At 37.4% G+C, this 57,671-nt stretch carries 39 protein-coding genes, 3 tRNA genes and 4 pseudogenes (1 of these 46 cut by a window edge); 25 read left to right on the forward strand and 21 right to left on the reverse strand.

The window, feature by feature from the left end:
• Positions 1-37: 37 nt before the first annotated feature.
• Complete coding sequence (locus ABD909_RS03345) at positions 38-544, reverse strand: FxsA family protein (RefSeq protein ID WP_345096540.1); 507 nt, start codon at positions 542-544, stop codon at positions 38-40.
• A 202-nt stretch (positions 545-746) separates the two neighbouring features.
• Here ABD909_RS03345 and ABD909_RS03350 point away from each other — a divergent pair, with 202 nt between their 5' ends.
• Both ABD909_RS03350 and ABD909_RS03355 read left to right on the forward strand, forming a co-directional pair.
• Positions 747-1,439 (forward strand): Tim44/TimA family putative adaptor protein, encoded by a 693-nt coding sequence (locus ABD909_RS03350; RefSeq protein WP_345096541.1) that lies wholly within the window; start codon positions 747-749, stop codon positions 1,437-1,439.
• 51 nt (positions 1,440-1,490) lie between these two features.
• Positions 1,491-2,075: a Smr/MutS family protein gene (locus ABD909_RS03355; RefSeq protein ID WP_345096542.1), complete on the forward strand. Its 585-nt coding sequence runs from the start codon at positions 1,491-1,493 to the stop codon at positions 2,073-2,075.
• A 414-nt stretch (positions 2,076-2,489) separates the two neighbouring features.
• On the opposite strand, the gene ABD909_RS03360 is transcribed toward ABD909_RS03355, so the two are convergent.
• The 3 genes from ABD909_RS03360 to ABD909_RS03370 are packed head-to-tail and all read right to left on the reverse strand — an operon-like array spanning position 2,490 to position 5,673.
• The gene (locus ABD909_RS03360; RefSeq protein ID WP_345096543.1) at positions 2,490-3,494 is read right to left on the reverse strand and encodes an Hsp33 family molecular chaperone; all 1,005 of its coding nucleotides are present in this window, start codon (positions 3,492-3,494) and stop codon (positions 2,490-2,492) included.
• 32 nt (positions 3,495-3,526) lie between these two features.
• Positions 3,527-4,468, reverse strand: a complete 942-nt coding sequence (argF, locus tag ABD909_RS03365; RefSeq protein ID WP_345096544.1) for an ornithine carbamoyltransferase — start codon at positions 4,466-4,468, stop codon at positions 3,527-3,529.
• Entirely contained in the window at positions 4,465-5,673 is a 1,209-nt protein-coding gene (locus ABD909_RS03370; RefSeq protein ID WP_345096590.1) for an aspartate aminotransferase family protein, read from the reverse strand. The genes argF and ABD909_RS03370 overlap by 4 nt, the downstream gene beginning before the upstream one ends.
• A gap of 452 nt (positions 5,674-6,125) precedes the next feature.
• Between ABD909_RS03370 and ABD909_RS03375 the strand changes: the two genes are divergently transcribed.
• On the forward strand, positions 6,126-6,662 hold the full coding sequence (locus ABD909_RS03375) for a GcrA family cell cycle regulator (protein ID WP_345096545.1): 537 nt from the start codon (positions 6,126-6,128) through the stop codon (positions 6,660-6,662).
• A gap of 297 nt (positions 6,663-6,959) precedes the next feature.
• Here the strand turns inward: ABD909_RS03375 and ABD909_RS03380 are convergent, their stop codons facing one another.
• From ABD909_RS03380 to ccmA, 5 genes are read right to left on the reverse strand one after another with little or no spacing between them, the layout of a single operon-like run.
• Positions 6,960-7,550: a DsbE family thiol:disulfide interchange protein gene (locus ABD909_RS03380; RefSeq protein ID WP_425547926.1), complete on the reverse strand. Its 591-nt coding sequence runs from the start codon at positions 7,548-7,550 to the stop codon at positions 6,960-6,962.
• Positions 7,525-7,776, reverse strand: a complete 252-nt coding sequence (locus tag ABD909_RS03385) for a hypothetical protein (protein ID WP_345096546.1) — start codon at positions 7,774-7,776, stop codon at positions 7,525-7,527. The genes ABD909_RS03380 and ABD909_RS03385 overlap by 26 nt, the downstream gene beginning before the upstream one ends.
• A gap of 11 nt (positions 7,777-7,787) precedes the next feature.
• Entirely contained in the window at positions 7,788-8,543 is a 756-nt protein-coding gene (locus tag ABD909_RS03390; protein ID WP_345096591.1) for a heme ABC transporter permease, read from the reverse strand.
• A gap of 42 nt (positions 8,544-8,585) precedes the next feature.
• On the reverse strand, positions 8,586-9,254 hold the full coding sequence (gene ccmB, locus ABD909_RS03395) for a heme exporter protein CcmB (RefSeq protein ID WP_345096547.1): 669 nt from the start codon (positions 9,252-9,254) through the stop codon (positions 8,586-8,588).
• A complete protein-coding gene (ccmA, locus tag ABD909_RS03400) occupies positions 9,232-9,882 on the reverse strand; it encodes a heme ABC exporter ATP-binding protein CcmA (RefSeq protein ID WP_345096548.1) in 651 nt (216 codons plus the stop codon). The genes ccmB and ccmA overlap by 23 nt, the downstream gene beginning before the upstream one ends.
• Before the next feature lie 300 nt (positions 9,883-10,182).
• On the opposite strand from ccmA, the gene acnA reads away from it, so the two are divergent.
• From acnA to gpsA, 11 genes are all read left to right on the forward strand, one after another.
• Entirely contained in the window at positions 10,183-12,870 is a 2,688-nt protein-coding gene (acnA, locus tag ABD909_RS03405; protein ID WP_345096549.1) for an aconitate hydratase AcnA, read from the forward strand.
• Positions 12,871-13,088: 218 nt separating this feature from the next.
• On the forward strand, positions 13,089-13,355 hold the full coding sequence (gene rpsT / locus ABD909_RS03410) for a 30S ribosomal protein S20 (protein WP_345096550.1): 267 nt from the start codon (positions 13,089-13,091) through the stop codon (positions 13,353-13,355).
• Between the two features lie 707 nt (positions 13,356-14,062).
• Complete coding sequence (dnaA, locus tag ABD909_RS03415) at positions 14,063-15,628, forward strand: chromosomal replication initiator protein DnaA (RefSeq protein WP_345096551.1); 1,566 nt, start codon at positions 14,063-14,065, stop codon at positions 15,626-15,628.
• A gap of 183 nt (positions 15,629-15,811) precedes the next feature.
• Positions 15,812-16,933 carry a DNA polymerase III subunit beta gene (gene dnaN / locus ABD909_RS03420; protein WP_345096552.1) on the forward strand — a complete coding sequence of 374 codons (1,122 nt, stop codon included), beginning with the start codon at positions 15,812-15,814 and terminating at the stop codon, positions 16,931-16,933.
• Positions 16,934-16,953: 20 nt separating this feature from the next.
• A complete protein-coding gene (gene recF, locus ABD909_RS03425; protein ID WP_345096592.1) occupies positions 16,954-18,087 on the forward strand; it encodes a DNA replication/repair protein RecF in 1,134 nt (377 codons plus the stop codon).
• Positions 18,088-18,135: 48 nt separating this feature from the next.
• Positions 18,136-18,600 (forward strand): type II 3-dehydroquinate dehydratase, encoded by a 465-nt coding sequence (gene aroQ / locus ABD909_RS03430; protein WP_345096553.1) that lies wholly within the window; start codon positions 18,136-18,138, stop codon positions 18,598-18,600.
• Between the two features lie 115 nt (positions 18,601-18,715).
• A complete protein-coding gene (gene cyoA / locus ABD909_RS03435) occupies positions 18,716-19,684 on the forward strand; it encodes a ubiquinol oxidase subunit II (protein WP_345096593.1) in 969 nt (322 codons plus the stop codon).
• Between the two features lie 76 nt (positions 19,685-19,760).
• Positions 19,761-21,779 carry a cytochrome o ubiquinol oxidase subunit I gene (cyoB, locus tag ABD909_RS03440; protein ID WP_345096554.1) on the forward strand — a complete coding sequence of 673 codons (2,019 nt, stop codon included), beginning with the start codon at positions 19,761-19,763 and terminating at the stop codon, positions 21,777-21,779.
• Entirely contained in the window at positions 21,776-22,441 is a 666-nt protein-coding gene (locus tag ABD909_RS03445) for a cytochrome (ubi)quinol oxidase subunit III (protein ID WP_345096555.1), read from the forward strand. The genes cyoB and ABD909_RS03445 overlap by 4 nt, the downstream gene beginning before the upstream one ends.
• Positions 22,441-23,037, forward strand: coding sequence for a cytochrome o ubiquinol oxidase subunit IV (gene cyoD / locus ABD909_RS03450; RefSeq protein ID WP_345096556.1), 597 nt, complete (start codon positions 22,441-22,443; stop codon positions 23,035-23,037). The genes ABD909_RS03445 and cyoD overlap by 1 nt, the downstream gene beginning before the upstream one ends.
• A 353-nt stretch (positions 23,038-23,390) precedes the next feature.
• On the forward strand, positions 23,391-24,413 hold the full coding sequence (gene gpsA, locus ABD909_RS03455; protein WP_345096557.1) for an NAD(P)H-dependent glycerol-3-phosphate dehydrogenase: 1,023 nt from the start codon (positions 23,391-23,393) through the stop codon (positions 24,411-24,413).
• A 215-nt stretch (positions 24,414-24,628) separates the two neighbouring features.
• On the opposite strand, the gene fabI is transcribed toward gpsA, so the two are convergent.
• Genes fabI through fabA form a run of 3 tightly spaced genes read right to left on the reverse strand, consistent with a single transcriptional unit; the run spans position 24,629 to position 27,284 of the window.
• Positions 24,629-25,447, reverse strand: a complete 819-nt coding sequence (gene fabI, locus ABD909_RS03460) for an enoyl-ACP reductase FabI (protein ID WP_345096594.1) — start codon at positions 25,445-25,447, stop codon at positions 24,629-24,631.
• A 50-nt stretch (positions 25,448-25,497) separates the two neighbouring features.
• Entirely contained in the window at positions 25,498-26,718 is a 1,221-nt protein-coding gene (gene fabB / locus ABD909_RS03465) for a beta-ketoacyl-ACP synthase I (RefSeq protein WP_345096558.1), read from the reverse strand.
• A gap of 56 nt (positions 26,719-26,774) precedes the next feature.
• Positions 26,775-27,284, reverse strand: a complete 510-nt coding sequence (gene fabA / locus ABD909_RS03470; RefSeq protein ID WP_345096559.1) for a 3-hydroxyacyl-[acyl-carrier-protein] dehydratase FabA — start codon at positions 27,282-27,284, stop codon at positions 26,775-26,777.
• A 236-nt stretch (positions 27,285-27,520) separates the two neighbouring features.
• On the opposite strand from fabA, the gene irrA reads away from it, so the two are divergent.
• Positions 27,521-28,015, forward strand: a complete 495-nt coding sequence (irrA, locus tag ABD909_RS03475; protein ID WP_345096560.1) for an iron response transcriptional regulator IrrA — start codon at positions 27,521-27,523, stop codon at positions 28,013-28,015.
• Between the two features lie 735 nt (positions 28,016-28,750).
• Here irrA and ABD909_RS03480 read toward each other — a convergent pair.
• From ABD909_RS03480 to ABD909_RS03495, 4 genes are all read right to left on the reverse strand, one after another.
• Positions 28,751-29,320, reverse strand: a complete 570-nt coding sequence (locus ABD909_RS03480; protein ID WP_345096561.1) for an SH3 domain-containing protein — start codon at positions 29,318-29,320, stop codon at positions 28,751-28,753.
• A 1,421-nt stretch (positions 29,321-30,741) separates the two neighbouring features.
• Complete coding sequence (rpsU, locus tag ABD909_RS03485; RefSeq protein ID WP_006590085.1) at positions 30,742-30,975, reverse strand: 30S ribosomal protein S21; 234 nt, start codon at positions 30,973-30,975, stop codon at positions 30,742-30,744.
• 197 nt (positions 30,976-31,172) lie between these two features.
• Positions 31,173-32,846, reverse strand: coding sequence for a formate--tetrahydrofolate ligase (locus ABD909_RS03490; protein WP_345096562.1), 1,674 nt, complete (start codon positions 32,844-32,846; stop codon positions 31,173-31,175).
• Positions 32,847-33,397: 551 nt separating this feature from the next.
• Positions 33,398-33,474, reverse strand: a tRNA-Arg gene (locus tag ABD909_RS03495).
• Between the two features lie 384 nt (positions 33,475-33,858).
• Between ABD909_RS03495 and ABD909_RS03500 the strand changes: the two are divergent.
• The 3 genes and pseudogenes from ABD909_RS03500 to pgi all read left to right on the forward strand — a co-directional run bounded on the left by ABD909_RS03500 (position 33,859) and on the right by pgi (position 39,968).
• Positions 33,859-34,975, forward strand: a pseudogene (locus ABD909_RS03500) (efflux RND transporter periplasmic adaptor subunit).
• 29 nt (positions 34,976-35,004) lie between these two features.
• Positions 35,005-38,110: pseudogene (locus tag ABD909_RS03505) on the forward strand (efflux RND transporter permease subunit).
• 193 nt (positions 38,111-38,303) lie between these two features.
• Positions 38,304-39,968 (forward strand): glucose-6-phosphate isomerase, encoded by a 1,665-nt coding sequence (gene pgi / locus ABD909_RS03510; RefSeq protein ID WP_345096563.1) that lies wholly within the window; start codon positions 38,304-38,306, stop codon positions 39,966-39,968.
• Positions 39,969-40,532: 564 nt separating this feature from the next.
• Here the strand turns inward: pgi and ABD909_RS03515 are convergent.
• Positions 40,533-40,622, reverse strand: a tRNA-Ser gene (locus ABD909_RS03515).
• A gap of 307 nt (positions 40,623-40,929) precedes the next feature.
• On the opposite strand from ABD909_RS03515, the gene rplU reads away from it, so the two are divergent.
• From rplU to ABD909_RS03535, 4 genes are all read left to right on the forward strand, one after another.
• A complete protein-coding gene (gene rplU / locus ABD909_RS03520) occupies positions 40,930-41,409 on the forward strand; it encodes a 50S ribosomal protein L21 (protein ID WP_345096564.1) in 480 nt (159 codons plus the stop codon).
• 12 nt (positions 41,410-41,421) lie between these two features.
• Positions 41,422-41,691, forward strand: coding sequence for a 50S ribosomal protein L27 (gene rpmA, locus ABD909_RS03525; protein WP_345096565.1), 270 nt, complete (start codon positions 41,422-41,424; stop codon positions 41,689-41,691).
• 1,407 nt (positions 41,692-43,098) lie between these two features.
• A complete protein-coding gene (gene ptsP, locus ABD909_RS03530) occupies positions 43,099-45,630 on the forward strand; it encodes a phosphoenolpyruvate--protein phosphotransferase (protein ID WP_345096566.1) in 2,532 nt (843 codons plus the stop codon).
• 424 nt (positions 45,631-46,054) lie between these two features.
• A tRNA-Ser gene (locus ABD909_RS03535) sits at positions 46,055-46,144 on the forward strand.
• A 448-nt stretch (positions 46,145-46,592) separates the two neighbouring features.
• Here ABD909_RS03535 and ABD909_RS03540 read toward each other — a convergent pair.
• The 3 genes from ABD909_RS03540 to ABD909_RS03550 all read right to left on the reverse strand — a co-directional run bounded on the left by ABD909_RS03540 (position 46,593) and on the right by ABD909_RS03550 (position 48,906).
• On the reverse strand, positions 46,593-46,730 hold the full coding sequence (locus ABD909_RS03540) for a hypothetical protein (protein ID WP_345096567.1): 138 nt from the start codon (positions 46,728-46,730) through the stop codon (positions 46,593-46,595).
• Between the two features lie 582 nt (positions 46,731-47,312).
• Positions 47,313-47,564: a hypothetical protein gene (locus ABD909_RS03545; protein ID WP_345096568.1), complete on the reverse strand. Its 252-nt coding sequence runs from the start codon at positions 47,562-47,564 to the stop codon at positions 47,313-47,315.
• A 607-nt stretch (positions 47,565-48,171) separates the two neighbouring features.
• A complete protein-coding gene (locus tag ABD909_RS03550) occupies positions 48,172-48,906 on the reverse strand; it encodes a class I SAM-dependent methyltransferase (RefSeq protein WP_425547927.1) in 735 nt (244 codons plus the stop codon).
• Between the two features lie 607 nt (positions 48,907-49,513).
• Here ABD909_RS03550 and ABD909_RS03555 point away from each other — a divergent pair.
• Positions 49,514-50,724 (forward strand): annotated as a pseudogene (locus ABD909_RS03555) (MFS transporter).
• Between the two features lie 284 nt (positions 50,725-51,008).
• On the opposite strand, the gene ABD909_RS03560 reads toward ABD909_RS03555, so the two are convergent.
• A complete protein-coding gene (locus ABD909_RS03560) occupies positions 51,009-51,284 on the reverse strand; it encodes a hypothetical protein (protein WP_345096569.1) in 276 nt (91 codons plus the stop codon).
• Between the two features lie 915 nt (positions 51,285-52,199).
• Here ABD909_RS03560 and ABD909_RS03565 point away from each other — a divergent pair.
• Positions 52,200-52,748, forward strand: a pseudogene (locus tag ABD909_RS03565) (helix-turn-helix domain-containing protein).
• A 644-nt stretch (positions 52,749-53,392) separates the two neighbouring features.
• On the forward strand, positions 53,393-57,671 hold the 5' portion of the coding sequence (locus tag ABD909_RS03570) for a Vomp family autotransporter (protein ID WP_345096570.1). 1,076 nt of this gene lie beyond the right edge of the window; 4,279 of the gene's 5,355 nt are visible here — the first part of the coding sequence; the start codon lies at positions 53,393-53,395; the stop codon falls past the right edge of the window.

The raw sequence follows: 57,671 nt of genomic DNA on the forward strand, positions 1-57,671 counted from the left end.
TTATTTTTTTAGGTTCGTAAGAGAAACTTTTAGCGTTTCAATGTTTATCATCATTTTTACGCCATGGGGATTCTTTAGTATCGTGGACTTTGTAGTCTTCTGCTTTAAGGTCAATTGTTTTTTCAAAGTCCTTTTGAGCATTGGTTGTATTTTTAGTATGAATGCCCATTGTGTTTCTAAATGATGAGAAGAAATGCCAAATCAGAGAACGGATTGGTTTAATAAGAAGTAATATTCCCAGAATATCGCTTACAAATCCGGGCAAAATAAGCAAAATCGCACTCCCCATAATGCAAGCATCATTCATAATATTATTTTCTAATCGACGACCTTGAATAAGTTCACGTTGTATATTTTTTAAAAGGTTAACCCCTTGAATCCGCAACAAAACGCTCCCAGCTATTGTTGTGAGAACAACCAAACTCAAAGTTGCTAGAATTCCAATTTCTTTGCCAACAAAGACAAAACCACCAATTTCTATCAAGAAAATGCTGAGGAGGATAATGATAAAAAAGCGAGAATTTATAGGGTAAGAATTTATCACATGCAAATTCCCTTTTAGAGAGTTGTAGGATGAAAGGTTATTTAAAGCCATTTTTTATATATAGGAATAAAAATTATAAAGATACAGAGAGGTTATAAAAACATTTAAATAGAAGATTCCTTATTTTACATATTTATTGATAAATGATATTGACTGTAATGTTTATTACAGATCATCTTAGGTTTGGAGATTAACAGCACCCATGGAATTTGACGTTATACTTGTCATAGCTCTCGTTATTATGGTTATTGTTTTTGTGCAACTCCGTAATGTATTAGGAAAACGGATTGGCTTTGAGAAGCCTCCCTTTGATCCTTATTCGCGTTGTTCTAAAAAGCAAGCTGAGGCAGAAACGACAGAGAATATTGTTTCGTTCCCTCATCAAGGTAATTCGCAGAAAAGTGATTTTAGCGAAATTGATGTAATTTCACCAAAAGGAAGTGTGCTCAATGAAGGTTTGCGGGCACTTCGCAAGATTGATTCTCATTTTTCTCCTCAATTTTTTATAAAAGGTGCAAGGGTTGCTTATGAAATGATTGTCACAGCCTTTGCTAGAGGTGATCGTGATCAACTTAAAAAATTGCTTTCTCAAGATGTTTTTGAAAGCTTTTGTGCTGCCATTGAGAAACGCGAAAGCAATAATGAAAGAGTTCAGTTTACTTTTGTTGGAATTAATAAGATTGAGTTTGTTGCAGCAGCAGTACAAGATAAGGACGAATTTGTAACTGTGCGGATTATCAGTGAAATGATTTCTGTAACCTATAATGAGCAAGGAGAACGTATAGATGGTGATCCTGATGCAATTTTAGAAATTAAAGATGTTTGGACCTTTGTTCGCAATAGCCTATCTTCAGATCCAAATTGGAAGCTTTTTGCAACAGAAGATGAAAGTTAAGCTCTCTTTTTTCTATAAGATGATATAAAGCAAGCTTTGTAAGAGATTGAAATGTCCATGGATGGATGGAGAAAAAAAAGGGGGGGGTTGACTTCACAAGATCGTCTTTTATGGAAGATGGTTTGCCGTACGATAACACCACTTCATGATAAGCTTCATTCTTCTCTTACAAAAGATGCTGAAAATATTGAGAATAAAAAACAGCAGGCAATTCCAATCGTTCGATTGTTTCAAGAAAATCAACAGAGACAAATAGGCATAAAAACAGAAAAGGGAGCAGGGGGGCCGACACATAAAATCCATTTTTTTGATCGCGTTGTGCATAGTAAAATTGCTAAAGGCCATTATCCTATAGAGGCGCGTCTTGATCTTCATGGTTGTATGCAGGAAGAAGCTTATTTTTTCTTAAAAGAATTTCTACAATCATCTCAGCAAAATGGGTTACGTTATGTACTTGTGATCACAGGAAAAGGTCGTTCACCTGGAAGTGAAGGTGCTTTGTGTAAGTTTGTTCCTCGTTGGTTAACAACACCAACTTTTCGATATTATGTTCATGCTTTTGAAGAGGCGGCTCGCCAGCATGGAGGTGGAGGTGCACTTTATATTTGGCTGCGCCGTTTTGCGTCGAGCCAGTAAATAATTTTTTATTGTTCATAGGAAGATTCAAACAAAAAAATATAATTATATGCAGTGCGTTTATTGAATCTGAAAAATATAATTTATGATAAAAATCAATATATTAACAAATAAAAAAAGGTTTCAAAGAAACTCTTTCATTGTAAAAATGAATTTTTAATATACAAATCTGCAGGAGAAATCTGTTCAAAAAATGAAGCATATTATTGGAGTCTTTTTGTCAAAAACATAGAGACTGTGTATTGGTTTGAAAAACTGTATGATTGTGTAGGCAATGAAAGAACCATGAGCTCTAAGAAAGCAAGAAATACAAAATATTTTAAAGGATTGTTTTTATTATCGCTAAGGCTTAGTTGTATAATGAAAGCGCCTTTAATTGTGGTTAAGTATTTTTTTGTTCGTCAGGAATCTTTTTTATGTTTTTTCTTCAGAAAATTCTTGCAGCTCAAAACGGTAAGTTGTTGAGCAAAATTCACATGTCACTGAAATATAATTATTTTTAACCATTTCATTTTGTTCATCACTGGGAAAGCTTTCTAGCATTCCTTTAATTTTTTCACGCGAACAAGAGCATTGGTCGACAAGAGAAAAAGGATTAAAAACCCTCACACTGTGTTCATGGAAAAGGCGAAATAATAACCGCTTACTACTGACTTGGGGATCTGTTAACTCTGCATTGTCAATGGTTGCTGTCAGTACCTTGGCTTCTTGCCATTGATCTTCAAATTGTGCAGGTGTTTTTGTTTTTTCTTGTTTTTGGCCTAGATCATATATTTCATGATGAGAGGATGCTTTGGGCAAGAATTGCGTTAAAAATCCTCCTGCTCGCCAGTGTTTCTGTGTTTGCCCTTGTTGATCGCGGTTGATTAATATAGCAACTGCCAAATGAATATCTGTGGGAATTTGTTCTGATTGATCAAAATAAATACGGGAAGCTTCTTGTAAATTTGTTCCTTCTAATGCAACGATTCCTTGATAAGGTTGTGTATGGGGACCTTGGTCAATGGTAAAAGCCAGAGTGCCTTTTCCCAGCAAGGCTTCTGAAGATATTTGATCATTGGCGATTGCTTGTTTAAGCAGTTCTTTATTAAAGCGCGCATAACCGCGCAAACTAGAAGGAGGAGAAAAATCACATACCAACATATTAACCGGCCCATTGGAATGGGTTTGTAAAATAAATTTTCCTTTAAGTTTTAGAGAAGTTCCAAGCAAAACGGTCAAAACCAAAGCTTCTGCGAGAAGATACGAAACTGCTTCAGGATATTGATGTCTTGTAAGAATAGAATTTAAAGCTTCACCAAGTTGCACAGCACGCCCACGAATATTAAGTTCTTCGACTTGAAAGGGTATAACATTATCATCTTCACTCAAGTGGATATTGTTGAGAAAAGATTCATCTGTTGTGGTTTGTCTGTGCATATCTTTATCTTTTATATGATTTGTTGTGTAAGCTATTGTGAAGAGAAAAATGTATCTTGTAAACACCATGCAAGAATTGCTTTTTGAGCATGAAGACGGTTTTCAGCTTCATCAAAAACAACAGAATGCGCTCCATCTATCACCGTATCGACAACTTCTTCACCACGATGAGCAGGAAGACAATGCATGAAAAGAGCTTCTGGTTTAGCTAATTCCATTAAAGCTTCATTGACTTGATAAGGTTGAAAAATAGAATGGTTATGGGCACGAAATTCTTGTCCCATAGAAAACCATGTATCAGTTATCACGCAGTCAGCATTTTTAGCAGCCTTTTGGGGATTATGGGTCAGTGTAATATGAGCCCCTCGTTCACGTGCCCAGTGAATAAATTTTTCTTGTGGTTCACAACCTTTTGGAGTGGCAATACGTAAGTGAAAATGAAAAAGAGCAGCAGCTTCGATTAAGGAATGAAGCACATTATTACCGTCTCCCATCCAAGCAAATATTTTATTCGCAACTGGTCCACGATGTTCTTCATAGGTTAAGATATCTGCTAGAATTTGGCAAGGATGTGTATCATCTGTAAGGGCATTAATGACAGGAATTTGTGCATATTGTGCCAATTCGAGCATCCGGTTATGTATTGTTGTTCGTATTGTCACAATATCTACAAAACGCGATAAAACCCGAGCTGTATCGGCGATGGTTTCACAATGGCCAAGTTGCATCTCTGAACCTGTTAGCATGATCGTATCACCGCCAAGTTGGCGCATGCTGATATCAAATGAAATACGGGTTCGTGTGGATGGTTTTTCAAAAATCATTGCCAGTGTTTTACCAACAAAAGGTTTTGAGTTTATTCCTGCTTTAAAAGATATTTTGAGGTTTTTCGCATAATCGATGAGTGTGCGTGCTGTTTGCGGAGTTAAAACGGATAAGTCGGTGAAGTGGCGAAGAGCATTTTGCATGTTCATAATATTTGCTTTTTTTTGTTTGTTTGTGAAAGGTAAGCAATGGCTTTTTCAATACGATGCAAACTTTCATCTACTTCCTTTTCTTTGATAATAAGAGGAGGCAATAAGCGCACTACGTTATTGTTGGCACCAACACTTAAGACATATTCATTTTCTAGAGCATTGACGAGAAGATTTGAGGGAATGACACATTGAATGCCTACCATAAGGCCCACCCCGTGAATTGCACAGATAACATCAGGATAGATATTGAGAATCTTTGAGAGTCCATTTTTGAATTTATCACCTACGTGCTGAACATGATGGAGAAAGCCTGGTTCTAATATGGTATCAAGAACACTATTGCCAACCGCCATTCCAAGAAGGTTTCCACCAAAGGTTGATCCATGGGTCCCAGGAGTCATACTTTCTGCCGCCTTCTCTGTTGCAAGACAAGCTGCCAGTGGAAATCCGCCACCTAGTCCTTTTGCAAGAGTAAGAATATCAGGTGTGATATCACTCCATTCATAAGCAAAAAGCTTTCCTGTTCGTCCAATACCGGTTTGGACTTCATCTAAAATCAAGAGCAAGTCATGATCATCACATATTTTACGCAAAAATCTTAAATAATTATGAGAAACGGTTCGGATTCCACCTTCACCTTGAATAGGCTCAATAAGAATGGCAGCAGTGTTTTTATTGATAGCATTCTTTACAGCTGTTTCATCACAAAAGGGAACTTGCATAAATCCACCAGCTTTTGGTCCAAAACCTTCAAGATATTTTTCATGCCCAGTAGCGGCAAGCGTTGCAAGTGTGCGTCCATGAAATGCACCTTCAAAAGTAATAATTTCAACACGTGTTGGATGTCCAGATGCATAATGGTAGTGGCGAGCAGTTTTAAATGCACACTCCAATGCTTCAGCACCAGAATTACAGAAGAAAACTTTATCAGCAAAACTATTTTCACAAAGTCGTTTGGCAAAAGCCTCTTGTTCGGTTGATTGAAAAAGATTGGAAATATGCCAAAGTTTTTTAGTTTGTCTTTTAAGAGTATTAATCAACTTTGGATGTGCATATCCTAATGCATTTACGGCAATTCCAGATGTCAAATCAAGATAATAATCTCCTTTATCAGAAATAAGCCAGATACCACTACCTTGTTTAAAATGCAAATTGCGGCGAGCAAAACACTTATAAAGTGGTTGTATAGCAGTAGTGCTCATCATTATTTCCTTTATGTTTAAACTTTTGCAAATAAAGCAATACTCTGTCTTTAGCTACAGCGTAATGATCATTCCATTATGGTCAGTTATCACATCCATATGAGAGATCATTACACCGATTAGTAAAAAGTCAATAAAGGTTCTACAATAAGCACTTGTAAGGAAGATTTTAAGCCAATACAATAGTTTGGTTTATACTTAATTTTCAAGTTGGGGAAAACATTCTAAATAAGCTTTTCAAGAGGGAAAGATACTTGTCAGAGAGTCGATGCATATTGTAGTTTAGGTTAGCAAGCAAGGTTATGTTTAGATTTTTATTCCGTAGGTTGCGTGAAATTTTTATGCTTGGGGTGGAGGGTAAAATTTTTCATTCGGCTTATTGAAAAAATGATTCAAACTTTTGAAGATGCAAAGGGGGCGTCTCAATGAGGTGATAGGAATGGAGTGCTGATATGGGTTGGACAAATGAACGCGTTGAACTTCTTAAGAAGTTCTGGAGTGAAGGGTTAAGTGCAAGTCAGATTGCAGCTCAATTAGGTGGTGTCAGCAGAAATGCAGTAATCGGTAAAGTACATCGATTAAAGTTACCAGGGCGTGGTAAGACAGCCCAAAGTGGAGCGCGTGTACAAAAGACACCTGCTAGCTCATCATCCCCATCATCTATGCGTGTGCGTCGCACGCCATCGACGGTATTGCAAACGAGTACTACTTCTTGCAGTGTTGGAGCAACGGCTGTAAAGATGGAGTTTGTAGCTGAGGATGTAAAAAAAACCGATGTGCCTGAGAAATCAAATGTTATTGTGCCTATATCACGTCATCTTAATCTTTTGCAATTGAGTGAGCATACATGTAGATGGCCTGTTGGGGATCCTTTATCGTCAGATTTTCATTTTTGTGGTGCTGATTCCGATGAAAATAGTCCTTATTGTGCTTTTCATGCTAAAATAGCATTTCAACCAATATCCGAAAGACGGCGGATAAGGGTATAGTGTTTGCAATGGTATTTTATATTGTTTTATTTTTTTCTCGTTTTGTCATAGGATAGTTTTTGCACGAAGAAGAACTTCTGCTTGGTTCATGAGTGCAGTTGTTTGAAAGTTATGTTACCCTACTTTATAATGTTGCATTTGTTCCTACACTATAAAAAGTTTAGCTTATTTTTTCAGACAGTTTTTATCCATACATCGCTTTTTGTTGTGATATGTAAAGAAATATTTTGAAGGATTCTTCTTAAGAGAAATTGAAATGAGAAAATTATGAATTCTCTTTATAAATCAATATATTGATTATTTTATTGTAATAGCTTTTTCAATTTTTGGCAAGATTTCTTTCTGATAAATTTGCCATGTTAAAGGGCCGATATGTTTAGCAATAATCATGCTTTCTTTATTTAAAAGAAAGGTTTCTGGTGGTCCATATACACCCCAGTTAATGGCGGTATATCCTGAAGCATCAAAGCCAATAATTTTAAAAGGATTACCAAAATTGTTCAGAAAGCGTTGGGCGTTTTCTTTGCTATCTTTATAATTAATGCCGATAAGGTCAAAACGTTGGTCTTGTGCAATTTTCATAAGAAGCGGATGCTCTTTGCGACAGGATAAGCACCAAGATCCCCAAAAATTGACTAATGTGACACGTCCTTTAAATTGTTCTGAATGGAGAAGATGATATTCATTCTCAAGGAGAGGAAGATTTATTTGGGGTGCATGTTTTTCAACGAGCGTATTTGGCAGCAGAGAAATATTATTGGAGTGTTTGTTATTCGTAAAGTAAAAGAAAAGTAGCGTGAGAAGAAGAAAAAACACAAATGGTGCAAAAAGACAAAACACAGCATATGAAGATATGTTTTTTTTAAGTTTTTGAGGAATATTTTTCATTATATTTTTCTTTCCGAAACAGTTCTTTTTTGTTCAACTGTTGTAGGATTTTTTTTTGATATAGAGTTTTGCGAAGGATGTGTCCAATAAGACATAAAAGGGCGGCTGCAGAAAATATATAGCTCAACACAACAATTTGCTTATGGTGAAGGGTACCAAGGAACCAATCAATTTGCTGAGAGAGATTTCCTAAAAGTCGGCTGTGAATGCTATTGCGATCAAGCATGATAAAGATTCCTAGTGTTGTGCACGATAAGCTTTTTTTTTCTGAAGTATTTGGATATGACGATTATTGATCTCGTTGCGCATAGCCATCAAATAGAGCCAAATAAATATAAAGCTGAAACAAAATATCATTGTTATGAGAGGCCATAACATGGCGCGCTCGATTGTTGGTCCTCCTGAACGAAAAAGCGATGCGGATTGATGGAGTGTATTCCACCAATTAACAGAAAATTTGATAATGGGGATATTGATCAATCCAACGAGTGTGAGAATTGCTGTAGCGCGTGCAGCCTTTGCTTGATTATGAAAAGCACGAGCAAGCATAATAATGGCAAGATAAATAAAAAATAGGATCAAAACCGATATTAACCGTGCATCCCATACCCACCATGTTCCCCATGTAGGTCGTCCCCACAGTGCACCTGTCATCAGTGCCAAGGCTGTAAAGACTGCTCCAATGGGGGCTCCACATTTCAGTGCTATATCAGCAAGATGATACCTTCCAATCAGACTTCCTAAAGCAGCAGCACTTATGATGATATAACAAAATGTGGAGAGCCATGCAAAGGGTACATGAATATACATAATCTTGACAGTAATGCCTTGCTGATAGTCATCAGGAGAATGCATAATCAGAATAAATCCTAAGATAAGAAGGCACAATATTATACCAGTTAACCAAGGTAAAACGATGCGACTTATTTTCATAAAACGGGTAAAACTTGCAGGGAGTGACTTCATTTTATGTATGTGAGATATTTCATTCATAAAATTATAATAGGCAGAGTTTTGCTGTGCGGCAATCATCTTTTACTCTTCTGATAAAAGTTTGAGCGTTATAGCCGCGACAAAAGAGCTAAAAAGACTCAAAAGCAGTGAAAAAGCGATCAGAAAAATTAAAGAAGTGAGAAAAGAGATATTTGGATTTGTTGGAGCTGTAGCAGCAGAAACACCAAAAATCATGATGGGAATAATCCATGGTAAGATGATAATAAAAATGAGAAGAGTGCTGTGTGACAATGATGTTGCAAGGGCAGCTCCTATAGCGCCAATGAAAATAATAGCAGGGGTTCCGCATAGAAGGGTGAGTATTGTTGTAAAAATTGTTATTACATCTAAATGGAGCATGAATGCTAAAATCGGAGTAGCAGCAATAAGGGGGAGTATGGTTCCTACCCAATGAGCCAAGCATTTTGTCAATATAATCAGCGTAAAACTTTGCCTTTGTCCAGAAAGAATGAATTGATCAAGATTTCCATCATCATGGTCGGCTTGAAAAAGCTTATTGAGATTGAGAAGTCCAGCGAGAAGAGTTCCAAGCCATAATATGCCAGGACCTACTTGTGCAAGAATTTTAGGATTTGGCCCAATGGCAAAGGGCGTTATCATAATAACAGCGATGAAAAATAAAAGCCCTGTTAATGAAGAGGCTTGTGGTGCTAAAGTTAATTTAAGATCACGCCAAAACAGTGCTTTCATAATTTTCTCTTGTCTTGTAAGGAGGTAAGAATTTTTCCAGAGCAATGGTATGGTTTTCTGGAATACCGAGAGAATTATGGGTTGCAGCAATAATCATACCGCCTTGGTTTAGATGGCGCTGAAAAATATGAGAAAGAAGGGTTTGAGCATGGCTATCGACCCCTGATAGTGGTTCATCTAAAATCCAGATAGGACGATAAGAGAGCAAAAGGCGGGCAATGGCTACACGTCTTTTTTGTCCAGTTGATAGAACATTAAAGGGTAAGTGTTCAAGATCAGAAAGACCAATATCGGCAAGAGCTTCACGGGGGTAGCGTAAATATTGTCCATAAAATGCTGACCAAAATTGTAGATTATCGATAACAGATAAGAAAGGTTTCATAGCATTTTGAGGACCAAGATAATGGCATGCAGTTGCTACAGGGTATGTTTGTTCTTGATCTTTAAGTATGACATTGCCTTCTGTAGCTTTAAGAAGCCCAACAATGATTCGCAGCAATGTAGATTTTCCGATTCCATTTGGTCCTGTAATGGTCATCAGTTGTTGTGGGAGTAAGCAAAAAGAAAGGCCTTGAAACAGAATTTCTTCGTTTCTGTACGTTGCTAAATTTGTGCCTGATAACACCATACGTTTATCCGTTTTGCTTTTATTACCGTCACTTTTATGGCATTATTAAATAAAAAAATATATTTTTTTATTTAATTGTACCTAGAATAGTTCTAGAAATAGTTCTATAAAGCAGCTGTTACATCAAGATCTGGTGGAGAACGGTTTTTGGCGTCGATTTCCGAATTTGCTGATGAAAAAGGTAAATGGGAAATGGATGGCGGAGGTGATTGCGTCTGCACTCAAGCTGCGACCTTAACTCGTAGTTTGTGTTGTTCATTCCAGGGAATTGGGTGGTTTGTAGTATGAGGGTGGACAGTCATGACTCACATTGATAGCTTTAATTGTCGAAGAACTTTAAATATTGGTGACAAAGAATATACTTATTATAGTTTGATCGAAGCGGAGAAAAATGGACTTAATGGCATTTCTCGTTTGCCATTTTCTATGAAAGTGATTCTCGAAAACTTATTACGCTTTGAGGATGGCCGCACGGTTAAAAAAGAAGACATTTTAAACGTTGCAAAGTGGCTAAACGATAAAGGCAGCGCTGGTGCGGAAATCGCCTACCGTCCTGCACGCGTCCTTATGCAAGACTTTACAGGTGTTCCTGCTGTCGTTGATCTTTCTACAATGCGCGACGCTATGGTCAATTTTGGAGGGAGTGCTGAAAAAATCAATCCTCTTATTCCCGTTGATCTTGTCATTGACCACTCAATTATCGTTGATGATTTTGGCAATCCTATGGCTTTTAAGGAAAATGTTGAGCATGAATATGAACGCAATGGTGAGCGCTACCGTTTTCTGAAATGGGGGCAGCAAGCGTTTCAAAATTTTCGTGTTGTACCTCCAGGAACTGGGATTTGTCACCAAGTTAACCTAGAATATTTAGCACAATGCGTGTGGTTGAAGAATGAGGAAGGGTATCAGACAGTTTATCCTGATACCTGTGTGGGAACTGATTCGCATACAACTATGGTGAATGGTTTGGGTGTTTTGGGTTGGGGTGTTGGTGGTATTGAAGCCGAGGCAGCGATGCTAGGGCAGCCTGTTTCTATGTTGTTACCTGAAGTAATTGGTTTCCGTCTAACAGGTAAACTTAAAGAAGGTGTAACAGCTACCGACTTAGTATTGATGGTGACACAAATTCTACGCAAGAAAGGGGTTGTTGGTAAATTTGTTGAGTTTTTTGGTCCTGGTCTGGAACATATGACGCTTGCTGATCGGGCGACGATTGCAAATATGGCTCCCGAATATGGAGCAACCTGTGGTTTTTTCCCAATTGATAAAGAAACCGTGCGTTATCTCCATATGACAGGGCGTGATGAAAATCGGATAGCGTTAGTGGAAGCTTATTCCAAAGCACAGGGGATGTGGCATGATGAAGCTGTAGTCGATCCGGTTTTTAGTGATACAATAGAATTAGATATGGGAAATGTGGTGCCTTCTATGGCCGGTCCTAAACGTCCTGAAGGGCGTATTGCATTAGAAAGTGTTGGGCAAGGTTTTGAAAAGGCTCTAATTGAGGACTATAAGAAGACTTCAGGGCAAGATGAGCGTTATCAAGTTGAGGATGAGGAATATGCGCTTGGCCACGGTGATGTGGTAATTGCTGCAATTACTTCTTGTACGAATACTTCAAATCCAAGCGTTCTGATTGCTGCGGGTCTTTTAGCGCGTAATGCTGTGGCGAAAGGTCTCAAGAGTAAGCCATGGGTTAAAACTTCTCTTGCACCTGGCTCACAAGTTGTTGAGGCCTACCTTCACAATTCAGGTTTGCAAAAAGATTTGGATGCCCTAGGGTTTAACTTAGTGGGATTTGGTTGTACGACATGTATTGGGAATTCGGGTCCTTTATATCCAGCTATTTCCAAAACAATTAATGATAATGGTCTTATTGCAGCGGCGGTTCTTTCAGGAAATCGTAATTTTGAAGGACGTGTATCACCCGATGTGCAAGCAAATTATTTAGCTTCACCACCGTTGGTTGTTGCACATGCATTAGCAGGAACGGTGCGTAAAGATTTGACAAAAGAACCCCTTGGAGAAGATTCAGATGGTCAACCAGTCTATTTGAGAGACATTTGGCCAACCTCTCAAGAAATACAGGCATTTATCGAAAAAAATGTGACGCGTAAGATTTTTGCCGAAAAATATGCCGATGTGTTTAAGGGTGATGAAAACTGGCAAAAAGTTCAAGTTCCCACGGGCGCGACCTATTCTTGGGATGAACAATCAACATATGTGCGTAATCCACCATATTTTGAGGATATGCGAAAAATCCCTGATATTCTACCAGATATTAAGGATGCACGGATTTTAGGTTTGTTTGGTGATAAAATCACGACGGATCATATTTCTCCTGCTGGTTCCATTAAAATTAATTCTCCTGCTGGTCAATATTTGACAGATCACGGGGTTAAAGTGGTTGATTTTAACCAGTATGGAACGCGTCGTGGGAATCATGAAGTGATGATGCGTGGAACTTTTGCAAATATTCGTATTCGTAACTTCATGCTAGGGGAAAATGGTCGTGAAGGAGGTTATACGGTTCATTATCCATCAGGGGTAGAGCAAGCGATTTATGATGCAGCAATGACATATAAACGGGAAGGTATTCCACTGGTTGTTTTTGCTGGTATTGAATATGGTAATGGATCATCTCGTGATTGGGCCGCTAAGGGCACCAATCTTCTTGGTGTAAAAGCAGTGATTGCTCAGTCTTTTGAGCGGATTCATCGTTCTAATCTTGTTGGTATGGGTATTGTTCCCTTTGTGTTTGAAGAGGGGACAAGCTGGAAGTCTTTGGGCTTAAAGGGGGATGAAAAGGTCACAATTGAAGGAATTCATAACTTGAAACCTCGTCAAAAAACAATAGCCACAATTACTTTTTCTGATGGAGGCATAAAAACTGTTCCATTATTGTGTCGTGTTGATACTGAAGATGAGTTGGATTATTTGCATCACGGTGGAATTTTGCAATATGTTTTGCGCAATTTGGCAGTTTGAATTGCCTTTATGCATTTAGGAGTGTCTTGGAACGATTAAAATGTTAAGCTTCGTTTTTTATGCTTACTTTTGAAAATTCGATTGACGTGGGCTTAAGGATTGCGTTATAGAGTGGCCAGTTATTAGCAACTTTATAGTATTGCTTGAATTGGATTTATTTGGATTGGTGGTATCATTAAGGCTGACCGTATCCAAAGCGTTGAAAGAGAGATATATTTATGGCAAATACACCTTCCGCTCGAAAAGCGGTGCGCAAAGTTGCGGCACGCACACAGGTTAACAGGGCTCGTCGTTCACGCGTTCGTACTTTTATGCGTAAATTTGATGATGCTTTGGCTGGTGGTGATAAGGCATCTGCGGAAATAGCATTTAGGAATTTTGAACCTGAAATTATGCGTGCCGTTTCCAAGGGGGTTTTTCATAAAAATGCTGCTGCGCGAAAAGTATCGCGTTTAGCAAAGCGTTTAAAAGCGCTTAGCATTTGAGTTTTTTTCCATTTTCAAAAAGTGAGACTAGCATCCATCGTGGATGCTGGTTTTTTTTATTTTCCTAAAATATTCTACTTTTTAAGCAAGAGAATCAGCTGCGATTTCTTTTATGACAAAGCGGAAAAGGTTTATAGAGTTTGTATGGTTATCCACAAGCTTTGTGGATTTTTACAGAGTCTTTTTTGTCAAGCACATTTATTTTTTTTTTTTAATCCGAAAGGATTCTTTAATTATGAGTAAATTTAGAGAAAAAAAATGAATTGAATCAACTATTTTTCTTATTTTTCGTTTATATAAGTGAGTTTATAGGCGCTTTTTGATTTTATTTTGACCTCTTGCATTTTACCTCTGCTGTTTTGTATGGTTCTCACAGAAACTAAAAGAGGGCAGGGTTTCTAATCAGTTTGTTATCCTGTATTACGTTGGGTGTAAGATGCTTTTGTTTAGGCTTTTATGGGCTTTGATGTGGGGTAGATTTTCTAACGGTTTTTTAGTTTTCTTAGGTGATATGTTTTTTATTTTAAAAGAATGGGGCATATCATGAGTGCAAGTAAATCTTATTGGTCATCTTTATTGATGGGGTTGTAATGAAACTATCCTAGGGGAGGGTAAGTAATCTTATTTGGGGTAGGGCGTTTTGCTTTTGCTATGTTAGTTTTTAGCTATTTGGCAAGACAATTTTTTATTTTTATTCAGGATGAAAGATGGTGGATAAATTGAACTCTAAAGCTAGTTCCTTTAAAAGGGTTTCGGTGAATATCCTGTCGGCAGAAAAAATAATCAAGATGACGGATAGTGATAGAGCAGTGAACAGAAGTGCTTCTGGAGGATTTCCTATTATTTCAGAGGAAGAGGGTGCAGCAGCTTTCGCGCGCGTGATGGCGCAGTTGAAAGTACAGGTTGGTATTGAAGCTTATACGAGTTGGTTTGGTCGTGTAAAACTTGCCGAATATAGCCGTAATCTTGTAAAGCTCTCTGTTCCTACAGCGTTTTTACGTTCATGGATTAATAATCACTACGGTTCTCTTTTAACCAATTTATGGAGACAAGAAAATTCAGCGATTCTTCGCGTTGAAGTTGTTGTTCGTGGTATGAAACGTGTTTCTGGAGGGGTCGTCTGTAAAACAAGTGCAGCTCCTGTTGTACGGGAAGAGCAAACAACTCCATCCTTTGTCGAGAGTTGCACAGAGAATCCTGTCAAGAGTGTTCAAACAGGTGTTTTTGGCTCACCACTTGATTCTCGCTATAGTTTTGAAAATTTTGTGGAGGGGGCTTCTAATCGTGTTGCTTTAGCGGCAGCACGTTCTATTGCAGAAGGGCATAAAAGTGCCTTAAGATTTAATCCTCTTTTTATTCATGCATCTGTTGGTTTAGGAAAAACACATTTGCTTCAAGCTATTGCGGCTGCAGTATTAAAGCGTTTAACACCTGCGCGGGTTATTTATTTGACTGCTGAGTATTTTATGTGGCGTTTTGCAACGGCTATTCGCGATAATGATGCTCTTTCTTTTAAAGAGCAGCTGCGTGATATTGACCTTCTCATTATTGATGATATGCAATTTTTGCAAGGGAAGTCAATTCAACATGAGTTTTGTCATTTGCTTAATATGTTGCTTGATAGTGCAAAACAAGTTGTTGTTGCTGCGGATCGTCCACCAGCAGAATTAGAATCTCTTGATCTTCGCGTTCGATCACGTCTTCAAGGAGGTGTTGCTCTTGAAATTGAAGCGCCGGATTATGAAATGCGTTTGAAAATGTTACAGCAACGATTGAAGGTTGCACAACAAGATGATAGCATGCTTTCAATTTCTGATGATATTCTGGAATATATCGCTAAAACGGTTTTAGGGTCAGGACGCGATATTGAAGGGGCATTTAATCAACTCTTGTTCCGCCAATCATTTGAATCGGATTTATCTTTAGAGCGAATTGATGAATTATTAGGTCATTTGACACGTTCTGGGGAACCTAAGCGCATTCGAATCGAAGAAATTCAGCGTACAGTTGCGCGCCATTATAATGTTTCTAAACAAGATTTATTATCTAATCGTCGAACGCGTACAGTTGTAAAACCGCGGCAAGTTGCGATGTATTTAGCAAAAATGTTAACACCCCGCTCACTGCCAGAGATTGGGCGTCGTTTTGGTGGTCGTGATCATACAACAGTTTTACACGCTGTCCGTAAAATTGAAGATTTAATTTGTGGCGATCAGACATTGGCCAAAGAGCTTGAGTTGTTGAAGCGGTTGATTGGCGAACAAGCTGCATAATATTTATAGTTTTATCTTATTTTAGAGAAGTATTGTAGAGGAAGAGGTAAGAGGGCTATTTTTATACAGGAGTCACTTGCCATTTTAAAAGAGGTTAAATAAAATTCGACAGATGATTCTTAAGAGAATAGGTTATTTTCTAAAGATTTTCTATAGTTTTTGGTAAATTGTAACGGAGATTTTATGCGTATTACCGTTGATCGCAGTCAATTTCTTAAATCTCTTGGTCGTGTTCACCGTGTGGTAGAGCGTCGAAATACCGTTCCCATTTTATCTAATGTATTGATTGATGCAGAAAATGGGAGCGTGCAATTAAAAGCAACAGATCTTGATTTAGAGGTTACGGAATCTTTTACAGTTAATGTTGAGCAAGCTGGGGCAATAACTGTTCCGGCATATTTATTATATGACATAGTTCGAAAACTTTCCGATGGCAGTGAGATTATTTTATCTGTTGATGAGAATCAAGCAAGTACAATGTCTGTTGTTTCGGGTTGTGCGCATTTTCAGCTTCAATGTCTTCCGAAAATAGATTTCCCAGAGTCTCTTCCTGGTCAGTTTGGTTGCCGTTTTTTTCTATCGGCATCACGGTTAAAGCATTTACTTGATTGTACGCAATTTGCTATTTCTACTGAAGAAACACGTTATTATCTTAATGGCATTTATTTTCATATTGTTCATGATGATGTTTTAAAATTACGTTTAGTTGCAACTGATGGTCACCGTTTGGCGCAGGTTGATATGGAAGCACCCTCAGGTGTTGATGGTATGCCAGGTGTCATTATTCCTCGTAAAGCTGTAGGAGAATTGCAAAAGCTTCTTTCAGAGGAAATTGATGGTGATGTGTGTGTAGAACTTTCAGAAACAAAGATTCGTTTTTCTGTAGGTTCAGTAGTTTTTACATCAAAGTTAATTGACGGAACATTTCCAGATTATCAACGTGTTATTCCTCTTGGAAATGATAAAAAATTGATCGTCAATAGACAGGATTTTTCTTCTGCTGTGGACCGTGTTTCAACCATTTCGAGTGATCGTGGGCGTGCGGTAAAATTGACAATTGAGCATGGGCAATTAAAGCTTATCGTTCATAATCCTGATTCGGGTAGTGCTGAAGATCAGTTAGCGGTAACTTATACATCTGATCCACTTGAGATAGGGTTTAATTCGCGTTATCTTTTGGATATTGCTGGGCAACTTTCAAGTGATGAGATGATTTTTATGTTGTCAGATGCTGTAGCACCAGCTCTCATTCGTGATAATAATGATGCGGATGTACTTTATGTACTGATGCCCATTCGCGTTTAGGGGCAATTGTTTTGCAATGTATAGCTGGTCATGTGCACAAAGTGGCAGTGAGACAGCTAAGGCTAGTGCGTTATCGTAATTATTCTTCCTTGAAGATTCATTTTTCGGGTCAGCATGTCGTTTTTACTGGCCACAATGGTGCTGGTAAAACGAATCTTTTAGAAGCATTATCTTTTCTTTCTCCTGGTCGTGGTTTAAGGCGAGCGGCTTATTCTGATATTAGTTTTGCAGATGGTGGTGGTGAAGGATTTATTATCTTTGCACGTCTTGAATGTGCTCTTTATGGTGAAGTAAATATTGGTACAGCTTTAGAAATAGCTGATAACAGTCGCAAAATACATATTAATGGTGTGAATGAGACAGGAGATAGCTTAACAGATTACTGTCATATGAGTATCCTGACGCCTTCTATGGATGGGCTTTTTACAGGTTCTTCACTTGAGCGCCGCCGTTTTTTAGATCGTATGGTTTTGGCGATTGACCCCTTACATAGTCGGCGCATAGCAGATTATGATAGGGTGATGCGTGCGCGCAATCGTTTATTTTTGGATGGTAATGAAGATTATATTTGGTTTAATGCTTTAGAAAAGCAGATGGCAGAGCTGGCAACAGCTATTGCTGCGGCACGTATTGATGTGATTCGGCTTTTAAATGATATGTTTGCACAAATGCCGTCGCAGAGAGCTTTTCCATGTGCTTTTTTACAAATTGATGGTTTTTTAGAAACGGCTCTAAATAAGCTATCAGCGGTTGAGGTTGAGGAGCAATTTTGTGATCGATTACGGCATAACCGTACAATAGATCGTGCTGCTGGGCGGACATTAGAAGGACCGCATCGCACAGATTTACAAGTTTTTTATGCTGATAAAAATATGGCTGCAACATTTTGTTCTACAGGTGAACAAAAAGCGCTGCTGACAGGTTTGGTTTTGTGTCATGCACGTTTAACAGGTATGATGTCGCAGAAGGCTCCTATTCTTCTTCTTGATGAGATGGCAGCACATCTTGATTCTCATCGGCGTGCCGCTTTATTTGATATTCTTGATGACTTAGGGGGGCAAACATTTATGACAGGAACAGATCGCGTTTTATTTGACGCTTTAAAAGGGCGTGCAGAGTTTTTTGAGATTAAGGATGGGGCTTTATTGCAGTAAAAACTTGCTCAGTTTTTATACATGATAGTTGAGAAGAAGAGGCTTATTATGTCTACAATTATAACGGTTTTAAATGGTCCTAATTTAAATTTTCTCGGGAAACGTGAGCCAGAAATTTACGGAACTGAAACTTTAGAAAATATTGAAAACCTTTGCAGATCATGGGCAACAAGAGCAGGTATAAGAGTAGATTTTCATCAAAGTAACCATGAGGGGCAATTGGTAGAGTGGATACAGGAAGCGATTGGAGTGAGTGTAGGATTGATAATCAATCCTGCTGCTTATAGCCACACATCTGTTGCAATTCTTGATGCTTTAAAAATGTTTACTGGGACAAAAGTAGAGGTTCATTTGTCTCATATTTATCAGCGTGAAGCTTTTCGCCACCATTCTTATACATTGGCAGGTGTGGATGCAATCATTGCTGGTTGTGGGGGAGATGGATATTGGCTTGCGCTTGAGTACATCGCTAAAAAGCTTAAATTTGGTATAGAAGGATCAAAACTTGTATAATATCGATAAGTGCATTTGAATTTACTTGATAATTCTTTTTAAATGGGTAAGCATATCATTAAGATTTTGTCATGTTTTTATGGCAATTTCTAATATGTATGATGGGGCAGGTGAAATGAGAAACTTTGTTAAACAAATAAAGATGTTCGTAATTTTCGGGGTGATGTTGCTTTTATCTGGTTGTAAGTGGGACGTTCTTCACCCGGCAGGATATGTTGCGCGCCAGCAGCTTCTTTTGATTGTAATTTGTGTTGCTGTTATGCTTTGTGTTGTGATTCCAGTGATGGTGAGTGTGGTATTTTTAGCCATTAAATATTGTGCGTCGAACACAGCTGAGTATTTACCTGATTGGGGGCATTCAAATAAAATTGAAGCATTGATGTGGAGTATTCCAATTGTTATTGTATCGGTTTTAGGTGCATTGACAGCCTATTACACCTATAAGCTTGAACCAGAAAATCCTCTTCCAATGGAAGTTGCTGGTGAAAGAAAACCGTTACAAGTAGATGTTGTGTCTTTGGATTGGAAATGGCTCTTCATTTATCCTGAATATGGTGTTGCATCAATCAATGAAATTTACGCGCCTGAAGGACGCCAGGTTTTATTGCAGTTAACGTCAGAGAATTCTGTTAATGCTTTTTGGGTACCAAAATTGGGCACGGTTCTTTACGCTATGCCGCAGATGAATTCTAAATTGCACTTGATAGCTGATAAGCAAGGGATATTCAAAGGAACTTCGGCAAATTACAGTGGTGATGGCTTTGCAGGGATGCGGTTTAAATGGCATTCTGTATCTTTGCAAGATTTTGATAATTGGATTACTAAAGCTCGGACTCAGGGGCAAGTTCTTGATCGTGCATCTTATCGTCAGCTTGCTATTGCACCTCGTATGGGCGACATTGCTGCGAAGGAAAAGGATGCAGAGGTACGTTATTTTGCACCTGTTGAGAAGCGGCTCTACTACCGGATTGTTAATCGATGTGTTGATGAAAATACGGTATGTAATGAAGACTTAATGAAGCGTGCTGCTGCTCAGACGCTTTGGGGCGCGCTTTGTTCCGTTTTTGATCCTGGCGTTATTTAAGACATCAATTGAGTAAAGAGACCTTTTAAACATAAGGTCTCTTTAAAATGAAATTTATCTGATACGGGTTTTAGAAATGTTTGGAAGACTTACAGATCCTACTGCTGGTGCTTTTCATGCACTTGCACATGAGCCGATCGTTTTGTACACATGTATTGCGATTGTTGTGGGTGGTTTAATTGCTGTTCTTGCTTTGACAGTACTTGGATGGTGGGGAGTTTTATGGCGAAATTGGATTACAACAGTTGACCATAAGCGCATTGGCATTATGTACATCGTTCTTGGTATTATTATGCTTGTTCGCGGTTTCGCGGATGCAATTATGATGCGAACGCATCAGGCTTTGGCTCTTGGGAGCGAAACAGCAGGTTATTTACCTCCTGAGCATTTTGATCAGATTTTTTCAGCCCACGGCACTATTATGATTTTCTTCATGGCTACGCCGATTTTATTTGGTATTTTCAATTATCTTATACCACTTCAAATTGGTGCTCGTGATGTTGCTTTTCCTTTTGCCAATAATTTGGGTTTTTGGATTACAGCTGCCGGAGCAATACTGATTAACATATCTCTTGGTGTTGGAAATTTTGGTCGTGGTGGTTGGTTGATGTATCCACCTTTTTCAGAGTTGCAAGGAAGTCCAGATACAGGAGTAGATTATTATTTATGGTCACTTCAGCTTTCTGGTATTGCGACAACAATGGGAGCGGTGAATTTTGTTACGACGATAATTAAAATGCGTGCTCCTGGAATGACAATGATGAGAATGCCCGTTTTTTGTTGGAGTGCTTTTGTCAGCAATGTCCTTATTTTAGTTATTTATCCTGTTTTAACTGTAGCATTTGCACTTTTGGCATGTGATCGTTATTTGGGCATGAATTTCTTTACCAATGTTGGTGGTGGAAACCCAATGGTATGGATAAACTATGTTTGGATTTTTGGTCATCCTGAAGTTTATGTTTTAGTTGTTCCTGCTTTTGGGATTGTTTCTGAAGTTGTTTCGACATTCTCTTCAAAACGCCTCTTTGGTTATACTTCGATGGTATGGGCGATGTTGGTGATTTTAATCCTTTCACTTGTTGTTTGGGGGCATCATTTCTTTACAATGGGTGGGGGTGAAACTGTAAATACCTTTTTTGGTATAGCCACGATGATCATTGCAGTTCCAACAGGTGTAAAAGTCTTTAATTGGCTGCTAACGATGTATAAAGGTCGAATTCGCTTTGAGCCTCCTATGCTTTGGTGCATGGGGATGATCTTTACTTTTGTTGGTGGTGGATTAACGGGTGTTCTCTTATCTATTGTTCCTGCAGATTGGCAGTTTCATAATTCACTGTTTTTGGTAGCGCATTTCCATCACACAATTATTGGAGGCGTTGTTTTTGCTTATTTAGCAGGGCTTGCTTTTTGGTTTCCAAAAGTTTTTGGTTACAAACCAAATCGCATGCTAGGCATTGCATCTTTCTGGTGTTGGTTTGTTGGTTTTTACCTTGCTTTTTTCCCCGTTTATGCGCTTGGGCTCATGGGTGCAACACGTCGTCTTCAACATTATACGGAACCTAGTTGGCAGCCAATGTTTATCATTGCTGCAGTGGGTGCATGTATTATTTTGCTGGGTATTCTCTGTTTTGTGCTACAAGTTGTCTTGGCAATTTTGTATGGTATTAAGCATAAGGGGCGCCTGCCGGTAACAGTAAATGATTCTTGGGGTGATGCACGGACGCTTGAATGGTCTATTTCTTCGCCTCCTCCTGCATACAATTTTGCAATACTTCCAAAGATAGAGTCTGATGATGCTTATTGGAATATGAAGAAGAGTGGTTATCAGCATCCGACAAGTGGATTTACAAAAATTCATATGCCATCAAATACATCGGCCGGAATTATTGCAGGATTTTTCTCGTTAGTTGTTGGTTTTGCACTTGTTTGGCATATTTGGTGGCTTGCAGCGGTCGGATTGATAGGCTTTGTTGCAACGATTGTGTGCCATTCGTTAACAGGTGACCATCATGGTTATTACATCCCAGTTGAGGAAGTGCAAAAAACAGAAGGTGCTTTTACAGCTGTTCTTAAAGAACAAGGAGTAACAATATGAGTGCGGTGACAATAAATAATGTTCACATTGATGAGCATCATCACGATAATAGCTCGGTTATGACGTTTGGGTTTTGGGTCTATATTCTTTCAGATTTGATTCTCTTTTCGACACTTTTTTCAAGTTTTGCTGTTTTTTCTGCCTCTTATGGTGGAGGGAAAGCAGGCAATGAATTTATTGATTTAAAGTTTGTTTTGGTTGAAACTGCCATTTTATTGCTGTCATCAATTACTTATGGGTTTGTAATGGTACAAGCTCATAAAGGCAATCTGAGTGGTGTGCGTTTATGGATGACCATTACCTTTGTACTTGGAGGCTGCTTTATTGGAATGGAACTTTACGAATTCCATGAGCTTTTAGGCGAGGTATTCTATTACGATCCTGGAGCTTATGCTGGTATTGATCCTACAACAAGTTTACAGCTTTTTGGAAAAGAAGTTTTATCTGCTTATTGGTCGGCATTTTTTGCTTTGGTTGGTACCCATGGTCTTCATGTGAGTGTTGGCCTTCTCTGGATGGTAGTGATGTTTTTTCATTTACGTCGAAGTGGTTTAGATAAGGATAATAAAACGCGTCTAACATGCCTTTCAATTTTCTGGCATTTACTTGATATTGTGTGGGTTGGTGTTTTCACCATGGTTTATTTATTAGGAGCACTGTAATGAGCATGCATAATGAAACACATGGTCCCAGTACTGGTTCCTATTTAATTGGCTTTATTCTAGCTTTATTCTTCACTTTAGGCTCTTTTATTCCTGTGATGTATGGGATGATGGAAAGCTGGACAATTAGCACAAAGGTTGCATATCTTATTGGAATGGCAATTATTCAAATTATTGTGCAGATTGTTTTCTTTTTGCACTTGAATTCTGGTCCAGATGCTAAATGGAATTTAAGCGCTTTGTGGTTTGCTGCAATTTGCGTTGTGATTATTATTGGAGGTACTTGGTGGGCTATTTCCCATTTGAATTATAATATGATGGGTGGTTCAGGGCGTATTATTGAGCCGGTAACAATACAAGGAGCGAGCTCTGTATCGATGGAAAAACTATCAGATACACAAGAATCAGAGGGAGGTTTATTAGGCACTCAAATGTCCGAGGGGCAAGATCCGAATACACAATCTCCCGTAGAGCAGGCATCGGGTGTAGAAATGCCCATGGGGCAATTACCAGATACGCAAGTTCCTTTAGAGCAGGCACCAGGTGTAGAAATGCCCATGGAACAAGCGCCAAATACGCAAACACCTATACAATAAAATTATCAAGAATAAAAATATCCATAAAGCCAATGCCAAGTGCATTGGCTTTTTTGTAAGTTTCGTTACAAACAAGTTTGTGGGATGTAAGGTTGATGATGAACAGGGAGAAAGAAGTCATCGTTTAAGATGCATCATTTTAGATGTGTTTTTATTTTAAAAAGTTCATAGATAAGTTTAGTTAAATCTTCATTGAGGTTTGAGATAAGTAGTCATTTGTAAAATGTATAAGAAATGATTGTTATACAATTCAAGACAGGTAAGTATAAGAATTTTGACAAGGTTTCTTGCTATGTTAAAATAAAATCATAAGAGATAAAAAGTAAAAATTTGGAGAATAAGCAGAAAATTGAATGAAAGCCGTTTCGATAACAATTATTGGTGCCGGTTCTTTTGGTACAGCGTTGGCTATTGCTTTTGCTCGTAATGGTCATCGTGTTTTACTTTGGGGGCACAATCCTCAACATATCAAAGCATTACAAAAATATCGTTGCAATCAGACATTTTTACCCGATATTCTATTTCCTAAAAATCTATTGCCTGAAGCTTCGCTTGAAACTGCAATAACGGCAAGCCATGATATATTAATTGCTGTTCCAAGCCATGTATTTCATCAAGTATTATACAATATCCAACCTTATTTAGATCAACATTCACGTATTATTTGGGCAACAAAAGGCTTGGAGCATGGTACAGGACGCCTCCTACAAGAAGTTGCTCGCGAGATTTTAGGTGATAAAATCCCTTTAGCTGTTTTTTCTGGACCAACTTTTGCCAAGGAGCTTGCTCTTGGATTGCCTACAGCAATTACGGTAGCAGCTTCTGATATTAAATTTAGTGAAGAGCTACAGCAACTTTTCCATTGTGATAAAAGTTTTAGAGTTTATAAAAATTCTGATATGATCGGTGTGCAATTAGGCGGGGTAGTCAAAAATGTGATTGCTATTGGTGCAGGAATATCAGATGGCATGGGATTTGGGGCAAATGCTCGAATAGCACTTATCACACGAGGATTAACGGAAATCAGTCGTTTGGGTGTTGCTATTGGTGCTAGGCTTTCCACATTTATGGGTATGACAGGTTTGGGTGATTTGGTTTTGACATGTACTGATAATCAGTCACGAAATCGCCGTTTTGGTATGCTGCTTGGCCAAGGAATGAATACGAAAGAAGCAGAACAACAGGTTGGCCAAGTTGTTGAAGGTTATTTAAATACTGAAGAAGTCTATAGATTAGCACGGCGTGTTAAGGTGGAAATGCCCATTACAGAGCAAATTTATCAAGTCTTATTTTGCGATAAAAACGTGGTCGAAGCAGCCAATACATTACTCAGTCGAGCACTCAAAGATGAGATGCATGATACAATATGCTTTTAAACTTTTCAAACAGATGAAAGATATGGTAATCATAATACAAAATGCTTTGCATTTAGGTAACACGAACCATGAAAGGAGCATAACACTTTAGTAAATTAGAAAGTGATAAAGGCTAGTTTTTACGCAACATAAACTTAAACATGAAAAACTTTATCTCTGCTTAAGCCATATCTTTAAAAATAAACTATTTTGCACTTTACAAGTACCATAAAGAATTATTCTCCACGTGTTTCCTCACTTTGTTTTAACTCTTCAAGTGTTGGCATAGACATAATATTATAACCTGAATCAACATAATGAATTTCACCAGTAACACCTGACGATAAATCAGAGAGGAGGTAAAGAGCAGATTTACCAATTTCATCAATATTTACGGTGCGACGCAATGGAGCATTACGGCGTTGATATGAAAAAATTGCACGTGCAGCTGCAATGCCATTCCCCGCTAAAGTTCTAACTGGTCCAGCTGAAATTGCATTAACACGAATATTTTGGGGACCAAAATCTGCTGCTAAATAACGTACCATAGCTTCTAAAGCAGCTTTAGCAACACCCATAATATTGTAATTAGGAACAACTTGTTGTGAAGCTCCATAGGTGAGTGTTAAAAGCGCGCCTCCATTAGGCATAAGCTTACCAGCACGCTGGGCAATTTCAGTAAAAGAATAAGCCGAAATAACCATTGTACGTTTAAAATTTTCGCGTGTTGTAACATCAACGTAGCGCCCTTTTAATTGATTTCTATCTGAAAAACCAATGGCGTGCACAACAAAATCAATCGTTTTCCATTCTTTTTCAAGATGTTCAAAGACACGATCAACATTTTCAATTTTTTCAACATCACATTCGAGCAACAATTTACAACGAAGTTGTTCGGCTAGAGGTTGGACCCGCTTCCCGAAAGCATCTCCTTGGTAGGTAAATGCTAATTCGGCTCCTTCTTGTGCTAATTGGCATGCAATGCCCCATGCAATCGAATGGTCATTTGCAACCCCCATAATAAGGCCACGTTTGCCCTCCATCAAACCTTTCATATTATTCTCCGTAAGACCGTGCTTTTTTTCAACCAACTAAGAACTCCTATTTACGCATAGCGTTGAAAAATGAGCGTTGCATTGGTACCGCCAAAACCAAATGTATTTGACAATACAGTATTAAGTTGTTGATGATCAAGGCGTTCACGAACAATGGGCATATCGGCAAAGGCTGGATCAAGTTCTTCAATATGAGCGCTCTCGCAAATAAAATCATGATTCATCATTAATAGTGTGTAGATTGCTTCGTGAACTCCTGCTGCTCCCAAGGAATGCCCTGTCAGAGATTTTGTGGCAGAAATTGGTGGACATTGATCACCTGCTCCAAAGATACGGCGGATAGCTTCTATTTCTGGAGGATCACCAACAGGTGTTGCTGTTGCATGAGGATTAATATAATCAATTTTATTATTTACAGTTGCAAGCGCCATGCGCATGCACCGCTCTGCTCCCTCACCAGATGGAGCAACCATGTCATGTCCATCGGAGGTAGCGCCATATCCGACGATTTCCCCGTAGATTTTTGCACCACGTGCTTTAGCAAGTTCAAGTTCTTCAAGAACCAAAACACCCGCTCCACCAGCAATAACAAATCCATCGCGATTGGCATCATAGGCACGTGAAGCCTTTTCTGGTGTGTCATTATATTTGCTGGACATAGCACCCATGGCATCGAAAAGTACAGATAATGTCCAATCCAGATCTTCGCAACCACCTGCAAAGACACGATCCTGCTTGCCATATTGTATTAATTCATAAGCGTTACCAATACAATGATTAGAGGTAGCACAAGCCGAAGAGATTGAATAGTTCACACCTTTAATTTTAAAAAAAGTTGCAAGCGTTGCGGATGCTGTAGAACTCATGGCCTTAGGTACAACAAAAGGGCCAATACGTTTTGGACCTTTTTGACGGGTAATATCAGCAGCTTCAACGATCGATTGTGTTGAAGCGCCGCCAGAGCCCATAATGATACCTGTGCGCTCATTTGATATTTCATGAAGTTCTAAACCTGCATCAGCGATTGCTTGATCCATAGCGATATGATTCCAAGCAGTCCCACGTCCATGAAAACGTAAGGCACGCCGGTCAATTAATTCTTCTACATTAACATCAGGTTTACCATAAACTCTGCTACGGAAACCTAATTCAGCATAGTGGGGTGCATAAGAAATTCCGGATTTTGTTTCATACAAACTGGTTAAAACAGTGTTTGGATTATTTCCAATTGCGGAGACAATTCCCATTCCAGTTACAACAACTCGACGCATCCATACCTCCTTGTTCCATACAGAATAACAAAATGTTCCTTTTAGTGGAAATGGTTTTAGTCTTCTTTAAATAAGGCAACACGTAAATCACTCGCTTTATAGATAGCTTCTCCATCTGCTTTTAGCCATCCATCTGCTATACCTAGGACCAAATTTCCACGCCGGATACGTTTAAAATCTATTCCATATTCAAGAAGTTTGGATTGTGGAGTGACCATACCGGATAATTTTACTTCACCTGTTGATATAGCTCTCCCTTTTCCTGCTTCACCTAACCAACCGAGAAAAAAACCTGTTAACTGCCACATACCGTCTAAACCAAGACATCCTGGCATGACTGGATCTCCAATAAAGTGACAATTAAAGAACCATAGGTCTGGAGTAATATCAAATTCAGCGCGAACCATTCCTTTATCGTATTCACCGCCAGTTTCACTGATTTGGGTGATTCGATGAATCATCAACATTGGCGGTGCTGGTAATTGTGCATTACCCTTACCAAACATTTCGCCGCGAGCGCAGCTTAGAAGCTCTTCATAAGTGTAGCGAGACTTTTGTTCAGCCATTGTTACTCCATTTATTTATGTATATTTTAACTTCTGCGCTTTTCCCCAACCTACTTTTAGAGCAAATTTAAAGGAGAGGGAAATGATTTTATATCATTTTTAATGACAAAAACTGTTTTTTATGTATCCTGCATAGATAGTGATTTAAACATGGAATGAAAAATTATATTATATCATTCTAGTTTTTGTATTTTAACCTGATTTGAACAGAATATAAATATATTATGGTTTTTAATATGTCAGTGAGCGCAGACAATTTAGGTTTAAATGAAGAGCAACAGAGCGCAAAAAATTGTGGACAGATTACAGGTTATTATTCTACTTCTGTGTTAGAGAAACATTTGCGTCAGAATGGTTTGCGACTAACACGCCAGCGATTAGAACTTGCTAATATGATTTTTTCTCATGGTAACCGTCATATTGCTGCTGAGGAGCTTTATGAAGAAGCGATAAAGGTGGGTGTACCTGTATCTTTAGCAACGGTTTATAATACGCTTCATCAATTTACGGAAGCGGGGTTATTACGAATTATTGCCGTGGAAGGTTCGAAAACTTGGTTTGATACGAATACCTCTGATCACTACCATTTTTATATAGAGGGTGAAAATCGTATTCTTGATATTCCATGCAATTTAGGAGAATCGCCCATTATTGGAAATTTGCCTAAACCACCAGAGGGTATGGAAATTTCCCATGTTGATTTAATAGTTCGATTAAAACCAAAAAGCTGATCTGATAATCAAGTTATCCCATATAACATTATCGGTTAGGATTATGATGTAAGGCAGATAAAGTTTTGCAGAGGTGATACTTTATTAAATAACACATTGATTTATGATAATAAATCATCGTTTCTCAGCTTGAGTGATAATTTCGCATATAGTGAATTCTTTCATCATAAGCTTTCTTATATTAAATGAATTAAAATCATCTCTTTGTACATCATAAGTGACGCTGGCGTGTGAGTAGTATTAAGAAAGCAATACAAAGCTTCTTATGAAGGCATTTCAGATGCCAAGAGCTTATTGCGATAGTGGGAATCGGCAAAGAGTATGAAGATGTTGTTTAAGTTTTCATAAGTATAAAGATGGTGGTGCACAATAGCTTTACCATTATGCCATACACAAAAGAGGTCATAAAATGGTTTAGAAACATTGAGATATGCCTCTTTAAAGCAGAGTATGTGCATGGCAACACAATGACATTTTATGGTGTCCTGTTTTTGCATAAAGGGCGTGAACGTATTCAAGATTATGGTGAATATTCGGGATAGAGCTTGTCCATAGAGCCTATGAATTGAACCACGTAAATGGTTAAATTAGGTGGAATTTACGGAGAAAAGCTAGATTGTTTACAGTTCCGTATTCGTTAAGATTTTTTTTGCCTTTAGAGCAAAAAGAAAGTCAAAAAATAGGAAGGAGTAGAATACAAATTAAAGTTGTTTGATTTAAAGCTTCAGCAATTTTTTATTTTTCTATTTTTTCATCAGGATAGATTCCCCATAACTGAGTTTGATGAAGCCATCCTCGGATATTATTGATATTTAGTTCGCACCAATGCCCATTGCATTGGCGAATATTGCCAATAACATTAGGCTCTACTTCTGCTACAAGTTCTGCGTTTTCTGTGGGATTTTTTCGTAGCATCAGCCTTTTTGTTTTATCTTTTTGCCATGGAATAGTGATAGCGGTCCGTTTTCCCGATAGAAGCGATTGGTATACCCAGCCTTCATCACCTTCGGCATCACGAATTTTGCGCCATTGATCATATTCTTGGATAATTTCAATAGGGAGTCCCTGTTTTTTATAGGTAAAGATGATAGAATAATTACTCCCTGGTCCAATGCGCACATTTACACGTGTGGGTTTAATGGAAGCAAACCGTGGAAGTGGTAAACCACTTGGTCCTAAGTTTTGCCCAGAATTTGTATTGAGTAGTTGTGCATGCAGAAAATGAGGAAAACCGGGGACAAAAACTCCTGCTATGGAGATATGTAATGTAAGCAATAAAAATCGAAACCAATGAGAATATTGCACACTTAAACCTTTTATCTTTTCGTTATTGGCAATCTAAGAACTGGAGAATTGAGAACTGATAAGGGAGCTATGGCACATTGCTAGTTAAAGAGATCTAAACAATGCAGAAATTGTTACAGGAAACATAGAATAAATTAAGATAAAAATTTGAACATTCTTAATGTTTGCTTTATTTACAAGAGAAGGGTCTTTGAGATTAGCACATAAATTCTCATGTAGTGTATGATTGAGACAGATATGAGATGATTAAGATGCGGGGAAAGGGTGTATCCACTTTTGTGTAACAGATTGGGGGTAGAATATTGTATCTCTCTGTCTGATTTATTTTTCAAAAAATGGCATAACTATATTAATTATTACCATTAAAAAATTATTCAATGACAGGTCAATAAAGAGATTGATATATAATTTTAAAAGCAATTTTAGAATGTATGAATCATATATTAGTGAACCATTCAAATGCAAGAGCATTCGCAATATTGAAGATAAGCCAACATATGAAGGACTCATTTATGACGGCACAAACATAAGGCAGTTTTTGGAATCTATGCTTTTAGAAGCTTTCAGTTTAGTTATAAAGCAGTTTCATCCCGATCCATTGATTATGCAAATATTGCGGTAAATGAACATAGGGTTATATGGGCGTCTATTAATTCTAGATTGTTTATGAAACAACAACAATAATGGAATTTATCGTCGCATTAATAAATATTGAGGATGAAAACTACGTATTCGATATTATATCCTTTGTGAATACAATTTCATATTATGATAGCAAAATTATATTTCTCAATTTGAATTGATTAGAGGAATTTGAAAGAGGATAAATATTTGATATTTTTGTGTTCCACTATCTTTATACTTATGAAAGAGCAAAAGAGCACTTTCATTATTTACCAGCCTCCAATGTTGCAGAAGCCCTTGGCACTTGAGAACTTTCATAAGAGGCATTTTCCCTTTTCTTATAAGTTTTAACCTATACGCTAACCTCATTTGTGATATACGAGGATGTGATTTTAATTGATTTCATATAAGAGGGGGATGAAATGAAAAAATCTTAATAATATTCAGAGGTCTTATTCATTGTCCAAAACAAAGATTATCATTATAAATCAATGCATTATCTAAAAACTAAGAGAACTTCCACAGGGTATACGCACAAAGAAAAGACCACATTAAGAAACAGCAAAAACATTCTGTATTTAACTGTGCATTCCACAATGACAAACTTATCTTGACACAATGAGCAAAGTAAAACCCACTCATATTTTAAAAATTACTGCCACAGTTTAAACAAAGAACATAAAACAAACAAAATCGAATGCGATAAAAACCACCTTCACCGAATTAAATAACTTGGCTAAATACTATACCCACTGCAAATGCTAATGTGATTCCCAAGAGCTTGCAACAAAAATGCACTATCTCACTGCAGAAGCTCGTCCGTTACTCACAAAGCCTTCTCTTTGCGCACGCTTCCGCGCAAGCTTACGTGTACGGCGAACAGCTTCAGCTTTTTCACGAGCACGCTTTTCTGATGGTTTTTCATAATAACCACGCATCTTCATTTCACGGAAAATGCCTTCACGCTGCATCTTCTTTTTCAACGCACGTAGCGCTTGATCAACATTATTATCACGAACAAGTACTTGCACTATCTATCCTGCTTTTTTTCAGTGTCATAAATAATAGGAAAAACCTAATCGTTTTTAAAATAATATCTAAAAACAATATATATAACAAAGCATATATCACATAAAAAAGGTGCTTGTCTATATCACTTTTTAAAATTCTCTTCTTTTTACTATTAGTCGCTATTCGTAATGAATGATTTGAGTCTATGGACATAAGCTTATGAAAGCCCTTGTATCTGATCATTTTCGTCAAGATGAATTTTCTCAGCGATAGGGTAATGGGGTAAGCCAGGCATAGTCATGACATCTCCGCAAATGACAACAATAAAACCTGCACCTGCCAAGAGACGAACTTCACGTACAGGAATTTCAAAATCAACAGGGGCACCGTATTGAGTAGGATCAGCAGAAAAGGAATAGGGTGTTTTTGCCATACAAATAGGGTATGCGCCATAACCCTCCTTTTCCCAACATTCAAGCTGTTTAAGAATAGGATCAGCGATGATAGCTCCACGACCACCATAGATATTTTTTATAAGAGTATTAATTTTTTGAACGAGTGGTAGTGCATCTTGATACAGAAATTTAAAATGGCAATCTTTTTCTTCAATGAGGGTAACAAGTTCTTTTGCAAGTGCTACTGCACCTTTTCCACCTTGTTTCCAATGTTTGCAGACAACAGCTTTGTGTCCAGTTGTTGCGACTATTTTTTGTAACGTGCTTATTTCAGCTTCGCTATCAGTATCAAAATGATTAAGTGCAACAATACAAGGGATGCCATAGTGCTGCATATTTTTGATATGTCGTACAAGGTTGATTGCTCCCTCTTGTAAAGCAGTGATATTCTCCACTGTCAGGTTCTTTTTGTCCACACCACCATTCATTTTTAATGCGCGAATTGTTGCAACAATCACTGTTGCATTTGGTACAATTCCCGCTTGTCGACATTTAATATCGAAAAATTTCTCTGCTCCAAGGTCTGCGCCAAAACCTGCTTCTGTCACAATATAATCAGCAAGCTTTAAAGCAGTTTTTGTAGCTATAACTGAATTACAGCCATGAGCGATATTGGCAAAAGGTCCTCCGTGAACAAGAACAGGGTTATTTTCAATTGTTTGTACAAGGTTAGGTTGCATGGCATCTTTAAGAAGGACTGTCATTGCCCCTTCCGCTTTGAGATCAGCAACTGTCACAGGTGTTTTGTCATAACGATAAGCAACAATGATTTTTTTAAGTCTTTGCGTAAGATTTTCTAAATTTTCGGCAAGGCAAAAAAGAGCCATAATTTCTGATGCAACAGTAATATCAAAACCTGTCTGATGAGGAAAACCGTTGGTGACACCACCCAATGAAGTAACAATATCGCGCAATGCACGGTCATTCATGTCAAGGACTCGTCTCCAAACAATGCGGCGGGGATCGATATTCAGACGATTTCCCCAGTAAATATGGTTATCTATCATTGCGGCAAGAAGATTATGAGCAGCGGTAATTGCATGAAAATCACCAGTGAAATGCAAATTAAGGTCATCCATCGGTACAACTTGAGCATAACCACCTCCAGCAGCACCACCTTTTATACCAAAACAAGGACCTAAAGATGGTTCTCTTAAGGCGGCGATAGCTTTTTTCCCGATAAGATTGAGAGCATCATTGAGACCAACTGTTGTTGTTGTTTTTCCTTCTCCAGCAGGTGTTGGGTTAATAGCTGTGACGAGGATAAGTTTACCATCTGGATTATGATTGAGCGATTTTATGTATGCAGAAGAAATTTTAGCTTTATCATGTCCGTAAGGAATAAGATTTTCATGGGTTATACCAATTTTTTTGGCAATTTCAGTGATGTGTTGCTTTTGAGCAGAGCGAGCAATTTCAATATCTGTTTTAGGCATGGAAAAATTCTTTAAACTCGGCTTTTGTTGACATTAAGAGCGTGTACTATAATCAGATGAGAGAACCTATAAAATATAGAATGACAATGTATCATAGAGGTCGATAATATACTGTGCAAGAGGGAAAATTAAAGTGGAGAAAAACAAGCAATTGTGAAGTTTAGGAAAGAATCGCTATGTTTCTCGTTCTCACAAGCTTTTAGAAAGAATGCAGAATTAAGAAAAAACGGTATCAAAGTCTTAAATTTTCCCTGGTGGTATCCTGTTGGGATTTTTGATTTCCAAACATTCCATTCTTTCAGGGCTTGTCTATAAAGAATATTATAACTCTAAAGGTTTTATGCAAGAAACCTTCAAAGTTTTTTATCTTTGAGTCATAAAAACATTTTAAATATCTAAAGAACTCTAAAAATATCTTAGAAAGTCTCTCTAATTCATCATCAAAAAAGCGGATATCCTGTTTTCTGGCAATGCGATCAGGACAGAATGGAAAATGTTTCAATAAGGGGAATATATTTCTTAAATATTGAAAAAAATGGAAATTGAAAGAATGGCGCACCCGAAGAGATTCGAACTCCTGACCCCCAGATTCGTAGTCTGGTGCTCTATCCAGCTGAGCTACGGGTGCATCGATTTTCAATTTTCTATCTTATTACGACAAAGGGTTCCTAATCGTTTCATGGAGGAATTGCAAGTGAAACTTAGTGAAAAGAAAAAATTTTATTCCTTTATTGGTATGATATTGTTAAAAAAGTTTCTATGTATTTCCAGTTTTGATGAGATTTTGTATAATAATTTCTTTGGTATATTTGGTATATAAAGATAAAATTTAAGATGAACGATAGTTAACTTGACGTTTTAATCGACCAAAGATAATCAAGCAAAATAAGATATGTTTTTTGCAGTGGGGGTAAATATACTACCTGCAGTTCAGTTTTAGTGAAACTCGAATGTTACTGTTGAGGGCTGTTTCAGACAATCGATATATTCATGATACAGCAAGAGTAGCGGTATGGAGCTGTTAAAAAAGACCTTTTCATTGGTGTTCTCGTTCTCATTTTGATGATTACTTATTGGGCAGGGAAACAAAGTTCACAACAACCTGTTTTGGTAGTGGATAAAGCAACAAGTACGTCCAATAAAATCTCAAAAATGTCTGCAGAAAAACCACCAATGAATGTGGTTGTTGATCTTGTAAAAATTGAAGATTTTTATGAACGGCTCAATGCACTTGGTAGTGGACAAGCATTTGCTTCTGTAGAATTAACACCTTGGTCTTCAGGTATTATTGATAAGATTTTTGTTTCAGCTGGTATGAGAGTACAAGAGGGTGACGTACTTGTAAAACCCGATTCTCAAAAAGAACAGATAGCAGCTGAAAAAGCGAAAGTACAACGTGATAATAGTGCATTAACACTTTCTCGTATTCTTAAATTACGTGCTAGCAAGACAGCAACAGAGGTTCAGGAAATTACTGCTCGCTTAGAGCTAGATAACGCAAATTTGGTTTTGTGTAATGCTGAGTTAGATCTTGAACGGCGGACAATTCGTGCGCCAATGAGTGGAGTTATTGGTATTTTACCCATTGATGAGGGCAATGCTGTGACTGTTAATACTGTCATAGGCCAGTTTGAAAATAGAGAACGTATTTTAGTTGATATATGGGTTCCTGAACGCTACGCATCGCGTATTCATAAAGGGGATAAGGTGACGGCCATATTAACGGCACAGCCAGATAAGACTTTTGTTGGTCATATTTATGCGATTGATAATATCGTTAATCCAGAAAGTCGCACACTTCATATTCAGGTTGAGATCAAAAACGAAAGAGATACTCTCATGTCTGGTATGTCTTTTACAGTAGCGCTTGAATTTCATAATGGTTCTTTTCCTGTGGTAAATCCTCTTGCTATTCAATGGAATAATAAAGGGTCGTTCGTTTGGCGTGTAAGAGAAGGGGAAGTAGAGTCTATACCAGTATCGATTATTCAGCATGAAAGCATGAAAAAGATAAGGTTTTTGTAACAGCACCTTTAAAAAATGCTGATCAAATTGTTATTCAAGGATTACAAACACTTTATCCAGGAAGTAAGGTTACTTTTGAGGATAAAAATTCCCATCAACAGTAATTATCAGCCGTTTATGGGAAGGATGGACAATGAGCCAAGAATTGAACACAAAACAGGCAAAGGTACCAGAGCAAGGCAGTATCATTACTTTATCTATTCGCAGATCAGTTTTTACTTTCGTTTTAAATGCTATGATTATGATTGCAGGGATTTCTGCATGGTTGAATGTTGATGTGCGGGAACTCTCAGATGTTGATACTCCAGTGACGACGATTATAACGCTTTTTACTGGTGCATCAGCAGAAACAATTGATCGTGAAGTGACAAAAGTTATAGAAGATGCAGTTGCTCGTGTTTCAGGTGTGAAGACGATTTCTTCAACTTCTTATTTTGGCATTTCTCGTGTAGAGGTTAATTTGAATGTTGGTGTTGATTTGAATATTGCAGCATCTGACATTCGTGATGTTTTGTCCCGTGTTACGTATACTTTACAAAAGAAGCAGATGCGCCTCTTATCATTAAAGCAGACTCGAATGCTGCTTCAATGATGTATTTAGTCGTGACTTCACCAACAATGAGTATTGATGATTTAACAATGATTGTAGACGATAAAATTGTTGATGCGCTTTCTGCTGTTGATGGTATTGGTGATAATCAGGTTGCGAATGCTCGCAAGAAGATTTTTCAAGTTGATATAGATCAAGCAAAACTTGCCGGTTATGGATTAACCGTGGCAGATGTTTCACGTGCTCTTGCAGATATAACAACCGATGTGCCGGTGGGGTCATTACGCAATTCTAAGCAAGTTTTAGTTGTGCGTACTATTGCACGTTTAACAACACCAGAAGCTTTTGAGCAGGTTCTCTTAACACCTATGTGCATCTTGGTGATGTTGCGTATGTTACTTTGTAACCTGATATAGAAACGGTTATTCTTCGTATAAACGGAAAGACAGGTATTGGGTTGGGGATTGTACGTAAAGCACAATCTAATACTCTTAATATTTCCAAAGGTGTGAGAGCGGCTATCAATAAACTCAAAACTATCGTTCCTTCTGATGTACATATAGATGTTATTAGTGACGATGCACTTTTTATTAAGAGTGCACTTCATGTGGTTGAAGTTGCATTGATCATTGCTATTCTTAGCGTTATCTTAGTTATTTATCTTTTTCTGAGAGATATTCCTGCAGTATCTCTTCCTGTCGCTTTAATTGGTACAATCGCTGCCATTTATCTTGTAGGTTTTTCTTTGAATATTCTCACATTTTTGGGACTTGTTTTAGCGACAAGACTTGTGGTGGATGATGCCATTGTTGTTCTTGAGAATATTGTTGGTGGCGCAATATGGGACTAGGCTCTAGGGCGGCAGCGGTGTTAGGGACACGTGAAGTTTTTTTGCTGTTTTAGCAACAACGTTGACGTTAGTTGCTGTTTTTGTTCCTATTTCTTTCCTTCCTGAGCAGGTTGGGCGGCTTTTTAGAGAATTTGGTTTTGTTTTGGCAATTTCTATTCTTCTTTCTGGGGTTGTAGCTTTAACGCTTTGTCCTATGTTGGCTTCACGTTTTGTTAAAGGGCATACTGAGGAGAAGAAAGAAGGAGGACGTCATTATTTCAATTTAACTTTTTTGGATAAATTAGGTTCTTTTTTTCATAAAGGATATACTTATAGTTTGCATAAATGCTTAGAAAGGCCTTGGACTGTTATTTTTGCAGGTTTTTGTGTTGGTAGTTATACGAAATTGCAACAAGAGTTAACACCATCAGAAGATAAGGCTCTTATCTTTTTGGTGGTCAATGGGCCACAGGGTATTTCAGCACGATATATGAATGAGCAAGTAGAAAAAATTGAAGCGAAATTACAGCCTTTACGTGATGCTGGAGAGATTGCTAACAGTTATTCTATAGTGGGCATGAATGGCTCAACCAATACCGCTTTTTTAATTTTATTACTTTCCCCTTGGGAGCAGCGTTTACGAAATCAACAAGAAATTGTAGAAGATATTAATGCAAAAGTTAAACAGTTCCTAGCAGTTTTTGTGTTTGCTGCGCAAGGAAACTCATTAGGTGTAAGAGGAATTGGTCAAGGGTTGCAATTTGCAATTCTTGGCAATGATTATGCAACATTACAACCCATTGCTGATAAGTTGGTGCATGCTTTACAAGCTGATTCACGTTTTATTCGTCCACGTCTTACTGTTGATGCAACACAAGCGCAGTTTTTTATTGAAATTGATCGAGAAAAAGCTTCTGATTTAGGAATTGATATCAACAATTTGGGTAATACGTTACAAGCAATGTTGGATGGTAAAAAGATTGGCTCTATTTACGTAGATGATCATTCTTACGATGTTAAATTGACATCGCATAAAAATCCTATAAAAAGTCCTCGTAATTTGGAAAATATTTTTTTAAAACCAAGGGCAACCAATATGTTCCTTTATCGGTTATTGCGCATTTACATGAAAAAGCTACTGTTCCTCAATTACAACGAGAAAAGCGTATGAGTGCGGTTACTTTAAGCTCCAATCTTGCTCCAGGTTTTGCTTTAGGAAGTGCTTATCAGGCTGTACAGGAAATTGCTGCTCCTTTGTTATTGAAAGGAAATTATTTGGTTCCCTTGGGGACGGTTGAAACACTGAATGAAACCTCTTCCGGTTTTGTCATTGTTTTTGGAATTGCCTTTGTGATTATTTTATTGGTTTTAGCCGCACAATTTGAAAGTTTTATTTCAGGATTTATTATCATGGCTACTGTACCATTAGGAGTTGGTTGTGCTGTGATTGCTATGCTTTTAAGTGGTGTTAGTCTTAATATTTACAGTCAAATTGGTTTAATTTTGCTGATTGGAATTATGGCTAAAAATGGTATTCTTATTGTTGAATTTGTAGATCAATTACGTGATCAAAGCAAAAGTGTGCGTGAAGCTATAGAAGAGGCAGCGAATATTCGTCTTCGTCCAGTTTTTATGACAATGATTTGTGCGATTTTAGGGGGAATTCCTCTAGTTTTAGCAAAAGGTGCTGGTGCCGAGGCACGTATAGCTTTAGGTTGGGTAATTGTTGGCGGTTTGGGTCTCGCAACTATTTTTACTTTTTTTGTTACACCGGTTGTTTATCTTTTCTTGGGACGTTTTATAAGACCAAAAGCAGAAGAAAATCTGCGATTAGCAAAAGAATTAAGCCAAGTTGAATGATATGTCTGGTGGGAAAGCTTTGATTTTTTACTTTTGTTTTAAAAATGTCGTTTTTTGATTTTATCTTTCCACTTTTGTACCCCTTCATTTTGTATGCAAGCAGTAAAAATGGTGAGCAATATAAGGGAGCACACTCTGTTTTGTTATTGTTTGTGTGTAAATTTCATTGTCAATAATAATGGGAAATAAGACCATGGGAGATGGCTTATTAATTCGAAACGAAAAAGCCTTTAAAGCAGCTTTTAAAGCGTTGAGAGAACACGCTATAAAGGATGGTGTGCATGATATCCGTAGGCATTTTTTAGAAGATGCGCAACGTTTTTCCCATTTCTCTTTAAAGCTTGATGATCTCCTTTTTGATTTTTCGAAATGTGGTGTGACGTTAAAAACATTGCAGCTCCTAGATAATTTAGCTGTTGCAGCAGATGTATTAGGCAGGCGTGAAGCAATGTTTTCCGGTCAGCCCATTAATACAACGGAAAAGCGCTCAGTTCTTCATATTGCATTACGTTTGATTGCTGATGAAGTTTTCATGTTGGATAATCATGATTTAATTCAGGCTGTTCAAGCTGTTTTTGATGATATGGAAAGATTTTCTAAAGAGGTGCGTGATGGCAGCTATAGGGGAAGTAGTGGCGAGAAGATAAGTGATATTGTCAACATTGGTATTGGTGGTTCTGATCTTGGACCTGTGATGGTTACACGTGCCTTAAAACCTTATCATGATGGTCCGCATTGTCATTTTGTTTCTAATGCTGATAGTGCAGATATTTCTGATATTCTTTCAGTTTTAAATCCTGCAAAGACACTGTTTATCATTGCTTCTAAGACTTTTACAACGGCTGAAACGATAGTAAATGCTCAAGTTGCGTGTCAATGGATTCGTTCACATTTAGGAGAAAAGGCTGTTGGTAGACATTTTGTTGCTGTTTCGAGTGCTCTTGATAAAGTAGCGGAATTTGAAATAGATTTTGCAAGAGTTTTTCGATTTTGGGATTGGGTTGGAGGGCGTTATTCCATTTGGTCTGCCGTTGGCCTTGTTGTGATGTTAGCAATAGGAGAGAAGAATTTTCGCCAATTTCTCAAAGGTGCTCTACAAATGGATCAACATTTTAAAACGGCGCCTTTGCATGAAAATATTCCTATTCGCTTTGCTCTTTTAGGGTTCTGGCATCGTGTTATTTGTGGTTATGCATCACGTGCCATCATTCCCTATGCTCAGCGTTTGGCACATTTTCCAGCTTATTTACAACAACTTGATATGGAATCAAATGGTAAGCAAGTCTCGCTCGATGGCAAACCATTAAATTTTTCTAGTGGTCCAGTTGTTTGGGGAGATTCAGGGACAAATGGGCAACATGCTTTTTTTCAGCTTCTGCATCAAGGAACAGATATTATTCCTGTAGAATTTATTTTATTTATAAAAGGGCATGAGCAAAATTTACATTCTATGCATGAAATGTTGGTAGCAAACTGCTTAGCGCAATCAAAAGCTCTCATGAAAGGTCGCAATGTCGAAGAGACTCGGCGCGTCCTTTTAAAAAATGGTATGAGTGCGTGTGAAGCAGATAATTTAGCACTGCATAGAAGTTTTGAGGGAAACCGCCCCAGTATTATATTGGTTCAGGATTTGTTAACACCTTTTGCACTTGGTCGCCTCATTGCACTTTATGAGCATCGTATTTTTGTCGAAGGTATTTTGATGAATATTAATTCATTTGATCAATGGGGTGTAGAGCTTGGAAAAGAATTAGCAAATGAATTGTTACCAATATTGCGTGGAGAAAATAAAGCAGATAAACGTGATAGTTCAACATTAGGACTGTTGGCACATATTCAAGCAAGACGTGCAGAATAATACAGAAACTGTAAAATCCATTGTGCTGCACCATCTTTACGCTTATGAAGGTGCGAGATGGCACCATTATTCTATTTACCAACTTAAAATATCACGACAATTTTTGTATTTGAGAGCGTTCATAAGAGATATTTTTATTTCTTTTTTTAACGGTTTTTATCCAAAGTCTACTCAGTTTATGACATGTAGGAGAGGGGGATTTGATTGATTTAAGGTGCATCAGTATAGTTTTAAGATTATGTTACCTTGTTGAGTGGAAAAGGAGGGATGAAATAGGAATATATAATAATTCATTTATACATATTTTTACCATGAATATATTATGTATTAAATTACGTTTTTATAGCTTCATGAGCAAATTTTAGATACTAAAACGCTTTGATTCTGAATCGCAATTATAATGCGAGAAACTATCGGCTTTTTATGTGCCATTGGATATTTCCCTTTAATCTCTTTGTATTCTTTGTGAGAGTTTTTTTAAATCCTTTGAAAAGAATGTATGGTATAAAGTTTGCTGATAAATGACAGAAAGATATTTAACAAAGATTACTGTAGCGGACATTTTGGCGGAGAGAGAGGGATTTGAACCCCCGATAGAGTTGCCCCTATGCCGCATTTCGAGTGCGGTGCTTTCAACCACTCAGCCATCTCTCCATATATTATATTCAAAGTACGATAAAGTTTTACCTATTGAAGTATTATGGTTGGTAGATAGCCTTCAATTGCGTTTAGTACAACCATTTTTTGCTTTTTTAGAAGGCTTTATTGACAGAGAATGGAAATTCCGTCATAACAAAATATACAGGCGCGGAGAAATCTGCGCATGTTTGTATTTATGAGGATATTTTATCCTCCTCTTAAAATCTATTACGACTGATAAAAAGCAGCCTATTTTCTCTTATCGACAAGATAGAAATCGGATAAGAGTCAAATAAGAGCTGGTGGAACGAAAGGATAAAAAATGTTCGCAGTCATTAAAACGGGTGGTAAGCAATACCGTGTTGTTGCTAACCAAATGGTGAGAATTGAAAAAATTGTTGGCAATACCGGTGATGTTGTTGAATTCAAAGATGTCTTGATGGTAGGGCAAGAGGGGAGTGCAATTATTGGTACACCTGTTGTTGCTGATGCTTTAGTTACGGCTGAAATTGTAGAGCGAACACGTGGGCGTAAAGTTATTGCATTTAAGAAACGCCGTCGTCAAAATTCGAGACGCACGCGTGGTCATCGACAAGAACTGACGACACTTCATATTTTAGAAGTTTTGATGGGTGGTGCAAAGCCTAAAAAGGCGGCGGCAAAGCCAATTAAAGAAGAAGGCACTGCATTAAAAGAGGCAACAAAAGAAGCAAAAGCACCTGCTTCTGTTAAGAAAACAGCTGAAAAAAAGACCGTGCCGCAAAAGAAAGCGGCTGTAGCATCAAAGAATAAAGAAGATTAAAGGAGAACGTCCATGGCACATAAAAAAGCTGGTGGTTCCTCGCGTAATGGTCGCGATTCAGAATCGAAACGTCTTGGCGTTAAAAAATTTGGTGGTGAAACAGTTATTGCTGGAAATATTATTGTTCGCCAGCGTGGTACGCGCTGGCATCCTGGTGATAATGTCGGTATTGGAAAAGATCATACCCTTTTTGCTCTGTCAAACGGTATAGTTTCTTTTCAAAAGAAAGCAAATAACCGTGCTTATGTCTCGGTCATTTCTCAGATAGAGACGGCAGAATAGGCTATAATATTCTCTGCATAACCGGTATTTCGTTAGAATTCGGTTGTGAGATTATGAATCTTTAATAAAGGGAAGATAGAGTTCTATCTTTCCTTTTTTGTATTGATATAGAGATGTGCAGAAAACTGAAAAAGCAGATTTTGGAATTGTTGTTTCTCAAAGAACTAGAAAATTTGTGCTATATTTTGTTTGTACTAAAGACATTGATAGGATGATGAAACTTATCGATAAATTGGTGTATGATGGCGAGGAGAATTTTTTCTCTTTATACGCGAAAAAGCACTAAACAATTTATATTTTAGAGAGGCAATTGATTTTCGGAGAATTTTAAATTTTGTGGGAAGCTTGGCACGATCATTTTGGTAAGAACGAGTCAACTTATGAGTGTTTATGATATCTGTAATCTTCTTAAACGGTTATAGGAAGAGTGAGATTATCCATTTTGAAAGAAAAGCAATAATAAAAAAGATTATACAAATTGTTGATTGAAGCTGCTTTGTAAGTGAGGTGTATTGAGGTTGGGGAATTAATTTGGTGTGGGGTTACATTTAAGGGAATTTAATTTGAAGTCATTGAAATGGCAGACATACAATGAGCAATCTCAAGAGCATTTTTGCTTTATCTATTATTTGAGCCTAAGATGGACTCTATGAATATAAGAGCAAAGCTTAGTTGAAGATAAAAATGCTTTTCATTTAAGAGCTCTAGTTGTCTTGTTTGTTAAAATACCTAGAAATTAAGATCATTTATAGAAATTGACATGATTTTAACTGTCGAAGATGTTATTTTAAAGGGGCCATATTTTGCGGATGTTTAGAAAAGAGGCATTGTAGAGTTGTGGTATCTATTTGATAAAGGGAAGTTTACAGAGGGGTTAGGGTTATATCTTGTGAGTTTTGTGTTGTGGCGTATTTAAATGTGGAATCTTAAAGAGGTGGGGTGTGTAGAATAATTTATAATCATGTAATAAATTAATGAATTAAGGGGAGTTAAGGGCAGTTTACTCAATTTTGAGGGAAGAAAATTGAAATATCAGCTGAAATTATAGATGGTTGATTTTTTATTTCCGTATGGGAATAGGAACGAGTTATATCCAATAACTTGGAATGGGGGGGGGGGGAGAATGTTTTTAAAAATAGTTTTTCAGTTAGTTTTGTACATAAAGATTGGGAACATTTGTTTTTGTAAAGTAAAGAACAGGAGTTAAATTTTCCATGATGGTTTAAGCAATTTAGGGATGGTGTTATCTAATTGTTAGATATGTCATGTTAAAATGTTTGAACGTCTTGCTTGGTTATATTTCCTACAACAGCGGCAATTCAACGTGTTCTTTATATTTTGGAAAATGTGGTTTTGAAACAAAATTGATCAAAACATTTCTATTCAAACATGAGGCAATGTAAATCCATGATAAGATGTGAGGAAGCAGAAGCAATGAATACAGGTTTTAATGAGAGTGAAATCTTATCTATAAAGTCTGTACAACTTGCAGCTGCCTTTAATCATAAAAATGATGCTATTCATGCTGCTGCTGGGTTACTTATGCAGATTGGTGCCGTTGATAAATATTACCTAGAAAGCATGCTCAAACGTGAAGCAATAACAAATACTTGGTTTGGAAATGGTATAGCAATTCCCCATGGAATGTTTGAAAATAATGATTTAGTTATGAGGGAAGCTATTGCTGTCGTTCAGATTCCTGCAGGTGTTGAATGGCGGGATGGAAATAAAGCGCGTTTGATTATTGCCATTGCAACTTGTCTAGATCGCTATAAAGAGATTTGCAAACAATTGACGAGTCTTTTATTTGATAAAGAACGGCTTGAGATCCTTTTGACAACTTCTGATAAACAACAGATTGTTACAAATCTTTTTGGTCAGGACATGACAAGAGGAGAGGCTTCTATAGGAGACCTTTCGGTATGTCAGGAATGGACTTTAGATTATCCAAGTGGTCTTCATGCACGACCAGCTTCTCTTTGGGTTGACTTTGCAAAAAAAGCGCAGAGCTCTATCAGGATTCGCCATGGTCAGTATGTCGTTGAAATGAAAAATTTGGTTGGTTTATTACAATTAGGAGCAAAAAACGGTGATGTTCTCATTTTTTCAACGGATGCTGTAGAAGGAGTACAACTTCTTAAGGATGCCATTTCTGTTGCAAAGAAAGTAAGCATAAGTGAAAAATGTGTAATGAGAGAAATGGAAATTCAAACAAAAGCTTTTCATGGTTGGTATCCGAGTTCTAAGCAAAAAAGCATTTCTGGTATTGGAGCAAGTTCAGGGTTAGCTTTTGGAAAGACTTTTATTTTAAGACAAAATGATATTTCCATAATGGATCAGCCAATAGGTTTTGCGGCTGGTACGGCATGTTTTGAAAATGCTCTTACAAAAACGAAACATAAAATGGCATCCGTTATTGCTGATATCACAGCGCGTATGGGTGCAGATTCAGCGGCAATTTTTTCTGCGCAAATGGTTTTGCTTGAAGATGAAAATCTAATAGCTCAAACTTGTCGCTTGATTGCAGAAGGTCATGGTGTTGCATGGTCTTGGGATAGAGCAGTTCGGCAATTTGCAGATATGTTTTCTAAGGTTGATAATCCTTTATTAGCAGCTCGTGCTGTTAACTTAATTGATGTTGGTCGTCGTGTTTTGGGTGAAATTAATCCATCATATAGATCATTCTTTTTAAATGATATTCCACATGGTGTTATTCTTGTTACAGATGATCTTTCTCCTTCTGATGTAGCGCAGCTTGATTGTATGAAAGTACAAGGGTTAGCAACTGCATGGGGAGGTCCACTGTCTCACACGGCTATTTTGGCGCGTACCCTTGGAATTCCAATGGTTGTCGCTACAGGGATGGATATTTTAGCAGTTGAATGTGATGTTCAAGCTATTATTGATGGCGATAATGGGTTTATTTACCTTGATCCTACTCCTGAGGATATTGAAGATGCTCAAAGACAGATAAATATTGTCGCACAAAAGCGTGACAATGAGATACATGTCTATAAATTACCAGTACAGACGACAGATGGTCAGAGAATTCGTATCATGGCTAATGTCAACTATGCAAATCAGGTTCCTGTTGCGCTAGATTTGGGGGCTGAAGGAGTTGGACTCATGCGTACAGAGTTTTTGTTTTTAGAGAGTCCACATATTCCAGATGAAGAAGCACAATTTGATGTGTACCGTGCGATGATTGCAGCCGTAGGGGATAAGCCATTAATTATTCGTGCACTCGATATTGGTGGAGATAAACAGGTTACACATTTACACTTATCTAAAGAGGAAAATCCCTTTTTAGGTGTTCGAGGAACACGGCTTTTATTACGTCGGCGTGATCTTTTGATTCCTCAGTTACGTGCTCTGTATCGCGCTGCCAAAGATGGTGGAGATCTCTGGATTCTCTTTCCAATGGTTATGTCTGTGTCAGAGATTTTTGCTATAAAAAAGATTACAGAAGAAATTCAGAGCGATGTTGATGCACCAAAATTAAAGCTTGGTATTATGATTGAGGTGCCTGCAGCAGCTATTATGGCAGATGTTTTGAGTGCTCATGTTGATTTTTTCTCAATAGGAACCAACGACTTAACACAGTATACCATGGCTGTTGATCGACAAAATCCCTATCTTGTGTCTGAAGCAGATAGTCTTGATCCAGCGGTTTTGCGGATGATTGATCAGACTATTCAAGGTGCAGCAAAACATGGATGTTGGGTTAGTGTGTGTGGTGGTATGGCTAGCGATCCTTTTGCTGCGATGATTTTAACGGGACTTGGGATTCATGAACTTTCCATGATATCCAGTGATATTGCTTCCGTAAAAGCATGCTTACAGACACATAGTTTTGAAGAGATGAAAATTTTAGCAAAAAAAGCATTACACTGTGAAACTGCACGCGCTGTACGTGCTCTTAAGGATGATATAAGGTGATGGAGGAGCTTTAAGGGAAGAGCGCGTACAATCTTAGCAGTTTCGTGAAGAAAATACGTTATAAATCATTTTTGTTAGAATAAAGTTTATTGCGTCCTATGCTTTAATATTAAGGAGCAAAAGAGGGGCAGTTATTGTTTCTGTCGATATTTAGATATAATGAATGATAATGGATTTCTTTTGTTGCGTAATGCTTTATTTTTGAAAAACATGAGCAGCATAATCAATTTGAAGAGAGTATTTTTTCTTCAGAGAGCAGGTATGTTTGTGATTTCAAAAATTTTTCTGCTTTAAACAAAGAGAACAGAGTTGTTATTCAAGAAGTGTCACATTTTATTTTTATGGATAAAATCATTTTTTGAATTTTGAATAGAGAGTTTAGACTTGCACGTTATTCCTTTATGGGTATAGTGTGCACACTTCTGGAGAGGTGGCCGAGTGGTTGAAGGCGCACGCCTGGAACGCGTGTATATGGGAAACCATATCGAGGGTTCGAATCCCTCTCTCTCCGCCATTTATCATAAAATCAACGGATTATATAAAGGTTCAAGGATTTTGCTTTCTTTGATTTTGTTGATTTCAATTGATGTTCTCTCTATAGCAAATTGCTACGAATTATTCTTTCCAAAGTCGATAATTTATTCATCACTCTGGCCTCAAATTGCTATAATGGCTGGGCAGGTATTTAAGTCGATAGTCAGCGGTAGAGGCTCATTTTCTTAAAAAGAGCATAAAATGAACTACATTTTCCCAAGAATGAAGCTTTTTCTACCACAGGTTAACATCTTTTATGATATGATCGGCAATGTTGTTGATAAGAAAGATAATAGGCCCTTTTTTCTTAAAACAATTTGATGTTTGTGAAAACACGTTCGTAATAAGGTTAACGGAGCTTTCAAGTAAATCATCTTCATAGCAGTGTGCAAACAAAGTGGGCGCAATTCCTTCGTAGAGATGGGCTTTTATTCGATTATCACTGGACCACGCGTGGTTTGCATGATTTCCATATGCGCAGGACCATATTCAATCCTCACTGCGCGAATGTACTGTTTTGCATAAGAAATAAAAGCGGCATAAAGGGGGGCTTGAGCATCAAGCAATTCATAAACAAAAGCACTTCCGTTATGGATACCCTTTTTTTATCGCGATAAAGAGCATATCTTTATAGCTTCTCCCTTTACAATGGCATCTAAGATGTGTTCCTCTCCTTCTAATCTCTCTTGAAGCAAATAAGCCTTGTTAGGCGTACCAAAAATATTTTTCTGCGTTCAGTCAATCTCAGAGACGCACGCCGCTACTTTTTCATGGTTAGAGAAAAACAAAACACCATAACTCTCAGCAGAATCGTTCGGCTTTATCACATAGCCGCTGAGGCTTTCAAAATTATCGAGAGTACAATTGTTTTTTGTAAAAGAACCTTTGATTGTATATAAGATAAATCATTTTCACAGAAGCGTTTTTGCATCGCTGCTTTTTTCCGTCGCCGATCGGTAGTTGAGGGGTTATTTCCAAGAAAACCATAGTAAGCAGCCAATTGTTCTGCTCAGTCCGTAATATTCAGAGCCAAAATTTTTCACACTCTGAAAAAGAATGGTTGCCAGTGTATTATATGCACAAATGTGAAAGCCAATAAGGTCTATGCAGACGCATAAAAGTTTAAATTCGGGAGAAAGCTTATCTGCTTACGGTATAAGCATTGTTTTTTTATCGGTGACAGGTGGCAAGTCGTTTGTAGAGCACTCGGCACTATATTCATCGCGAAAGATAACATATTTGGCCAGAAGACTTATGATAATGTCAAACACACAAATGGTTGCAATCAAACCATTATAGCCGACTTCAGCTTCTCCTCCTCGTGGGCTGGTGGCTTCTAAGAGATAACCACTGAGCGCGAGTTTAGTATTATAAGTTTTCAGCGTACTTAAGGTGATCAAAGAAAGATAACCATAGAGATAGAGACCGCAATAAAACCCAAAGGGGAGTCGACATAATAAAAAAGCGCAATCAATAAAAGTAGGTTATAGATGACAATCCGTCTTTTGTATAAATCTCCCAATTGTAACGAGGCGTTAATATGCACAAGACCATTTTTTATCAAAAGGATAGGGTGTAAGGGGCCCAAAAGCTATCGTTAGACCTAGAAAAACCAATGAGGATGTTATGTGATAAGCATTCCAAAGGTTTCTTCGGAAATTTGAGTAGCGGGGAAGGCTAGTATTTTTGCTGCGTTTCTTGGGAGGGACCTTGCCGTTAAAGGGTTACTTTACCAGATGATGAGCACTGCTATATTTGTATTCTCAAGGCTGTCTCTGTTTAATTCAAGATTGCGGGGTTATTCTTGATCATTGTCGCGATAAGCTTGGATTTTGAGTTGGCAATACCCCTCAATTATCGAGCAGAAATTATTTATGATCTTAGATTGAGATGCGCTAAGATAATTTTAGGTAGCTTTTTATACAATCGATTTGGGTGGGATGACTTCGTTTTTTTGGAGGTATTATAATGCATTAAAAGATAATGAGGAGAATTATAGATGTAAGATTATTTTATATAGATGTAGAGTTCACTTCTATACAAAAGTTCCAAATTTCCCTGCATTTCATATTGTTTTACAAGCGTAACCAATTGCCGCAAATATTTTTCTTCATGGCTGGCAATGGCGCGTTGCGCTTGCGTTGAAGAGCGGCTCATACCCATAAAAGCTTCGGATGGAATTGTCATTGTCCAATTGTATGTATGTAAAGCAACTTTTTCTGGATTTACTCCAAGACCATCACACATTTCTTGTAAAAAATCAAAATTACGATAATGACGGGAATAGTCAGGGCTCATCTCCTCTAATAATGTTTCATAAGCGGCTAAAAATTGACTATTTTGAAAGTCGCGATTGTTTTGAATAACCGCCATGACACCTTCAGGGCGAAGTTGACTTGAGACAGTTCTAAACAACAGAGGGCGTTCCATCCACTGAAATGCTTGCGCCGTAACAACAAGATCAACCTTACTAATTTGGGGCAAGAGGCTTTCAGCTTTGCCGTGATACCACTGTACAAAAGGAAATTTTCTTTGCCCTTGCTCAATCATATCTGCTGATACAACGATAGCATGGTATTGGTGTTCATTTCCTAGAAGTTTAACAATTCCCTCTAATGCGATGCCTGTTCCAGCTCCAATATCCACGATAGACAAATGCTTTTTGTCCTTAAAAGGGAGCAGCATGATTTTAAATAGGTTGAGAGGGTAGCGTGGACGATAGCGATCATAATCATCAGCCAATCCATCAAACTTTTCACTTTGTGGTTGAATGGTTTATAGCATGTAGTGTGATCCCCTTCACGAATGACGCTATGCATAAAGAATCTCTCCTTTGCCCATTGTGTCAAGTATAAATTCCAAGAAGTGTTGGGGACTATTCTTTAAGTCCTTCATAAGATTAATATTTTCCTGTGTCTCAATGAAGTATTTTTAAAGTCAATTATTTTTTTACGCAAATCACTCCGAAATTCCATATATTTCTCTAAAAATCTGTCTCATTTCTTATGTGATTACTACTTTAATGCTTTTTGTTAACATCAAATTTATAATCTGCTTACGGGAATGATCAATCTTAAATACTTTATCATAAAAATAAGATCACCTATTCGTTTTGTGATTATTACAGTCAAAATAACTCATTTCAGCACTACTGTTTTACATTTATGGTGGCAATGTAAACTCTCAATGAGAGGAAAAATATTTATGAATCTTCTGTATGTTAAGATTACCCTACATTGTGTTTAGAGTGTTTTCTTAAATTTAATGAACTTAAAAATAAGAGCTAAATATGTGTTTGAAAACGTGATTATACTACATACTAAATGACGTGTGTACAAGGAAATAATTTATATTTGTTGCAAATTTGAAAGAACGCGCTGCTTTATTCGAGAAAAAAACTTTCCTCTATTTTACGCTGAGCGGTTTATTTGCTACATTTGGGAATGGGCTCAATTATATTGCATTATCATGGCTTGCTTACAATCAGACGAGTTCAATTCGTGGTGTAGCGCTTCTAATGTTTTTTCTTTGGATGCCAAGCATCCTTTTAGCACCTTTTTGGGGTGTATTGGCGGATAAATACAATCGTAAAATACAGATTATCATTTCAAATCTTGTCAGGGGTTTGGTGCTTGTAGTTTGGGTAATAGTTTGGCAATTTGGCATAGAAATTGATTTGATGGTCTTATCTACTTTATTGGGAATTTTGATTTCTTTTTATATGCCATCAGCTGTTCCTTTAATCCAAAGTATTGTTACCAAAAAACAGCTCATTAATGCAAATGCAACAATTGATATGGTTTATGAACTTGGCACTATCATAGGTATGGGATTTAGTGGATTTATACTCGCCTTTGCAGGAACAAAAGGCACACTTTTGATAGGGGGTATATTTTTTATTATTGCTGGTTTGTTTAACGTTGCAATGAAAGTACCTAAATCCCGAAGATCTAAAAGCCAAAGTAACTCCAACTGGTGGGAAAATTATACAGCGTCTCTTCGTTATTTTAAGCAGAATCCAGTTCTCTTTATGCCTTATATGAGCCAGATGATTATTACGACGCTTTTAATGACCATTCCTGTTATTCTCATTCCTTATACACAAGAGGTTTTAAACGCGGATAGTAGGACTTTTGCAATATTTGAGGCACTTTATTCCATGGGTGTATTTATTGGTGCACTTTTTTCACCATTTTTTTGTAAAATTTTATCCATAAGGAAAACATTGGCATTTTTATTAGCTGTTATGGTTATCGGTCTTGTCATTCCGTCTATCAATACACATAAATTTGTTGTTTTTCCTGTTTATTTTATGATTGGATTTGGGCTTTCGAGTTGGGCTCTTTCGATTTCTTTATCGCAACTCTCTTGTGACCCCAAATATCAAGGAAGACTTCAGGCAAGTTTTAATGGTATTTCTGGGTGTTGTATCCTTGGATTCTATCTATTTATGGCAAGAGATACCAACAGCATTTCATGTCAGTCTCTCTATTTTTTCAAAGTATCATTGCGGCTGTTGGAATGCTCATCGTCTTGTTTTACAGAAATGAAAAACACTAAATTGTATTTACATGCCATAAACATATACTATGTTTATGAGCATTTACCATACTTTTCATATTTGCTTTTAAAAGGGTGGCAAAGACTAAGGTTTACGTTTTTAACGAACAAAGCATAAATTTATATTTTATAAAATAACAATTATTTTTAATGATCACCAAAAAGTGTAAATACATTTTTTGATGAATATTACTTTTGCGAGAATATGGAAACTCATTGCTTTAAATGTTTAAGCACGGCAAAGTCAAAGTAATCAGGAAAATCCATAAAGGGATTATATATTATTATTTGCGTTCTTCAAAGTCCATATACGGAATAGCATCATCAATTTTCTCATTTTCGTGAGAATGAGAGTTTTTATGACGATGCAAGGTTTGCACAATTTCTTTTTTCAAAATTGCATCTGCTTCGCTTAAACGGAGAATGCTGAGTTCCAATTCAAGAGATAAAGCTAAATCCACGCATAACTTAAGCTCTTCTCCAATGTCAAAACCACGTTGGTAGTCGTCATAAAGACCAACAAGGGTATCGGATAATTCTTTATCGCATAAAGAGGCCATGCTCACTCCTCCACGTTGCGGTTTTTCCATATGGCTTTTACGTTTGATGTTTCATCTCATGTCATCACCAAAAATTGCCATGTATACCAACATGATAGTTTTGTCAATTTTCTGCAAAGTATCAGTTTTAAAGTCAATGTCTGTCAAACACGTCATTGCTCTAAGATCTTGCATTTACAATCTTGAAGAGATGTAAAAATATCTTTATTATAAAGGGGGGTGACATTTAAGATGTATTGTCAAATGCCTTGAGATTTTATCATGACCAATTAAAGCCAAGGCAGTTCTATTGATATGAATAATAAGCAAGCATGGTCTTATAAAGCTTTAGTCTTTGTATAAGAGGTAATGCTCTCATTTTTTGCAAAATATCAATTATTTTTATTTTGCCTATTTTGTAGTATGTTTTAGGCGTTGATAAACTTTTGACTTTATATTGTAATGTAAAAACTATGGGAAGTACATTTATAGATTCTTGCAAAGAGCTTTAAGCAGGTTTACCGGGCAGTTAGGTGAGAAAAAGCGTGTTGAGCTTTTCTGCTGTCAAAAGAATATGACTGTAATTTTTGATAAAGCAGTTGGCAAAAGTTTGCTTGGCGTCCCAACTGAGAGAGTTGGGAGTGGTGTGTTTGGTTTTCATTGGACTGTGTCCAAATGTTTTTGATACTGGAAAAGAGTTTTTGATAGGCTTAATTTTTCCAAAGTTATATTACAGGGGTGCAGTTCAACAAAATACCACGGCAATCGCATTTTTTGTGTGATTGTCATAAATTCCGCTTCTGCAAACGGATGCTGTAATATTTGTTTTTTATGGGGTTATGTTATGATACCTACCCAATTAACGAGTGATAATAAGTAAACATATAGCCTAAATATGCCTTTATAAATACCCAAATAGGTATTTGGAATAATTTTTTGGCACGTCCTGAAAAAGAACCTAGAACCGAATTAGCAAAACGACTGCGAAAAGTAAGAAACACTCTTGGTTTCAAGGAGCGCAAACAATTTGCTGAACATTTTGGTATTCCTGAGACAACTATGTGCAATTATGAAACGGAATTGCGATAGCCTCCTGCGTCTATACTGTGGATATATAAAAAACCGTTGTGAATATCTTTAAATTAGCTCGTTACGGGTGAAGGTGAAATGTTTATAGACGTGGCAAAAGCGCCTAGTTTTCAAATCACAAGCGATTTCTGTTGGGCTGATGAAAAAGCTTAGGCATTTAACTTATATGACCTATCATGAGGCAAAAAGAGAGCTTTCCCCTGAAGATGTGGCAGAATGAGTGGCAGAGTTTATGGAAAATTGCAACAATTTATTCAAAACCTCAACGATATGGAAGAAGTTGAAGCTACTTTGCCTCTTTTAAAACTTCATTTAAAGTGCAAAATCGAAGCTGAAAAGGCACATAAAACTCTCACAGGAAATTTTCGTAGGGGATATGAATTAACGGCCTTTTAAAATAATAGTCTCCTCTGCTATCAAATTTAGTTTAAAGAAAAACGCATTGAGTGATAAAAATATCTATAAAAACAATAAATTATCGCATATTTTCTCTTTATTATAAAAATAATTATCCTTTAGGAGTAGGTTATCCCATAACAAAAAATGTGGTTCTCATAATGTTCATAAGCTACTACATTATAAAATAAGTCTAAAAAGTTATAACTTTTATATAGATAAATACAACTGTTATAAAATAACTCTTTTTGTATTTAATAAAAAGTATTTTTGCAAATTTATGAAAATTTATTTTTTTCTACTCTTGCCATTCTGTTTATGCGCTTTATTTGAAATGTAAATTGCTCTTAAGTGGAACTATTTTTGTTAAGAGATAAATCGCAGTATTTTTGAATGGAGATAGTCGTATTTTCTCATAGTTTGTATTTTTTTATTTTTAGCTTGAATCCCTCTAGCTAAAAGGGTTAGGGACTTTTCTAGATTCAATGTTTTGCAGAGATTTTAGGATGATGCAGTAAGCAATATCGGCATCATGAGGGGGTAAGTTTTATCTTTATTTTGTTTTTCGGTGCGCAAACAAAGTGTTTTGCCATGAGAGTTTTTGCGCGTTGTTATGATGTTGAATTCTGTTGGAGGAGGCTCTTATGAAAAAATTATATTCAACACCAAATGTGATCAAAGCTGTTTCATTGGGAACCGCAATGGCTGCGCTTTTGTCCAGTGTTTCCCCTGTTTTTGCTGCGGGCGTTTCCACAACAGGAGCAGTGGTTCGTAATTCGAGTGGTGCTGATGTTCCTTATCCATTCGGTAGCCATGGCAGTATCGTCTTTGCTGGTGATGATGACTATTGCGGTGTAGATAATGTTAAGGATCGTGGTAATTCATCAAAAACAGGTACAGAAATAACTGCAGCGCAAGAGTTTGAAAATTTTATCCTTGATCAAGCAGATAACAACGGTGGTACTCCTTATGGCACGACCACTAAAAAAGTTACTTGGGTAAGGGAAGGGGTTTTGACTCAAAACGGGGCTTATATGGGGACTGCTACGGGAGGGGATCAGAATATTCTACCTCAGGCTTATGGTGTTTATTCTTTTGTAACGGGCTGTGGAGCTGCGGCAACGGGAAATTATTCAACAGCATTTGGTGCTGGTGCAACCACAAAGGCTGGTGGAGCACAAGCTTTTGGTGTTGCTGCACTTGCAAGCGGTAGAGCAAGTGTTGCCATGGGCGTGAGTTCAGAAGCATCAGGATTATCTGCGGTGGCTATTGGTGGACTTGCAACTGCTTCTGGCAGCAGGAGTATTGCTATAGGTGTAGATGCTAATGCTAAAGCTTCAGGTTCTATTGCAATAGGAAGCAGGAGATCTGATAGAACTGCAGAATCTAGTCCTACCAGAGAAGTGTTGGCGGAGGCTAAAAATGCCATTGCTATAGGGACACATACTTACGCTAAAGGAGAAGATTCTGTTGCTATTGGTGCAAATGCACAGGTGCTTGTTCAAGATGGTGTTGCTGTAGGTGGTGCTTCTGTTTCTCGTAGAGAAAAGGGTGATAAGGGTTATGATCCTGCAACAGGTCAAGAGACAAAAAAAACTGATATGACATGGAAAAGTACAGCAGGAGCTTTTAGTGTTGGTGATACTGATGGAGAAATAACACGTCAGATTACAGGTGTGGCTGCTGGTACTAAGGATACTGATGCCGTAAACGTGGCACAGTTAAAAGCTATAAATGTTGCAGCATCAGGAGCTTGGAAACTTTCTGCTAACGATACAGATCCTTCAGACGTGAATTCAGGCAATACTGTAGATTTTTCAGTGAAAAATAGTAAAGTAGGAAAAGACAATTTAAAGATTGAAAAAAATACTGAAAATATTAAGCATAAAATTGAATTTGCTTTGAATGATCAGCTTGAGTTGACGAAAGTCACCACAGGTCAAAGTACTATGAGTGATGATGGCTTTTTTGTTAATGGTCAAAATAATTCGCGCATGACTGTGGATGGCTTTTTTATTAATGATAATGGTCCCAGTATGACTGTGGATGGCATTGATGCTGGAAATCAAAAGATTATAAACGTAGCAGAGGGGACTAAAGATACCGATGCAGTGAATTATAAACAGTTGAGAGAGGTAAAGGACGCTTCTACAATACGTTGGCAACTTTCTGTTAATGGTGGAAATGGTGTATCTATTGGACAAAATAATACAGTAAATTTACAATCAGCTGGTAAGGAAGGTAGCCAGAATATAAAGATAGTAGGAGATAATGACCGTAATGTTACGTTTGATTTAGCTGATGATATTAATGTAATGTCTGTCACAGCGGGAGAAAGCGTTATGAGTGCTGTTGGCTTTGCATTTAAAGATGGTGATGGGCCGAGCATAACTGTTACAGGTATTCACGCTGGTAATAAAACGATCAAAGGAGTAGCGGCAGGGGAAGAAGATACTGATGCCGTAAATTATAAACAGTTGACTGAGGTAAAAACACTTGCAGAAAAAGGCTGGAAACTTTCTGTTGATGGTGACAATGCTACAGATATTAAAGCTGGGGATACAGTAGATCTTATCGCAGATGAGACTAGAGGGGGAAACGGTAAAAAAAATATCGAAATTAAAAAAGTTGAAAACAATAAAGTCACGTTTGCTTTAAAGGATCAGATTACGCTAGAGAGTGTCGTGACAGGCAACAGTATTATGAATAAGGATGGCTTTACATTTATTAATGGTGGTCCAAAAATAACAGCGAGTGGTATTGAAGCTGACAATAAAAAAATTACAAAAGTAGCGGCAGGGGAAGAAGATACTGATGCTGTAAATTATAAGCAGTTGAAAGACTTTACAGCAGGGATGGAAACAGGCTGGAAACTTTCTGTTGAAGATGAAAAGGCTACAGATGTTGGAGCAGGCAGTACAGTAAAGTTTGTAGGTGTTCCAAGTGAGGTTAATAACAAAAATACCAATAATATAAAAATTACAAAAGGTGAAAACAATGAAGTAAAATTTGCTTTAAACGATATTATAAGGGTGAAGCGTGTTATAACAGGAAAGTCCAGTATAAGTGATAACGGTTTTGTCATTACTGATGGTCCCAATATGACTACTGGAGGTATTAATGCTGGTAATAAAACGATTACAGGCGTAGCAAATGGAGAAAAGGATACTGATGCAGTTAATGTGGCACAGTTAAACGAAATAAAAGGTCAAATAGCGGGAAATAGTATTGTTAAATGGGATGAAGATAAGAAGCTCATTACTATTGGTAAGGAAAAAGGTGGTACCAAAATCAATATTGCTAACTCTAACGGTGAAAATCGAGTTATTGCTGGTGTTGCGGATGGTAATCTCAGAAAGGATTCTCACGATGCTATTAATGGTTCCCAGATTGATAAAATATCTGGAGATATTGCAAAATTCTTTGGTGGTGGTGCTACATTTGAGAACGGAGAATTCTCAGGACCGTCATACGTTTTATCTAAAGTTTCTACAAATGGTACAGTAGAACGTAAGGAATTTAATAATGTCGGTGAGGCGTTGAGAGAGCTTGATGGGAATGTCAAAAATGTGAATAGTCGTATAACATATTTCTCAGATGACTTTAATCAGAAGTTTGATCATCTCTCTCAAGATGCCTTATTGTGGAGTGAAACAGAAGGAGCATTTGTTGCGCGTCACAAAAAAGGAGATGAAACGACAAATAGTAAGATTACCTACCTTTTGAATGGTGACATTACAGAGGATTCAACAGATGCAATCAATGGTTCCCAAATTCATTCTATAGGCAGTGACATTGCAAATTTCTTTGGTGGTAATGCCTCGTTTGAAGGTGGTGTTTTTACAGGACCAAGATATAATTTATCGGATGTTGGTGTAGATGGTAAAGTCAAACAGAAAGAACATAATGATGTTGGTTCTGCGTTGACAGGGCTTGATACAAATATCAAGAATGTTAATCAAAATTTGATAAATTCGATGAATGACGTGGCTAATTATTTCGGGGGTGGTGCTGGATATGATGAAAATGGAGAATGGCATGTTCCTACTTTCCATGTCTATCATATCGAAGATAATGGTACTGTTTCTAAAAGGCCTCATCAAAACGTTGCTGCTGCTTTTGAAGATGTGAATAATACTTTCACAAATATTCACAATCAAATCTCTGATATAACAAAAAATAGCCTTGTTAAATGGGAGGAAGAACAGAAACTTATCACTATTGGTAAGGATAAAGCTGGTACAGAAATCAACATTGCAGGCTTTGGCAAGGTAGCGCGTAAGATTTCTGGTGTAAAAGCAGCAGAGAAGGGCGATGAAGCTGTTAACAAAGATCAACTTGATAAAAGCATAGAGAAGATTTCTAAAGATATTGAGACAGCTAGTGTTGCTGCAGTTCTCTATGATAAAGATGAAGATGGTAGTGTTAATTATGGTAGTGTAACTTTGGGCGGTGATAAGAACAACGGATCAGTTGCTCTCTTGAATGTCAAGGATGGCAAAATTTCTAAAGATTCCCACGACGCCGTTAATGGTAGCCAGATTAATAAAATATCAGGAGATATTGCAAATTATTTTGGTGGAGGTGCCTCATTCGAAAATGGCGCTTTTAAAGGACCAAAATATAGCTTATCTGTTATTCTCGAAGATGGTACGGTAGGAAAAGTTAACCATTATGATGTTGGCTCAGCGTTGACAGGGCTTGATGCGAATGTCAAAAGTGTGAATAGTCGTTTAACAAATGTAACCAATAATTTTAATCAAAAAATTGAAGGTATCTCCAAAGATGCATTACTGTGGGATGAAGAAGAGCAAGCATTTATTGCACGTCATGAAAAAGATGGACAAAAAACAAATAGCAAATTGAAGTATCTTTTGGATGGTGACATTTCTAAAGATTCAACAGATGCGATCAATGGCAGCC

The organism is Bartonella acomydis, from assembly GCF_039543025.1.
GTDB classification, from domain to species: Bacteria; Pseudomonadota; Alphaproteobacteria; order Rhizobiales; family Rhizobiaceae; genus Bartonella; species Bartonella acomydis.

Excerpts from the sequence above, each read along its gene's own strand:
- ABD909_RS03350 (WP_345096541.1), top strand. The coding sequence starts at position 747 with ATGGAATTTGACGTTATACTTGTCATAGCTCTCGTTATTATGGTTATT.
- ABD909_RS03355 (WP_345096542.1), top strand. The coding sequence starts at position 1,491 with ATGTCCATGGATGGATGGAGAAAAAAAAGGGGGGGGTTGACTTCACAA.
- ABD909_RS03360 (WP_345096543.1), bottom strand. The coding sequence starts at position 3,494 with ATGCACAGACAAACCACAACAGATGAATCTTTTCTCAACAATATCCAC.
- argF (WP_345096544.1), bottom strand. The coding sequence starts at position 4,468 with ATGAACATGCAAAATGCTCTTCGCCACTTCACCGACTTATCCGTTTTA.
- ABD909_RS03370 (WP_345096590.1), bottom strand. The coding sequence starts at position 5,673 with ATGAGCACTACTGCTATACAACCACTTTATAAGTGTTTTGCTCGCCGC.
- ABD909_RS03375 (WP_345096545.1), top strand. The coding sequence starts at position 6,126 with ATGGGTTGGACAAATGAACGCGTTGAACTTCTTAAGAAGTTCTGGAGT.
- ABD909_RS03380 (WP_425547926.1), bottom strand. The coding sequence starts at position 7,550 with ATGAAAAATATTCCTCAAAAACTTAAAAAAAACATATCTTCATATGCT.
- ABD909_RS03385 (WP_345096546.1), bottom strand. The coding sequence starts at position 7,776 with ATGCTTGATCGCAATAGCATTCACAGCCGACTTTTAGGAAATCTCTCT.
- ABD909_RS03390 (WP_345096591.1), bottom strand. The coding sequence starts at position 8,543 with ATGAATGAAATATCTCACATACATAAAATGAAGTCACTCCCTGCAAGT.
- ccmB (WP_345096547.1), bottom strand. The coding sequence starts at position 9,254 with ATGAAAGCACTGTTTTGGCGTGATCTTAAATTAACTTTAGCACCACAA.
- ccmA (WP_345096548.1), bottom strand. The coding sequence starts at position 9,882 with ATGGTGTTATCAGGCACAAATTTAGCAACGTACAGAAACGAAGAAATT.
- acnA (WP_345096549.1), top strand. The coding sequence starts at position 10,183 with ATGACTCACATTGATAGCTTTAATTGTCGAAGAACTTTAAATATTGGT.
- rpsT (WP_345096550.1), top strand. The coding sequence starts at position 13,089 with ATGGCAAATACACCTTCCGCTCGAAAAGCGGTGCGCAAAGTTGCGGCA.
- dnaA (WP_345096551.1), top strand. The coding sequence starts at position 14,063 with ATGGTGGATAAATTGAACTCTAAAGCTAGTTCCTTTAAAAGGGTTTCG.
- dnaN (WP_345096552.1), top strand. The coding sequence starts at position 15,812 with ATGCGTATTACCGTTGATCGCAGTCAATTTCTTAAATCTCTTGGTCGT.
- aroQ (WP_345096553.1), top strand. The coding sequence starts at position 18,136 with ATGTCTACAATTATAACGGTTTTAAATGGTCCTAATTTAAATTTTCTC.
- cyoA (WP_345096593.1), top strand. The coding sequence starts at position 18,716 with ATGAGAAACTTTGTTAAACAAATAAAGATGTTCGTAATTTTCGGGGTG.
- cyoB (WP_345096554.1), top strand. The coding sequence starts at position 19,761 with ATGTTTGGAAGACTTACAGATCCTACTGCTGGTGCTTTTCATGCACTT.
- ABD909_RS03445 (WP_345096555.1), top strand. The coding sequence starts at position 21,776 with ATGAGTGCGGTGACAATAAATAATGTTCACATTGATGAGCATCATCAC.
- cyoD (WP_345096556.1), top strand. The coding sequence starts at position 22,441 with ATGAGCATGCATAATGAAACACATGGTCCCAGTACTGGTTCCTATTTA.
- gpsA (WP_345096557.1), top strand. The coding sequence starts at position 23,391 with ATGAAAGCCGTTTCGATAACAATTATTGGTGCCGGTTCTTTTGGTACA.
- fabI (WP_345096594.1), bottom strand. The coding sequence starts at position 25,447 with ATGAAAGGTTTGATGGAGGGCAAACGTGGCCTTATTATGGGGGTTGCA.
- fabB (WP_345096558.1), bottom strand. The coding sequence starts at position 26,718 with ATGCGTCGAGTTGTTGTAACTGGAATGGGAATTGTCTCCGCAATTGGA.
- fabA (WP_345096559.1), bottom strand. The coding sequence starts at position 27,284 with ATGGCTGAACAAAAGTCTCGCTACACTTATGAAGAGCTTCTAAGCTGC.
- irrA (WP_345096560.1), top strand. The coding sequence starts at position 27,521 with ATGTCAGTGAGCGCAGACAATTTAGGTTTAAATGAAGAGCAACAGAGC.
- ABD909_RS03490 (WP_345096562.1), bottom strand. The coding sequence starts at position 32,846 with ATGCCTAAAACAGATATTGAAATTGCTCGCTCTGCTCAAAAGCAACAC.
- pgi (WP_345096563.1), top strand. The coding sequence starts at position 38,304 with ATGGGAGATGGCTTATTAATTCGAAACGAAAAAGCCTTTAAAGCAGCT.
- rplU (WP_345096564.1), top strand. The coding sequence starts at position 40,930 with ATGTTCGCAGTCATTAAAACGGGTGGTAAGCAATACCGTGTTGTTGCT.
- rpmA (WP_345096565.1), top strand. The coding sequence starts at position 41,422 with ATGGCACATAAAAAAGCTGGTGGTTCCTCGCGTAATGGTCGCGATTCA.
- ptsP (WP_345096566.1), top strand. The coding sequence starts at position 43,099 with ATGATAAGATGTGAGGAAGCAGAAGCAATGAATACAGGTTTTAATGAG.
- ABD909_RS03560 (WP_345096569.1), bottom strand. The coding sequence starts at position 51,284 with ATGGCCTCTTTATGCGATAAAGAATTATCCGATACCCTTGTTGGTCTT.